Consider the following 57,107-nt stretch of genomic DNA (forward strand, 5'->3'; position numbering starts at 1 on the left):
TTTAAATTCACCTTCTATGGATTCTACTTTTTTCTCTAATGCTGTTTTGGCAAGCGATAGGTGAGCATTTAGCTGGTCTATTTTTTGTTCAGAATTATTTAGCGTATCCGCTAATTCTTTTTGGGCAGTAATATCTGACCGTACCGAAAAATATTTTACGGGTACACCTCTTTCGTTCAAGATTGGGGTTACGGTAGCATGAACCCAATAGTGGGAGTTGTCTTTTCTGATATTTTTTACTACTCCTTGCCAAATTTTACCGCCAGAGATGGTTTTCCAGAGGTCGTCAAAGATTTCGGCGGGCATATCCGGGTGGCGGATAATCCGGTGATTCTTTCCCATAAACTCTTCACGGGTGTATCCGGCAACTTGACAGAATTTGTCATTCGCATAAACAATATTTCCTCGAATATCGGTAGCGGAAACCAATACGGCGTTGTTCATCGCATATAGCTGTGTTTCTAATTCTCGTTGTGAAGCCGCTAAGTTTTCGTTAATGACGCTCATTTCTTCATTCATCTGGCGCATTTCTTCTTCCTGAGCGGTGATTTCTTCGATTTTTTGTGAAACTTCTTGGTGCAGTAAAAACTCCTCCGAAACATCAAACATAATGCACAGGTATTTGTTGATTTTTTCCTTTTCATCAAAAATCGGAACGATTGTGGACTTTACCCAATATAACTCACCGTTTTTATTACGGTTACATAACGTTCCCCTCCAAACCTTACCGGAAGAAATGGTTTTCCAAAGTTTTTTATATACTTCTTCTGATTGGCTTCCGGATTTAAGTACCCGATGATTTTTTCCGATTATCTCCTGCTCGCTATAGCCGGAGAGCTTTATAAATGGCTCATTTACAAAGGTTATATTGCCGCTCGGGTCTGTTTCTGAGATAATTGCCCCCTCATGCAAAGCCTTTAAATGGCTCTCTAACTCAGCTTTTAATGAGGTAATCTCATTTTTGTCATCGGTTCGTCTTAATAAGACATCTAATAATTTCATAGGTAATAATTCCTAAAACTTGTATTGATGATTTTAGAATACAAAAATATGCTTCATAACACAATTTAACAAGAAATAGTTTTTGTTTTTTTCAATATGAATATATTATCAGATTCAAAAAAACCAAGAAAGCATCTTCTTTTTAATGCGTATAATATCACTTTCTCAGGGCTAAGTAACTATTAATCATTAATATTTTATACTAAATTAACACTAATTAAATGTATAGTTTATCGCTATACATTTAATCCATTACTTGTTCTGTATGGATAATTATCCAAAAAGATAAAATATGAAAGTTGAATCTGATGGGAACTTTTATGGATATTTATCTTTCCAAAGTCATTTGTGTATCTTTGTGGTGTTTTAGTGGGTTGCAGAAAGTTGTTTTAAGTATAGCGGGGTCAGATTCGGGGGGGGGGGCCGGTATTCAGGCAGATTTAAGGACGTTTTTTACTCGAGGTGTTTTTGGGGTTTCAGCCATAACGGCTATTACCGCACAGAATACGCAAACGGTATCGTTGGTTCATCCTCTACCTGCCCATGTTGTTGCTGCTCAATTAGATGCTTTATATGCTGATTTTACCATAGCGGCAGTTAAAATTGGGATGTTAGCTAATTTAGCGGTCGTTCGGGTAGTCTCTGATTTTGTACAGCAGATTTCTTGCCCCGTTATTTTGGATCCTGTTTTAAAATCAACTTCGGGGGCTATTTTGTTAGAAAATGAAGCCATAGAGTACTTAGAGCAGCATATTTTGCCGTATGTTACCGTTTTTACGCCCAATATACCGGAGGCATCTATTTTTAGTGGTATAGAAATAACGGCTCAAACTTCCTTAGCGGCAGTTTATCGGCGCCTATTACAAAAAGCTCCTCAGATGGCAATATTGCTAAAAGGCGGCCATTTACCACTTGATTATCAGGGTATAAAAGTTACTGTTGATCGTTTTTGGGAGAATGATGCGGAGAAAGTTTTTGTAAATCCGTATATTTGTTCCGAAAATCTTCATGGTACGGGTTGCACCTTAGCTTCGGTTATTGCTGCTGAGGTTGCCAAAGGAGTTCCTACGTTATTAGCCGTTGAAACAGCAATTTCTTATGTACATAAAGCAATTTTGGCAGCTACCAAAATCGGTGGCGGAAATAGCCCCATCAAGCAAGGTTTCTTTCAAGATGAATAGCATATATCTGATATTGCTGGGGTGCTTGGCCGTGTGGCAGGGCTTTGCACAAGAAATCCGCTTTAGCGCAAACCAAGGTGTACAGCCCTGCCGTATGAAACCGGAAGATATTAAACCTTTAATAGACCACCTGAATCCTTTTTTTACGGATTGTTCTTGGGATGACTCTGCCAAAACCGAAGTAGCAAGACTATCACCGGAAAGGTCAGTTATCATAGAACAACGTGCTTGTTTGAGATACCACATTGCTATTCAGCTATTTATAGCACCTAACCAAATTGGGAAAGAGCCCAATGCGCTACCCAATGAATTGTATGCGCTGCTGAATAGACTGTTTTTTAACAACCCTGAATATCTAAACTATAAGTTTGAATTAGAAAAAAACATCAACGAGAATTATTTTAAGGCGGGTATAGGCAAACTCTTTTCGTTTCCGCTTAATGATATGACTTTTATTTGCTCCTTTGATTCCGGCGTGTGGGGAGGGAAAATCACCTTTGAGTGGGTTCGTTTTTTACATTCTGAAAAGATAAAAATGCCCGGTATTGAAGATTATTTAGATGACGGTTGGCATAGACCCGGTCAGTAGCTTGTTACCAATTGCTATCTTTTTCGTAACCATATAGTTCTAATAAATCTTGGATAGTTTCTTTGAAGGCATTTTTGTGCTCCGGTTTTAATGTTTCTCGCCATACGTTAATTTGCCCTTTTCGGAATGTGGAACTATTGGTAGAAAATGTATTTTTAGCAATTTGCTGAATTTGACTTTCTGATAAAGGTATATTCAAGTGGTTTGCAACTTGCTGGATAGCTGTTAGTTGTTTTTTTTCGTCTCCGCCTCCGTCTGCTCCCACTAAATCTTCAAATCTAACGATAAGCGTATTTGAGTCGTGAAACCAACCGGCAAAGTTCAGTAATAAATCTCTGATAGGTTCTACCTGTTTTTTTTCGCCATAGATGGTTGCTAACAATCTGGCATTATCATCGGGTAAAGATTTAAAGAATTCATGGGCGCGGTGGGCTTTGTCTATATGGGTTACATATTTTTCATGAGAGATACAGACATCACGTGGGTCTCTGATAACCAATAAATTGCGTATTTGGCAGCGGTGGATAGCTTCCGCAACTTTGGGGGAATAGTTTACGTGCGCAGGTGCATATTGCCCCCAAGAAAGGCTTTCTATTTTGGCAATCAAGTGTGCTTCCGACTTAAATTTATGGGTAGATATGGTGATGTCTCCGTGGTGGCGAAGCAGAGGAAAATAGCTCAAAGCTGTTTCTAAAAGGTTGGTGCCGGATTTAGGGAGAGAGTTCATCAACACTTTTGGCCCGATAAATCGCCCCTTCATTGCAGATGGTTGTAATCCAGCCCAAGTAACTGAAATATATTTCTTTAAGTAATGGCGATATTTGTCCCAAACTGTTTCGGTTTTCATATTTGGTTGTGGTTCAGAAAGTATAACAAAGAGATTGGCAAAAAGATTTACTTACCTTCATTGCCAAAGCGCAAAAGTATCCAAAAATAACAGACTCTAATACTGTTACGCTGTAATTCTAATTTTTGATGATTTTTTGATGATACTGCCGTCCGGTTTTTGTTTTAATCACCGCATAATAAAGTCCGGGAGCTAAAGATTGGATGTTTATAGGAAAATCAGCCGCTTTACAGACAAAATTTCCGGACAATTGATATAAGCAAATTTCGTGAATTGCGGGTTCATTTGATAGCCACAAGTAGTCTGTGGCAGGGTTCGGAAAAAGTACTATTGAGTTAAGAGATAGTTCATCCAGATAATTTTCTAAGTTTTGGTGTATTACTCCAACTGCGTCTAAATCAAAGCCTCCGGATTCAAAATTTGTAGGATAAGGGTCATTGATTGGGTGGCCGTTTTGGTCATAAGAAGCGAATCTTTGGTCAATACTTCCCACAACGTCTATGATTTTTACGTGGGTAATGGAATTTTTATCAAGATTTTGATAATTAGGGAGTTCTGCTAAGTCAAAAGGAGTTCCGTAATTGGCGCGGTATTTTCCGGCGAGATTATGGAGTTTGGTAGCATCATTAGAGTCGTCAAAAGTGGCTATTTGGGTTTGAGTTTGGGTATTAGAAACTGCCGGAAATCGGTAAAAGTCTGTGCCGTTACTACTCACTTCTACAAAAGCGAGTTCCAAAAAGCCGTCATTAAAAGCATTTTCAAAGACGGCAAAATCTGGTCCGGGGCCATCCATAATCGGATGCTGAAACCTCAAAACTGCCTCGCCTCTATCTCCTAAGCTCACAAAGCCGCTTTCGCCTGCACGCCCAATAGCGTTTGAATCTGCACCATAACTCGCAAAACCAGAATCAGGAACGGCAATATCTCTATAACCACGAACCACAGAACACCCAATAGCCCAGTTTACCAAAATAGAACTATCTCTATAAATAGCAGTTGTCGTGGGAGAACCTACCGGCCCGGCATACTGAGCCGCTATATCTCCGACTGAAATTACATAAATTAAAATACAACAAATTAACCGAAAACCTTTCATTCAATAAATAACTCCGCAAAGTACTGACTTATAAACACAAATACCAAACGCTTATCTATCGAAACAAAATATATTGCAATAAAATGATAATCAATAAATTAAATCAGTTTTTTTATTATTTAACGGATAAAACCGACTATGCTCTCAAAAGCTACCTCAGTTTTTTATACCTTTGCAAAATCTGGTAGATACATGGCTGTTTTTCATAGGTTTCCAAGTTTTATGTGTATCGGTGCGCAAAAAGCAGGGACAACCAGTTTACAAGACGCATTGGTTCAGCATCCACAAATTTTTTTACCCAAAGTTAAGGAAACCCACTTTTTTGTTCGAGAAGATAGATTTTCATTGGGTTTTGAAGATTATCAACAGCGTTATTTTGGTGAGGCAAGTACCAACCAGATTATTGGAGAAATTGACCCTGAATATCTATTTTTTCCGATTGCAGCACCCAGAATCAAACAATATTTGGGTGAAAATTTAAAGTTTATCATTATTCTGCGGGAGCCGGTTTCGCGGGCTTTTTCTCATTATCAAATGAGCCAACGGCGTGGCTTAGAAACCTTAGACTTCAAAACAGCTATTTTGCAAGAACCAGAACGAACCCTTACAGATACAGGATTCCGCCATTTTTCATATATATCACGCAGCCAATATCTGAAACAAATAAAAGCATTTCAGGCTCATTTTCCCAATGCTCAATTTTTGTTTTTGCTCTTTGAGCAAGATATTCAGCAGAGCTTGAATAAAACCCTTACCAAAATAACCGATTTTTTAGGAATATCCAGTTTTTCTATTCAAGAAGATATAGTCAGCAACCCAGCCTCTACACCAAGATTTGCGTTTTTGCGAAATATGATTTATGATAAACAAAATCCATTACGCAAACTTATTGGAAAACTGATTCCACGTAAATACAAACTACAAATTGCTCAAACTGCCGATTCGTTAAACCAAAAAAAATTAACTCATTCCATAAAGATAGATGCTGAACTCAAAGAACATATTTTTAATCAATATTTTTTAGCAGAAATACCTGAGTTAGAAAAACTTACAAACCTCAATCTATCTATTTGGCTGCCTAAAAATGTATGAAAAAACCAAATTTTGTGGTTATCGGAGCACCTAAATCCGGAACAACCTCTTTATTTTATTACCTGCACCAACATCCGGACATTTATCTGCCCACCAAAAAGGAGCTGCATTATTTTTCATATCCATTTATCAAACAAACCTTGAATGGCCCGGGAGATGATCTGGTTTTAGCCGGCTTATGTGCAGATTTAGAAAGCTATCTTTCTCATTATAAGGCTGTAAAAAACCAAAAAAGAATTGGCGAAGTTTCTCCATCTTATTTACTTTATGATGAAGCGCGGCATAATATCAAATCCGAGTTAGGGGATGATGTTAAAATCATCGCTATCTTACGGAATCCGGTTCAAAAAGCCTATTCTCAGTATATGCACATGGTTCGTGAGCAGCATGAAACCGAAACCTTTATGCGTGGCTTAGAATTAGAACCACAACGAGTAGCAGCAGGCTGGTGGGATATGTGGCTCTATGCCTCTTCATCTCGTTATGCCTCACATTTACAAAGATATTATGACACCTTCAAAAAAGAACAAATCTTAGTACTTATCTTTGAAGACTTTATGTTAGATACGCCTGCCGCTATGAAGATAGTTTTCAAGTTTCTGGATATAGACGATACGGTATTCATTGATACAGAGCAGATTTACAACCGTACTGGCGAATCCAAAGTAAAAGAAATCTCCACTTTTTTAAATCATCCGTCTTCGATAAAGTCCTTTTTTAAGAAAATCATACCGGATAAGATTCGCCTACAGTTTAGAGAACAGATTATGCGCTGGAATACAGGAAAAAAACCGGCTATTGACCCTAAGGCAGAAGCATTTCTGAATCAATACTTTAAAGAAGATATTCAAGCTGTTTCAGACTTACTTGGCAGAAAACTCCCTTGGTAATCTCATGGAAACCTCAATTCCTACACTTTCTATATTAATCGTTAATTACAATGGCAAAGAAGTCATAACCAATTGTCTTGCTTCTATTCGTGATAACCTAACTATTTCTCATGAAGTTATAGTGATAGACAACCTATCTACGGACGGCAGCCCTGCTTTAATTCAAAATAACTTTCCGGATGTTCATTTAGTAGAAAACAACGAAAATACGGGTTTTGCACGCGCAAACAATCAGGCTGCCAAACTCGCAACCGGTAAATACCTACTGCTGTTAAACAATGACACTATTTTGTTAGATGACATCAAGCCGATGATTGATTATTTCGAGAAAAACCCAACAGTAGGAGCAATCGGCATCAAGATGCTGGGAAAAGATATGGAATACAGAAAATCCGCAGGCCATTTTCCAGAACCCCTTCGATTAATCAAAATATCCAGTATATACAAAAATAATCAATATTTTAACACTGGGAACTTTCCACAAAGCACTGATAATTACAGCGTTGATTGGGTAGAAGGCTCTTTTTTAAGTACTCCCCGTGAACTTTGGGGTCAGCTTAGGGGGCTTGATGAAGGATATTTCATGTATGTTGAAGATATTGACTATTGCAAAAAAGTTCAAGTAGCCGGCCTACAAACCCGTTTCTACCCAGCCTTGCGTTATCAGCATCTTGGTGGCTATAATCAAGGCCGTTTTGACCTGATTGTCAAAGGGTTCAGAAGGTTTCATCAAAACTTTTCCGGCTATGGAACAAGATTATTGGCCAACACTATCCTGACAATCGGACTCTGGCTTAGGCTTGCACTAAGCTCTATTTTGTATCTAATTACCCGAAAAAAACATCACTTAGAACGCAGAAACGTTTGCCTAAAAGCACTCCGCAGCCGATAACTATAATCGTGGAAAATAATTTGGGCTTAGTGAATGAATTTTAATTAAAGATGTAGAATTTTACATTATGAAATATGAGGAAATTCTCAATCATATTCGTTCCCAAAAGTTTACGCCATTATATTATCTGTATGGAGAAGAGTCATATTTTATTGACAAGATAATCAGTACCTTAGATGAATGTGTGGTGCCAGAAAGCTGCCGGTCTTTTAATGTGGATATAATTTATGGAGAAGAAGCTACCGCTAACCGGCTGCTTTCGTTAGCCAAAAGTTTTCCCATGATGAGTGAACGCAAACTTATCATCGTTAAAGAAGCGCAACGCATTAAAAAAGATGAATTTGAAAAACTCACCACCTACTTTGAAAAACCGGTACAAACAACCATTTTAGCGTTCGCCTGCAAGGATAAAAAAAAACCGGATGGCCGCCTAAAATGGTCTAAAGTATTGGATAAAAACGGAATAGTATTTGAATCCAAATCCCTATATGAAAATCAAATTGCCAACTGGCTGGCACAATATGTTAAACAAAGTAGTTTTACCATTGCCGAAGATGCCCAACAAATAATCGCCACTTATTTAGGAAACAATTTACAAATTATTGAGAATGAGATTTCTAAAATAATACTAACGCTGAAGCAACAACAAAAAAATCATATTTCTAAAGAAACTGTCTTTGACATCATAGACATAGACAAAGACTATAACGTTTTTGAACTGATTGATAAAATCTCCTTGCGGGAGCCGGAAAAATGCCATCAGATAATCACCCAAATGCTTCGCAACCCCCGTGAAAACCCAGCAATAGTTATTGTTTATCAGCTATTTGTATTCTTTCGGGACTTATCTATTTTAAAATACCGCCATGCAGAAACCGATAGCAGCATCGCTCAGATATTGGGAATTAACCCCTTTTTTGTAAAACGCTACAAAACAGCCCTTCAGCAGTTTACATTCACCCGCATCAAACAAAATCTACAGTATATCTTAGAGGCAGATTTAGCCCTAAAAGGAATTATCAATACCCGAATAGGCGATGGACATATCCTAAAAACATTGATAATAAAGTTATTACAATAGCTTTTTGAGGAATTTTATTTCCTCATACAAATGCTTCTTGATGAAGTTTTGTTAAAATAGAAATAGTGTAATCTATTTCTTCAATAGTTGTTAATGGGCTAAAAGAGAACCGGATAGAGTTTCCGACTCGTATTTCGGAGCAGTTCATTGCTCGCAAGACGTGCGACCCTGCATTGCTGCCGGAAGTGCAGGCAGAACCGCCGGAAGCTGAAATTCCATGCGTATCTAAATTATAAAGTAACATAGATTCTGGGTCTGAACCCGGAAAAACTACACTTAAAATAGTGGCCGCCGAACATCCAACTTGCTGGTTTCCATTAAATTGAACTTCTTGAATTTGCTGGGTTAGTTTTTCCTTAAAATACTGTTTGAGGTTATTTAGATGTTTCGTATGCTCTTCTATATTTCGTAAGCTATGTTCTAAAGCGGCAGCCATTCCCACAATTCCGGCAACATTTTCAGTACCGGCACGTTGGTTTCGCTCTTGACTTCCACCATATAAAAGAGGTTCAACCGCAGATTGATTTTTTCTAAACAAAAAGCCGACCCCTTTTGGCCCCCCAAACTTATGTGCCGAAGCCGCAACAAAATCTACCGGTAAGTTGCTTAGATTAAGGGAAAAATGCCCAATCGTTTGAACTGTATCTGAATGAAATAATGCACCAAACTCTTTGCAGCAACTTCCGATAGCCGCAATATCATGTAAGGTTCCAATTTCGTTGTTGGCGTGCATTAAACTGACTAATGTTTTTTCGGAGCATTTTTCTAAGGTGTTTTTTAGTTCCTCTAAAGAAATGTTCCCAAACTCATCAACTGATAAGTAGGTTATTTTTATGCCACTACGCTTTGCTAATTTTTCTGCTGTATAAATAACTGCATGATGTTCTAATTTAGTGGTAATGATGTGCTTAACATGGAGACTATACACGCAGCCGCAGAGTGCCATATTATCGGCTTCTGTGCCGCCGCTTGTAAAAACGATTTCTGCCGGAGCGCAATGCAGTAATTGCGCAATATTTTTACGGCTATTTTCAATTGCAGCACGCAAAATCCGCCCATGATGATGAATTGCAGAAGGATTCCCAAAATATTGGGTCAAATAGGGTAGCATCGCTTCAACAGATTCTAAATACATTGGGGTAGAAGCTGCATTGTCTAAATAGGCTCGCATCATAAATAAGAGAGAACAAAGTTACAAAAAAGAGTAACTTCTATTTAGCTGCTTACAAAGCCGACTGCTTTTATCTAAGATTAAGTGCCCAAAAAGAATTATTCTGTATGCATTTTTATAGTTACTTAGCGAAGTTTTTGGAGCACATGAAAATTGGTTTAGTTACATTTCCGGGTAGCAACTGCGATAATGACTTGCGATTAGCAATTAAACGGATTACGGGAAAAGAACCTATTGCGTTATGGCATAAAGACACTGATTTACAAGGTTGTAGAGGAGTATTTTTGCCCGGAGGTTTTTCTTATGGCGACTATTTGCGCTCTGGTGCTATTGCTCGCTTTTCTCCCATTATGCAGGAGATCATCAAATTTGCCCAAAATGGCGGATTAGTGATGGGAATCTGTAACGGTTTTCAAATTTTGACAGAAGCCGGATTACTACCCGGAACGTTATTAAAAAATGATAATCAACTATTTAACTGTTCATCGGTTTTCATTAAACCGGCAACTCAGCACTCAATAATAACCCAAAATTTAACCTCAAACCCTTTAAAAATACCCATTGCACACGGAGAGGGACGCTACTTCTGCCCACAAGATACTTTGAATAACCTTCAAGAATATGAGCAAATCTTATTTCGATACTGCAATGAATCTGGTGAGGTTTCCTCGGCCAGCAATCCCAATGGGTCATTAGAATCCATTGCCGGCGTGTGTAACAAAAATAAAAATGTATTTGGGATGATGCCCCATCCAGAGCGTGCAGCCGACTCGGATATTCATAATACTGACGGACTTGAGATTCTACGAAGTTTTTGCCTAAATAGCTGATTTTCATGTATCAAGATGAATCCGGAAAGTGGGTTTGCTTATCTGTTGGCCCTGCTACCTTAGATAGCCACGTCAATGAATATTATCAGGAAGCCTGTACCTCCGGAATTCTAAGCCGTTCACACCGAAGCCCACAATTTTCTGCCCTGTATGAACGGCTGGTACTTGCTTTTCAGCATAACCAACTTTTACCCAGAGACTATGCTGTACTCTTGTTTAGCTCGGCAACAGAATGTTGGCAAGTGCTGGCAGATTCTTTTCCGGAAAGCCAATCGCATCATCTGTTTAATGGATCATTTGGCCAAAAATGGTGGGAACGAACAAAAAGCATAAAACCGATGCTTACAACAGCGCAACAATTTGATATTAATGAGGTTGTAAATCCAACTACCCTAGATACTTTTAACGGGATTTTATGTTTAACCCAAAATGAGACTTCTAACGGCACAGCTATTCCCGTTGATTCAATTGTGAAATGGCACAACAGGTATCCGGAAGCCTTACTTGCTGTGGACGCTACTTCCAGCATGGGCGGCATTCAGTTGCCTTGGTCATGTGCTGATATTTGGTTTGCTTCGGTTCAAAAATGCTTTGGTTTACCGGCAGGTTTAGCCGTAATGTTATTAAGCCGGCGAGCAGTAGAGTACGCCAATCACTTTAATATCACCAACCGCTATAATTTACTTGCAAACGCGATTCAGCATTACCGAAACCGCCAAACTACCCATACACCGAATACCGCAAATATTTATCTCCTTACCCGTGTTTTAGAAGAGCGTAATTCCATTCAAATTATAGCAGAACGTACCCGATCCCAATCAGATATGCTCTTTGACGTATTAGAAGCTCACCCAACCTTAAAACCACTGATAACCAATTATCTAAACCGATCCCAAACAATTATTGTTATCAAAACCGAATCACAGGAAAACTGGACTAAACAACTTGCTACTGAGGGACTTGTAGTCAGCAGTGGATATGGTGCTTGGAAAAAAAATACCTTCCGAATAGCAAACTTCCCAACTATTAAACAAGAATGGCTGAACCTTTTTATCAAACAAATTAATTGACAACGACCCCTAATCTACCCTTGAACAAATAGAAGCAATTATCTTTATAAAATTGATATTTGTTTTTAATAAAAGTTGAATTTAAATTGCCGCCGCAGAGCTGATTGGCATCAATATTGACAGGAAAAAATCTCATTAACAGCTTAGTTAGCCGAAGTAAAAGAACCTAATAAAAATAAAACAACAATGGAGAAACATTTTTTTAGAACAGGACTTATTATAGTCTTAGCTTTTGTAGTAAACACAGCATTTGCGCAAGACGATGCTGAAGGCTGTAAAGACTATCCATTATTTAACCGGATGCCAAACTATTATCTTTCAAATTGTGAAGAATTAGAATTTGGCTCTATGAAATTTCCTACAGGCATTCCAAATCCTAAGAATGATAATAAAATCAAGTCAGAAGCAGTTGAAGGGAAAATAATGGCATTTAAGTATTCATTAAAAGAAGAGGCGAAACCAGCATCTGGCTTGCAAATCATGCGTAACTTTCAAACGGCAGCAAAACAAAATGGAGGTGTTGTTTTAGGAGAATATCAAGGGTGGTGTTCAGGATATTATGACCATAACGGAGAAAGCATTAACGGAGGAGATATTCCGGTTGGTAATGGCTGCACAAATTGGTCAACGACTTTTAAATTTACCAAGAATAACAAAGAAATTTGGGTGTATGAACAACTTGCTGATGGTGGATATGATTTGATTATTGCAGAAAAGGAAGCCATGAAGCAAGATATTCAAGTCAATGAAATGTTTGAAAAAATCAATAATGGAAACTCTCTGGTGCTTTACATTAACTTTGAAACAGGGAAATCTGTTATCAAAAATGAATCCCAAAATATCATTGATGAAATATACAAAATGCTGAAAGGAAATCCGTCTTTAAAAATTATAATAGAAGGACACACCGATAATACCGGCAATAAGGATTCTAACCAAACCCTTTCTGAACAACGTGCTGCAAGCGTAAAAGCCGCATTAGTAAGCAAAGGTATTGCCACAGACAGAATAAAGTCAGTTGGTTATGGACAAGATAAACCCATTTCTGATAACAGCACCGAGGAAGGAAAAACCAAAAACAGACGGGTAGAGATAAAAAAAATGTAGCTACTCGATACCCATAATACTTCGGTAGTTTTTAACTTAAATATCTAATTATCAATGAATTAAATATTTATAAATTAGATAATATATTGACTCTTAGTATATTTATTGGTTGTGGCTCAGAAAGTATGATAAACGCTTGACAACAAGCCGTAACTTTACGATTTAACCTAAAACCGAAGTTACTTATCCTCATTGTCGAAGCACAAAAATATCTAAAAATGGGCGGAAAAAGAACGGAACTCAGAATTATTTGTGTACCGCTTATCAAAAAAACTATTAATATACGGATTATCAGCTATTTATAAATATATATACGAACTTATTTTGCAGGGTTTCAAATAGTTGTACTTTTGCCGTGTACTGGAAGTTATACTCCCCGATCTAAGACCCAAATAGTTAATTATGAATGGCGATATAAAAAAACCAAAGCAATTATTAAATGCATTCAGAAGTCTTTTTATAATACTACAGATAGATAAAATATTACGATATTTTACCCATAATAAAGAATCCACTTCATTCATTGGGAAAATAGCTCCTAATAATTACCAATATAAACCAAATACGATACGAAAATTTAAAATTAATGATATTTGCTTAGAAGGAGATATAAGCGACTATGTTGCGCATTTCTTATACTTTGGATTTAAAGATATCGCACATGAAAGATTATTGAACCTTGCTAAAAAGGATGCAATAATACTTGATATCGGAACCAATATAGGAACTACACTTTTAAGATTTGCAGATAGGGTTGGCTCCAATGGATATGTTTATGGATTTGAACCCGATGTAATTAACTATAAATCATGTTTTAAAAATATCTCACTTAATAACTTTAGTAATATAGAAGTTAATAATATTGGTTTAGGAGACTCTAATAATGTATTTTTATTGGTAGTAGATACACCAACTAATAGGGGAGGAAATAGAATTGTTATTGGTAACACAACGAATAAGGAGTCTATTGAGATTAAAGTACAAAAATTAGATGATTGGATTACCTCAAAAGATATAAGTAAAATAAACGTTATTAAAATAGATGTAGAAGGATTCGAATTTAAAGTACTAAAAGGAGGAATAGAAACTATCCAAAAGTTTAAACCGATTATGTTTATTGAATTAGATGATAATAATTTAAAAGCTGTTGGTAATTCTGCGAAGGAACTAATAGCCTTAGTAGAATCTTTAAACTATAGTATTATAAATGCAGAAAACAACGCAGCAGTTTACGCTGACCAATCGTTTACGAATTGCCATTTTGATATACTCTGTACTCCTAAGTAAATTCAATGTACATCGTACAGACTATTGGTAGTTAGGAACAATTTTTTCTAATCCTAACTACTTGATTATCAATAGTAATTTTGTAATTACTTTTTTAGTACAGGGCAAAAATTTCAAATAATTAACTATTTGAAATTTTTGCCCTGTATCTTTAGTTGTTTTACTATATGCAATTTTACCTCAAAGTCAGTAGTTCTATCTAACTAATTGAGTTTCAGGGACTAAGTCTAAGGCTTTTTTGATTATGTATTCCTGCTGGGAAAGATGCTGTTTATGTGATCCCGTAGCTGGGCTGGCACTTTCTTTTCTGGAACAAACTTCAAATGGAATGTCGCGAAGTTTTCGTAGAATATAAGTCCAAGCTCCCATGTTTTCTGGCTCTTCCTGAACCCATAACACCTTAGCTTTATGATACTTAGCGATTATATCCCGAATAGCAAGTTCCGGTAAAGGATACAACTGTTCAAGGCGAACAATAGCCACATTTTCTTTGTTAAAAGCTAATTTCTGGTCAAGTAAGTCGTAATAGATCTTTCCGGTACAGAATATCAGTCTATCTACAATTTCCGGCTGTTCTGTTGGGTCATCAATTACAGGTTGAAATTTATCATACATAAAATCAGCGACAGGAGAGACACATTTGGGATGCCGAAGTAAACTTTTGGGGGTAAATATCGCAGCAGGAATTCTATATTCTCCTTTTACTTGTCTGCGAAGCGCATGAAACATATTTGCCGGCGTGGTGCAATCCAACACATAAATATTGTTTTCAGCACAAAGTTGTAAAAAGCGTTCCATACGTGCACTGGAATGTTCAGGCCCTTGACCTTCATAACCATGTGGTAATAAAACAGTTAGAGCATTTAGCCTCTGCCATTTTGTTTGGCTGCAACTAAAGAATTGGTCGGTGATAATCTGGGCACCATTAGAAAAATCTCCAAACTGAGCTTCCCAAATTACCAAATCATTGGGAGAAGAATACGAATATCCATACTCAAAACCCATAACCGCATATTCAGATAATAAAGAATTATAAATGTGTAACTTAGATTTTTCGGTGGCTAAATTATTTAATGCAGTATAAGAACTGCCATTTTTTTGGTCTTTGATAACAGCATGACGGTGTGAAAAAGTGCCCCTTTCAACGTCTTGCCCTGAAATGCGAATACTATGTCCATCTGCCAGCAAGGAAGCATAAGCCAATAATTCTCCCATTCCCCAGTCAACTTTGTTGGTTTCAAACACCATTTTATTTCTGTCGCTAAATAGTTTAGCCACATTTTTATGGGGTACAAAAGATGCTGGAATCGTCGAAAGTATTTCTGTATATTTGGTTAATTGGTCATCGGTAATGCTGGTATCAGGAATTTCAAGTACTTCATCTCGGGTGATGTATCGAAAGCCTACCCAAGACCGTTTAGGGAGGTCTCCAAGGACAGAACCTTCTTTTTCTTTGGCACTTTTCAGCTGATTTTGGAGATAATCGTCAAACCCCTGCTGCATTTCAGCAAACTCTTGGGTAGTAATTACTCCTTCAGCTATCAATTTTTCTTGGTAAATTGTTAATGGGGATTTATGTTTATCAATAATTTCATACATCAATGCTTGCGTAAATCTGGGTTCATCTCCTTCGTTATGGCCATATTTACGGTAGCATACTATATCTATAAAAATATCTCGATTGAACTCTTGGCGAAAGTCCATAGCTAATTGGGTCGCAAAGACCACTGCTTCGGGATCATCTCCATTAACATGAAATACTGGAGATAAAGTTACTTTGGCTATGTCTGTGCAGTATGTACTAGAGCGGGAGCACTCAGGGTCAGTAGTAAAGCCAATTTGGTTATTGATAACGATATGAACTGTTCCGCCGACCCCATAGCCTTTTAGCTCGGACATCTGCGCCACTTCATAAACAATACCTTGCCCAGATAAAGAAGCATCTCCATGAATCAGTATCGGCACAATTGCATCAATATCACCTTGATAGATATTATCAAGGCGGGCGCGAACCATCCCTTCAACTACTGGATTAACTGCCTCTAAGTGAGATGGATTAGGTGCCAAACTTAGGTGGATCTGTTTGCCATTTGCAAGTACCGGGTCGCTTGAAAAACCCATGTGATATTTTACGTCTCCGTCAAAAATGGAGTTAGCTATCCCTTTTCCTTCAAATTCTCCAAAAACGGTTTCATAGTCCTTTTGGAGAATGTTTGTAAGTACATTCAGTCGGCCTCGATGAGCCATTCCAACGACAAATTCTTTGGCTCCATTTTCTGCCCCGCGTAAGATAATACCGTCTAATGCCGGAATAAGAGATTCCGCTCCTTCTAACGAAAAACGTTTTTGGCCAACAAATTTTTTGTGTAAGAAATTTTCAAAAGAAGCAGATTCATTTAATTTCTTCAAAATAGCCTTCTTTTGTTCTTTAGAAAAAGAGGGCTTATTTTTAGAGGTCTCCATGCGTTTCTCTAACCACGCTGTTATTTCCGGATTGCGGGTATATCTGTATTCTACACCGATAGATCCACAGTAAGTTTCTTCTAAGTGGCTGATAATCTGGCGTAATGTAGCCATACCTAACCCAATTATTTCTCCAGAGAGAAACTTGGTATCTAAATCTGCCTCTGTAAGCTCAAAATTAGATATATCTAAGGTAGGTAAGGAAGGTTTGTTGGGCAAGATTGGGTTCGTTTTTGCAAATAGATGCCCGCGGCTGCGGTATCCGTTTATTAGGTCTAAAACATGAACTTCTTTTGAGAAGGCATTAGATACTGTTTGAACGCCTTCTCCACTTCGGGAGAACTCAAATCCTTCAAAAAAACGCTGCCAACTCGTGTCTAACGTCTCCGGCGTGTCAATATACTGCCGATATAGCTGTTCCACATACTCTGCACCAGCATTGCCTAAATATGTCAATTTATCCATGATGAGCGAATTTTAACGCTGTAATTATTGGGGTATCTTCGGGCAAAAATACAATTCTAAATAATATAGCAACTAAAAAGAGGAAAATATTTTGGTCATAGCTCAGGAAGCACGATAAGGTGCTTAGCTATAAGGAGTAACTTTACAATTTATACTGAAACAAAAGTTGAAATCACTTACTTTCATTACCAAAGTACAAAAGTATCCAAAAATTAGATTAAAAAAGAACTGAGATTAGAATTATTTAAGCACACTTACCGAAAATAATTTCTTCAACCCAGAAAACAGAAAATATAAATAACTCATTAGAGAGTTAGAAACAGAAATATAGTTAGGAATACTATTTGTTTTTCCAAGAAACAAGGAAACTATGATACCCTACTTGCAATAATATTCCCAAACAACGAAACGCTAGTTGTTATATTTTCTGAGCTACATTTCAAGATATAGCTCAGAAAATTCAGTAACTATCTACTCTATAAACTATTGTAGGTTAATTCTATGGCCAACTAAGGTGTAGCGTTTGGTTATAAATTCTGGATTTGTTAGGGAGGCATTTCCGGCGGGGTTTCCACCGGTTACGTGGAAGTCGCTGAATCCAGCATGCTGATTCAAGAAAATCTGCCCGGTTAGGTTGAAAGAAACCGGTGTGTATGATTCACTCATTTCCGTAATAATCATTTCGGCTATTTCTGAACTTGTGGTGTATGCTCCGCAGGAAATAGCACCGGAATGAGCAGCTAACTCTTTGGCTAACTGAACACTTTGATACGTGTTTTCTGTGGGAATAATAAACAAAACCGGCCCAAAAAGTTCCCGAGATAATAGACTGTAATTTTTAGGGTCTATTTCCAATACTAAGGGACTTTGCAGGCGGGCATTGGGAAACTCAGGGTTAGTTATTGGCTGAGAATCTAATAATATCGTTGTGCCAAGATTTCGAGCTTGCTCTACTCTTTCGTAGGTAGCATCACTTTGAATTGCGCCCAAAATACCCGGCCCCATCTTTTCATGTGTAGCTAAGCCCGATATTGCATTCGTCAATAAATTGACAACATTATTATAGCTAACGGTTTCTCCGTTTACCTGAATGCCGGACTTAGGTATGAAAAAGTTTTGTGGGCAGGTACACATTTGGCCACTATACAAACTCACTGAAAACGCTAAATTTTGCATAACAGCATTTAAGTCTGAACAACTGTCTAAAATCACTGAATTAATTCCGGCTTTTTCGGTAAAAGTTGTTTTGCCGCTTAAAGATTCTACATAATCCCCAAAAACAGAACTTCCGGTGAAGTCTATTAATTTAACATCCTTATTTTCACATAGTTGTTTTGTAATTGGTTTTTCGGGAGTGTCGCAAGCTAACTGAACGATATTGGGGTCTAAGCCATAGGCAGCAAACGTTTTTTGTAATTCTGCGACAACAATAGCTATTGGGTAAATAGCAGTCGGATGTGGTTTTACAATAACGGAGTTTCCGGTTATTAAATTTGCATATAATCCGGGTAAAGTATTCCAAGTAGGGAACGTTGAACATCCGATACATAGCGCAACGCCCTTAGGAACAGCACGATAATGTTTTTCAAGTTTTATGTTAAACTTTCCCATAGGTTTTTCCCATACTGTTTGGGTTGGGAAGCGGCGTAGTTCATATAAGCCCAGTGCAATTGTTTCTAATGCGCGGTCGTTTGCATGCGGGCCGGAAGCCTGAAAAGACATCACAAAACTCTGCCCGGTAGTGTGCATAGTCGCATTAGCTAATTCAAAAAAACGACCTTTAACGCCCTCTAAGGATTCTACCAACAATGCCGCCCGCACTTCATAATCTGTATTTCTCCATTGCTTTAAAGCTGACTGAGACTGCTTAACGTATGTTTCTAACGCATTACAAACCGGATAAGCTATATCTAAGTCTTGCATGGTATATGGAGACCGTTCTTTGGCTTTTAGCCAAGAATCAGTCTGTTGCAAAAGACCGGCGAAATTTTTCCCCAATTGATTTTGAAAATCTGCTGAACCCTTTTCCAGAACACCTTCTCCATATACTTTAGGAGAGGGAGATTCCGGATAAGCAGCATAAAAACCACGTGAATGAACCGCCTCAATGGCTTTTTCTAACAGCGGTTGGTGCTTATTTATTAACGACTGAATAGACTCAGAGCGCGTAGCAGTAGTAACCTGTAAACTCATGTTTTAGAATGTGTTAAAATAAAATAGTGAATATATTCAATGAACAAAAACAGCCTGAATGGATCTGATTTTAAGCCTAATTTTTAGGCTTAAAATCAGATAATTATCAATACATTTTAGCAATTAGGATAGTTCAAAAGGGTGGCTAAAAACAAAAAAATATACCTTTGCATAGTGATTACCTACGACAGCGAGCTAAAGTCTATTGAAAACTTTTTAGGAGAGATGCCGATGATGAGTCGTCAGCCGGCGGCTTTATATACTCCGATTCGAGATTTTATTAAAATCCCGGGTAAACGAGTTCGCCCTCTGTTGGTACTACTTTCATATCAGTTGTATCATACTGATTTTCAATGTGCTTTACCGGTTTCATCTGCCGTAGAATGCTTTCATAATTTCACTTTGATCCATGATGATATTGTGGATAGTGCCCCCACCAGACGCGGGCATCCAACGGTTCACATAACACATGGCACAGATACTGCAATCATTGCCGGTGATGTACTGATGGTGTATTGTTATGAATTATTAGCAAATTGCCAAAATATGCCTTTTGCCGAACTGGTTCAATGCTTTACTACAATGTCTCGTTTAGTTTGTGAAGGGCAGATTTTAGACCTCGAATTTTCAAAAAGAGAATCCGTTACCAAAAACGAATATCTGGAGATGATTACGCTCAAAACGGCTACCCTTTTAGGGGCTGCCTTAGAGCTCGGAGCTATTGCCGCAAATGCCTCCAAAGAGGAGCAACTATTACTAAAAAACTACGGAGAAGCTATCGGAATTATTTTTCAACTTCAAGATGATATTTTGGATTTATATGCGACCTCCGCAGAATCTGGAAAGGTCGTTGGGGGGGATATTTTAGAAAATAAGCGGACTATTCTTTGGGTATCTGCTTGGGAGAATGCTATGGGGCATCATCAAGATGCGTTACGATACTGGGAAAAGCAACCTCGTTCAGCAGAAAAAATAGAGGCCGTCCGCGCTATTTTTGAAGAAACCGATGCCCGAGGAACAGCACAAAAACTGATGCAAGCATATCAGCAACAAGCGGATTATTATTTAGCACAGCTATCACACCGGCCTACCCAAAAATTACACAACTTAGCCCAACTGCTGATTAACCGCCAATATTAAAAATCACTTTTTTTGATTTCTCATAAGTTCCTCAGCATGAACCAATAGCGTAGCTGCACCGCCATAAGTTTTGGTAATGTTTTCAGAAGTCATAGTCGTCTTTACCGGCCCTGCAGCCACAATCCGTTTGTTTATCAAAATCACTTCATCAAAATATTCTTCTACCTTGCTGATGTCATGATGAATCATGATTATTAATTTTCCACTTTCAGCTAACTCTTTGAATAGTTGCATCATTTTGATTTCGGTAGCTGCATCAACGCCCGTAAAAGGTTCGTCTAAGAAGAACACATCGGCTTGCTGGCAAATTGCCCTTGCCATAAATGTGCGTTGCAGTTGCCCGCCAGATAGCTCAGAAACCCTGAAATCTGCTAACTGCTTGATTTCTAAGAGATCCATTGCCTTTTCAATACGCGATATTTCGGTTTTGGGAATGGTTTCAAAAACTTTTTTGCCGGGATACAACCCCATTTTAACAACATCTCTTACGGTTACCGGAAACTGAATATCTACTTCGTCTTTTTGGGGCAAATAAGCGATATAACGTAGCATTGTAGAAAGTGGTTTTCCATATAGCGAAATTGTACCTTTTTGGATAGGCACAATTCCCAAAACAGCTTTTAAAAAGGTGGATTTCCCAGAACCGTTTGCACCCAAAATCCCATAAATTTTACCTGTATAAAGTTCTAACGAACAGTTAGTTAGTATCATTCTTCCGGAATAACCTACGGATAAATTTTGGATTGTTATTTTCTTTTCAGCATTAGAATCCGGCGTTGAACTTCTTTTTAATATCAACTTTGTTAACAGCCAAAAGGCAGCTATAAAAGAGGTTAAGACTACTATAAATAATGCGTTATCTATTGGAAATTTGCGTGTTTGTGTTCTGGAAGAGGTTAGTCCGGCAACGATTCTTTTGGTATTTTCTGCTAACATTCCGATGTAAGAATCTGCTCCTGAGCCGGTTTCTCCCATAGAATCAGCATACAATTTATCTCCCAGAGTTAGGCCATAGTCAGCGGCAATTTGAGCTAATGCCTTAGGGTTGGTCGTAGCCTCTACAAAGACAGCCGGTACATTACTCGTTGAAATTTCTGCTATTAAGGATTCCATTCCAGAAACAGCAATTTCGGCATCAGTAGAAGTGCCTATTAAAGTTCTAACACTTAAACCATAATGGCTTGCATAATATCGAAATGCATCATGGGTCGTGATTAAGGTTCGATTTTCAGGAGGTATTTTTTGAATTTCTTGGCGAATCCAAAAATCTAAACTATCTAACTGATGTTTGTATGTGATGAAACGATTCTCAAAATAGGCTGTTTTCTGCGGTAAAAGTTGGGTAAATGCTTCTGTAATAGCTTGTGCATATAAAATTCCATTTTGAGGAGACATCCACGCATGTGGGTCTGTTGCGTTATGAATATCTGTGTTTTCTATGGGCTTAACATACCGGCTAACGGTAATTACCTTACCGGAAACATTTGCACTTACAATTAGTTTTTTAATCCAACCTTCTAATGTTAAGCCGTTTATCAAAATCAGGTCGGCATTTCCCAACGTTATTGCATCTCTTGGAATTGGGTCGTAGATGTGTGGGTCTGTGCCGGTAGGCAATAACGATTGAACTACAATTTCGTCCCCGGCGATTTGGCGGGCTATATCACTGATAATATTAATTGTGGCAACAACGTTTTTTTTATCGTTTTGGCAAAACCCTAAAAATGGTGATATAATGATTACGAATATGTTGAATATAATTTTCTTTTTGAAGCTATCCACAAACTCAGTTTTGGCAAAGCTACAAAAAAAGGTAAATCATGCTAAAAACGTAGCAATATCAGGTTCAAGGATAAAATGTTCTGGTTGATTTCTAACAGTAGTTGTTTTTAACGATATTTGTAAAACTGGGAGAGTAGCAATCTTTTCGCAATATGATTTCTTTTAAGTCTGCAATAATTTGGCTGATTTTATGGGTCAGTTTTACTTCAGGGTTTGCCCAAAGAGTTCGAGTTTTGCCAATTGATTCAATATTAAGCCGCGTTAATCGTCATTCAGATACCACTTGGGTGCTAAACTTTTGGGCTACTTGGTGTAAGCCTTGTGTGGCAGAACTCTGGGATTTTAACAACTTTCACACACACAATCAAGATAAGCCAATACGGGTTTTATTGCTTTCTGTTGATAATCAAGATGCTGCATTTTCTCGTGTAGAGCCTTTTATACAGAAGAGAAAAATTTCTGCTGAAGTATTAGTTGTGCAAGAAACGAACCCAAATTTATGGATGGATAAAATTGACCCTAAATGGTCAGGCTCTATTCCTTCAACGTTATTTATTGCAGCAAAGACCCAAAAACGACTTTTTAAGGAACAAAGTTTTGATGAGATAGAACTGAATGACACCGTATTTCCGATGCTGTCTCCGTAAAAAGCTATCTTTTGTCTTCTTCTATTGTTTGTTTTTGGCTACACTTTTGTAAACCTATTTTAGGGTAAAATATAGGGTGTTATTTTTTCTCAATTATAAACCAATACTGTCCTAAACATTTTTTTAAAACCGTTGTATCTTATTGAAAATGAGCAAAATATAAGTACTTTTAAAAAGGGATGGTTGTTCTTTAAAACAAGTTGAGTATCAATCGCTTAAGGTATTGTTTAGGACAGGATGGGTTAAAAAAGAATGCTACATAAAATTATTTATTGTGTACCACTTGTAGGGAACAACTGTATAATTTAGGGGAAGCAGTATTGGGGGGGGGAGAAAATTATTGCATTAGCAAGTATTTAAGTCGAAAAATAAAAAAGGCAGATAACTCATTACAAATTAGAAACAATAGTGCAAAAAAAACTCCTAATCATAGGATTTAAGCCACAGCTTAAATTTTTGTACTCTATTTTTTTCAATTTATAGTTCCGTGTTTCAATGAATATTGGCTAAATCTGTGCAAATTCGCAGTATTATCCAATAGAAGCGAAATACCGAGGAGAATAGGAATGGTAAAGTTACGCTGGTTACTGCAGCCGGAAAGCACCGAAGCACCCAGAAAATTATTAGAAGAAAAATTAAAAATAGATTCCGTTACAGCTTCTGTATTGGTTCGTAGAGGGGTTAAAACCTATGAAGACGCACGAAAATACTTTGCCTGCGAATGGCAAGACTTGCATGACCCTTTCTTAATGCAAGATATGGCCATAGCAACTGAACGAATCTTATTAGCTATCCGTAATAAAGAACGAATTTTGGTCTATGGAGACTTTGATGTAGATGGCACGACCTCTGTTGCTTTAACTACATTAGCCTTTGATATGCTGGGAGTTAGCTATGAATATCATATTCCGGATAGATACGTAGAAGGTTATGGCTTGAGTTATATAGGGATTGATTTTGGGTTATCTAAGGGATGTACGTTGATGATTTGCTTAGATTGTGGCACACGCGCACATACGCATATAGAATATGCTTCCCAAAATGGTATGGATGTTATTGTTTGTGATCACCACTTACCGGATACTACATTACCGCCAGTTGTGGCCATGCTGAACCCAAAACGTAAAGACTGTGCTTATCCCTACAAAGAACTAACCGGCTGCGGAATCGGATTTAAATTACTATGCGCTTTGTGGTCTAAACTTAACCGCAATGATTATATATGGGAGCATTTTGCGGACTTAGTAACCCTCAGTATTGCTTGTGATTTAGTGCCAATAACTGACGAAAACCGCACTATCGCATTTTATGGGCTAAAAAAAATCCAAAATAACCCGTTACCCGGAGTAGCTGCACTCAAAAATCTGGCAAGCAACCAGCGTGCGTGGGAAATCAGCGACTTAGTGTTTTTTATGGGGCCTCGCATTAACGCTGCCGGTAGAATCAGCCACGCCCGCCACGCCGTAGAAGTATTACGCGGAAAAAAAGAATCATTAGAGCAAGATACCTCACTGCTCGAAGACTCTAACGAAACCCGCAGAATACTTGAAAACGAAATCTATAACGAATGTGTAGATATTATAGAACAATCGCCGCACCTGCTCGGCAACGCATCTATTGTCCTATGGAGAGCACATTGGAAAAAAGGAGTTATCGGAATAGTAGCCTCTAAACTGATTGAACGCTACTATAAACCAACTATTATGCTCACGATGGCAGACAACAAGTGGGTAGGCTCATGCCGAAGTGTTCACGAATTTGATATTCACGAAGCCATCAACCGATGCTCAACATTTGTAGTGCAGTTTGGAGGCCATAAATATGCTGCCGGCTTAACCGTTACCGAAGAAAATATGAACTCCTTTGCTGAAGCATTTGAAAATATCTGCCAACGCGAAATCCGTTTTGACCAAACCTTACCCATACTCCCCATTGAGGCTATCATTGACTTCAGCCAAATTACGGATAAATTCTTCCGATTACAACAGCGAATGTCTCCCTTTGGGCCGGAAAATATGATTCCTTTATACCAAACAAATAGTGTTGTGCTTTTAAACTACCGTATTATTAAAGAAAAACATCTTAAACTAACCCTCCGGCAAGGAAAAATTATTATGGAAGGAATTGCCTTTGGTATGGCCGAACGTACTACTGAACTCGAAACCGCCAAATCAGTAGCTATTGTATATTCCTTAGAACTAAATACACTGCAAAATAGAAATATTATCCAGCTACGAATCCGCGACTTTAGAGCTCATGCCTAAGCATCAGCTAATTATAAAAACTTTTACTTGCTAACTTCCTGATAATAAGCATAATACTTTTGTCAAAATCGGTTATGGGCAATGTGGTGAAATACCAATTGGCCTTGTCTTTTGGAGAAAATCTCTGGCAGTTGGAATAGGAAAGTTCTCGACATCTTCTAACAAGCAGCGAATCTGACGGGCATCTTGAAAATGAATAATTGGATACGTATTAAGTTGAATCGGATACCAAAAGAGTTTTACGGGATTCTGTAAAATCTGCTCTACCGGCTGATTTTGAAAAATAAGATGTAAAGATTTTAAATCCTGAATATTCAAAAAGCCAATGCCAAAATAATCTTCCGTATTCCCTTGCCCCCAAACTAAATGAATTTTCTGCGGATTAAATATAAGTTTGTGGTTTATCTTTTCCCAAGCACCAAACACTTCAATAGCCACAAGACCAACCGAAAAGTCGAACTCTCGAATTGTTTTAGTCGTTACTTCATGCGTAGGCGCAGCCGGATGCTGCAGCACAATCTCCCGTACGTAAGAAATCGGGACATAACGCAGCTTATTGTCATTTCCAAAACTAAAATATTGTAACTTGATTTTGCCGCTTAATACAGCCGCAAAAATAGCTCTACCAATACTTTGTAGCAATGCTTGGTTATCATAACGACTTAATTCTGAGGCTGTAAATAACGGAATCTGAAAGCTATCCTTAAAAACAATTTTGGGAATCGAATAAGCTCCAGTTTTCTCCCAGCTATCTTCCGGTTTAGGATACGTTAATTTAATAGCAAACGGCAGTGGAGTAGTCCCTGTCCAAGAAAAATTGTATAGTTGCTGGCGCATAACATCTTCTGGCGTTTGGTTTATATTTGCCCCATAGTCATAGGCCATTTTAAGGTATCGGATTGGAAAAGGATTATTGGGTGGCAAAAATAAAGATAGTGCATTTTTCAGATTTCCTTCTGTTTCAATTCTCAATATCCAAGCCTGCAAAGTACGTGAATAGGTACTGTCTTGTAATTGCCAAGTTTCAAATCTGCCTATATGTAAGCAAGTTATACTATTAGCTATTTTTTTCTTTTTGAGTTGTATAACTGGAAATTGCTGGGCTATTTCGGTAAACGAAATAGGTGTAGTTAGTTGTGCATCTCGGTAAACTGTTAGTGTTTTAGCCTTAATTGCTTTAAAAGTTTCTTGAAAAAAAACTTCTTCCGGAACAGCGGATAGGAACGTATAAGGCATTGCGGTTAGGGACGCTTCAGATGCCGGCTCTTGAAACTGCAATAATCGGGAGTCTGTGAGCCATAAGAATGCTTCAACCGGTTTTTGTTGAGACAATACAGCCCCAAAAGGTAAACAAAAGCAAAATAGGGCAATCAGACGAAGCATCAATGCTTAGGCTTTAGAATTTAATTCCGATTACCAGTACGTCATCTGTTTGTTCATTTTCGCCACGCCAGTGCCGTAATTCGGCATCTACCAGCAGGCGTTGATGCTCGGTATCTTTTTCGTAAATTTCTTGTAATAGCTGATAAAATCTTCGAGACTGGAACTTTTTGTTGATTTCTTCGCCAAATTGGTCTGGAAATCCGTCTGTAAATATGTAAAAAGTATCCCCAGGTTCTATATCAATTTGGTGCAGGGTAAAGTTTCTGACTTCTTCCAATTGTTCTCCTCCTACGGAAAATTTATCACCTTTGTATTCAACAACTTCACCGTTTCGTATCATAACTAACGGTCGGTTAGCTCCGGAAAACATTATTCGGTGGCGTTTTGTATCTATTTGTAGCACCGAAATATCCATTCCGTCTCTGGCATTTGCGTCATCTTCTTGTTTAAGCGCGACTCTCACCCGCAAGTGGAGTTGGTCTAAGATTTCATTGGGTCTAAAAACCCCATCTAATTCAACAATTTGCTGAAGTAATGTATTGGCCATCACAGACATAAAGGCTCCGGGTATTCCGTGCCCGGTGCAGTCAGCCGCAACTAAAACAGCTTTGCTCAGACGCTGTGTAAACCAATAAAAATCACCACTAACAACATCTTTGGGGCGGAAATAGACAAAAGACGTAGGAAATGCAGCCAGAATATCTCTGGTTTTAGGTAAAAATGCATCTTGGATTCTTTTGGCATAGGTGATACTTTCCATAATATCCCGATTTTTCTGCATGATTACATCTCGCTGACGCTCAATTTCTTCTTTCTGGAATACAATTTCATTTGTGCGTTCCTGAACAAGTTGCTCTATCTCGGCATAGATACGGGCATTTTGTAACGCCACTGCGGCATGGGCAGACAAGGTAGATAGTAAATCTAAGCTGTATGGAGAAAAGGCACTTGTGCGGGATTTGTTTTCTAAATACAACATTCCCATAAAACGGCCTTGATACACTAAGGGAGTGCATAAAATCGAACGGCATTGATTCCGCTGGATATACGGATGGTTAGCAAAGAAGCCGTAGTTCATGGCATCATCGAGAATAATATTTTCTCGAGATTGCCGTGCAAAATTGACAATAGTGGCACTAATAGGAGCATCTTCGGTGATTTCTATGCTCTCAATAATTGATTCATGGGAGCTCGCATAATGAATAGCTTCGATGAATAGTGGGCCGGTTTCGGTTCTTTCTAATACTAAATATCCAACTTCGGCATCTGCATTATCCATCACGATACGCATTAATTTGTTCATCAGCTTATCTAACCGAATTTCACCGGTTAATGACATGGAGGCTCGGTGAATCTCCATATACATTTTATGTTTTTCTCGAAGTTGTTTTCGCTGTCTATACTTAGTAACAGCGTCTTCTACTGTCCGATATAAATGCTCCTTATCCCATGGCTTTGTTAATACAGTATGTAGCTGACCCAGTGCGACCAAATTAATAATTGAGTCAATATCGGCTTGGCCGGTGAGCATCATAATTAAGGTATCCGGAAATTTTAGGAGAATTTTTTTTATTAATACTTCTACTCTCTCTGTGCCCAGATTATTGTCTGCAATTACAAGGCTTAATTCTTGCTTTCTCTCATAAAGTTCTTGGATAATATCAAGTGCTTCTTCTGAATTTTCAGCAAGTTCTACTTGATATTCAGAGAAAGAGTGGGAAACTTCCTCTCCAAGGGCTTTTAAGATAATTAACTCATCTTCGATACATAAAATAGCGGGTCTAACAATCATTTATTTGGATTAAGGTTGAACACAGAATAACTGTAAACTAATATTATCAACACCACCGGAATCTAAGGCAAGTTCAGTCAGTAATGTTGCTTTCTGTTGTAATGTTAAGTATTTTACTGACAGCACATTGGATATTTCACTATCAGTGACCATTGTAGTTAGGCCATCTGTACAAAGTAATAAAATATACTCAGGCAATAGTAGGATTGGTTCAGGTGCTAATTCGGGGTCATTTTTTGTACCTCCGATTGCCTTTAAAATTATATTTCTTTTGGGGTGGTTTTCGGCTTCAGCCTCCGTAATAGTTCCGGCATCTACAAGCATTTGAACAAAAGAATGGTCTTTTGTTAATCTATGGAGTATCTCATTATTAAATAGATATATTCTGCTATCTCCGATATGGCCATAGTAAAGTGTCGTTTCTCTGACTAAGGCCACTACGGCGGTAGTACCCATTCCGCCTAAGTCTGGGTTCTCGGCTACTTTAGCGCAGATTTCTTGGTGGGCATTTTGCAGCGCAATATGGATACCCTCTACGGGATTTTCAAAATATTCTGATGACAGTGTTTTGGCGATAGCTCTCACAGAAGTACTTGCGGCTAAATCTCCACGTGCATGCCCGCCCATACCATCACAAACAATTAATAAAAAACCATTTAGAGTCTGAAAATAACCGCAAACATCTTCATTTATCGCCCGAACTTTCCCTTTATCTGTGCAACTTGCAAATTCCGGCTTATGCCTCATCGTTTTTTATAGGAAAGCAAAAGTACATTTTTTTGAATTATGAAAAGGTTATCTCTTAATTATCTTACTTGTTACATAACAAAAAATCATAAAAATGGACTTTTAGCACTAACAACATAACGTAGGTGCTGATTTTTATTTTGGGTTGAAGGGTTTAACCTCCCCGGTGGGGGTGATAATGTAATAGTTTGACTTAGCGGGTGTTTCCGGCAGCATAAATTTAACAGCCATTGTATAAGTTATTTGCACGGCCGGCTCCGAAACTATCGGGTTTATAATAACGTCATAATTATCGGGCTCTACTTGATTATAGTATTTTGATACCGCTTTATAGATTTCTTTGGTATTAGCGGACGTTCTTTTGCGTGCTGCATTCAGTGAGGGGCGGGAAAATGCTTGATATGAGAAATAGCGGTTCGGCGGATATGTTATTGTAAAATTCTCATTAGCAACACGTTTTACGGAATCCATACGAATTCCCAGAGATTCGTATGCTTTCACCTTATTGCGAAATTCTCGATGGCAATGTGCGCGTAGGCTATCTCGGTAAGCTGCTTGGCTTGACAGAAAATAATCTACTTTTATTAAATCATAGATTTCAGCCTGAGCAGCTGCCGTAATGATAGCATCTAATTGAAAGGCTTTTTTATACTGAATCATAATGTTTTTTTGCAGTTCAAATCCCGCGGGAACTTCATTATAGCTTTTGCTAAACAGCTTTGAATCAGCTTGATAATCATATCTTGGCAAGAATGATACGAGATCAACAAAAATAGCCGTAGAGTCAAAACCGGCATGTTTAAGTTCTGTGCGTAGAACGGCTATTCTCTCGTTCATCAGTGCATCTGCCTGGGAGGCCGTTTCGGCAACCTGAATCACATTAAAAACGGCCACATATTTATCTGCGATAACGTTCATCAAGCCGGCCACCCGAATCAAAATCTCATTGTTAGCATATATTTCAACCGTTTTTGACGGATTTTTGTTTGGAAATGCTGCATTCCCAGATTCATCTGAATTATAGGATTTATTTTCTCTGTCATATAGTTGATTTCCACCTACTTGTGCCATTAATGACAAACAGCTAAATAGTAACCCACCAAGAATAATTGTGATAAACTTCATAAAAAATTATAAGTTATGATTCTGAAAGTATGATAAAAAGATTCGTGAGAAAGATTATACTTTATGCCTGAAACCCAAATCACTTGTTCTCAATGCCAAAACGCAAAAGTATCTAAAAATAGATATGAAAAATCTGTTATGAATTAGGTACAGAAGATGGGTCAGAAAGACTACTTGTTTTTCCAAGAAAACAGAGAATCATGACACCATGATAGCAATAATGTTCCATAAACAAAACTACATCTCCAATGGTTTTTGAACTACAAACCTGATTTTTAGCTATTTACAAAGTATGTGCTGCAATATCTTTTTCTGAGCTGATATTTTCAACTGCTTGTGGGTTAAGTAAAACGATTCTTTTTTTTACTACGTCAATCAAATTTTCTTGGCGAAAGGAAGACAGCGTTCTGATAACATTGGCAATATTCATATTTGATAAACCGGCTAAATCAGAACTGGTTAAGGTACAGTTAATAGTTTCGTTATCAATCAGTGTTCCAAAAAAGTCTTTAATATACAAAATGGTTTCGGCAAGCCTTGCTCTCATATATTTTTGGGTCATATTAACAAACCTCGAATCAGCTTCATCTAATTCATTTGTAAGCGTTTGGATAATTTTTAATGCCAATTTTGAATTTCCCTTCAAAACCCTCAAAAAATCTTGGGTATCTATGAAGCACACTGAGGATTCTTCTAAGGCAACAGCGGAATGGTTGTAGCGGGTCATAGAAACCACTGAACGAATATCAATAAAATCAACAGGTCTTTTGAGGCGCATAATTTGCTGGGTGTTATTTTTGGTGGTACGCACCAATTTTACCTTTCCGGCATTTAGGCAGAGTAGCCCCAACGGGCGAATTCCTTCTTTGTAAATAGCTTCTCCCTTTTTATAGTTCACCGTTGTTCGGTGGCTTTCCAATAAAGAAAGTTCATCGGCAGAAAGACCATCAAATAATGAGTTTTTTTTCTTCTCACAAGTTAGGCAAGTATTTGGTAATGAGTTACAATGAGAATCTTTCATGCTTAATAAAATTTTGAATACAAAATAACTACAATATTTTTATGATTTACACAATATTGTTATGTGATTTATATCACAAAAATTTGTGATATAAATCACATAATGAAGTATCTGTTTTTGTTGTAAACTTGCAATTCAAATATGTTATACAGCATATTTTTTATTGTTTTATATCTTGAAAGTAATCTTTAAATAATGATGAAGTATTTAATATCTATTTTTCCAAAAGGCATTAGCACGTATAGTGAAGAGATGGATAACCTCTTTTGGTTCATAACTATCTTAGTGTCAATAGCATTTGTTATCAGTTTATATATACTGCTGCGTCCGCTGGTTCTTAATCACTATAAAAAGGTGTCTAAGGCGGCGTATTTTACCGGAGAAGATAAGAAGCACTTTCGCTGGATTGTGATTGCAATGGCATTGTTGGCAGCAAGTGATTTTGCTATTTTGCTTGTAGAGCACCCTACTTGGGCAAAAATAGAGCAGGAAATCCCAAATCCGGATTTTCATGTAGCTGTTATTGGCCGGCAGTGGAACTGGATTTTTCAGTATCCGGGTGAAGACGGTAAACTCTATACTGCTGATGATGTAGTTGTTGATGAGCAAAATAGTGAACTTCATGTGCCGGTAAATAAAAATGTAGTAGTAGATCTAAAAGCAAAAGATGTAGTACATAGTTTTTTTATACCAGAGCTTAGATTAAAGCAAGATAATGTGCCGGGAAGAACCATAAAACGCTGGTTTAACGCTACCGTAGAAGGAAAATATGACTTAGCTTGCGCAGAAATCTGCGGCGTATTGCATACTAATATGCGGAACTTTCTGGTCGTAGAATCCCAAGAAAAAAACGATTTATACCTAAAAAATCTTTACGAAAAAAAAGTAACTAATAAACAATAAATTTTAATGAATATGGAACACGCGCTTCACACGCACGAACATCCCCAGAGTTTTTGGTCAAAATATATTTTTTCGACTGACCATAAAACTATCGGGTTGCAGTATATTATCATGGGGTTGATAATGGCATCTGTAGGTGGCTTCTTGGCATACGTATTTCGGATGAACTTAGCCTTCCCGGGAGAGTATATTCCGTTTTTTGGAAACCTTAATCCGCAAGAGTACAACACCTTAGTTACCAACCATGGTATGATTATGGTGCTTTGGGTAGCAATGCCCATATTGCTTTCCGGGTTAGGTAACTTATTAATCCCCATTATGATAGGAGCTGACGATATGGCTTTCCCTACGTTAAATATGCTCTCTTTTTGGGTTTTCTTTATTAGTTCTATTGTAATATTATCTTCCTTTTTTGTACCTTCAGGGGGGTTTGCCGGAGGCTGGACATTATATCCGCCGCTTTCTGCTGGTGCTTATCACAATACGAGGCCGGAGTTTTGGTCAGCATTCTTTTCCGGAGCAAGTTTAATGATTATCGCAGTTGCACTTGAAATTATAGCAATGTTGATGGGCGGGATTAACTTTTTAGTAACTGCTATCAACAAACGCGCACCGGGATTATCTGCCTTTAAATTACCCATTATCGTATGGTTCCTCTGCATTGCAAGCCTTGATTTTATGTTTTCTGTTGCTCCGTTAGTAGCGGGAGCCATTATGTTACTCTTTGATAATATTTTAGGAACTGGTTTTTATGACCCCGCCCGCGGTGGAGACCCTATCTTATTTCAGCACTTATTTTGGTTTTTTGGGCATCCTGAGGTTTATGTGATCCTAATGCCGGCATTAGGAGTAGTGGCAGAAATCATTACTGTATTTTCTCGTAAAACCCTATTTGCCTATAAGTTTATCGTAAATGCTACGGTGTTGGCAGCGATATTATCTGTTGTTGTGTGGGCACACCACCAATTTGTTGCCGGTATAGACCCACGTATGGCTACTTTTTTTAGCATTGGCACTATCATTATCTCTATTCCGTTTGCGGGGATATTTCTTTCTTATATGGCAACACTATGGGGAGGCTCCATCAGGTTTACAACGCCAATGCTTTGGGCACTCGGCTTCATCGGCCTATTTTTGATTGGCGGTCTAACCGGCTTATTCTTAGGCTCTAACACCTTTGACATCTATGCGCATGACACCTACTTTATCATTGCTCACTTCCATTATACTTTGTTCCCAATTGTGTTTTTTGGCTTCTTTGCCTCTTTCTACTATTGGTTTCCCAAGTTTCTGGGCAAAAACCTGAATGAAACCTTAGGCAAACTGCATTTCGCTTTAACATTTATTTTCTTTAATGGAACATTTTTCTTGTTATTTTTCAACGGATTAGCCGGACAGCACCGTAGGATTTACAATTACAGTTTATTCTCAAATGTGATGCAAGAACCTTACAGAACATTTGAAAAAATCGCAACTATTTCTGCTGTTTGCTTAATATTAAGCCAGTTTATTTTCTTAATTAACTTAATCATCACCTTACGCAAGAAAGAAAAAGCCGTAGATAATCCTTGGAATGCAGCTACTTTAGAATGGCAAACCTCATCACCTCCGCCTCATGGAAACTTCCCAGAGCCTATTTCTGTAAATTATGGCCCTTATGAATACAGTAATCCTCAGTTTACAACGGATTTCGTTCCACAAAATCAAAAAATATAAAATCTTAATCAAGTAAAAGAATATGAGTCAGAATCAAACAATGTATGTTTCAGAGCGGTCTGTTCCTCAGGGGCGGCTTGCACTCTGGGTACTTATTGCCGGCGAATTGGCTATCTTTGGGGGTCTGATAGCTGTTTACCTCATGAGCAGGCTTCGCTATCCCGAAGAATGGTCTGCGCAGGCAGCCCACACCTCTACCTTTTTTGGTGCGCTAAATACCATCGTGTTGCTATTCAGCAGCTATGCCATCGTCCGTGCACACACAGCCGCCGTACATAAGCAACTAAACAAAATAACCCTCTGGATGAGCGTAACTATCGGCTGCGGATTCCTCTTCCTAATCAATAAATCAATAGAATACACAAATGAAATCCACCACGGATTTACGATGAGTAGCCCTAAGCTACAGGATGCCGGCAATGCTGTGGGCTCTGTATTCTGGTCATATTATTATACCATGACAGGGCTGCACGGGCTGCACGTTATTATCGGAATGATATCCATCTTTATCGTAATGATGGGTGCCAGAAAAGGAAAAAACCTACACCGAGTAGAACTCGTTGGGCTTTATTGGCACATGGTTGACCTAATCTGGATTTTCTTATTCCCACTACTTTATATCGCAAAATAAAAACAACTAATTCATTATAAACAAATTAACTTAACTATTATGGAGTCAAATAAAGAAGAAGGGGTCGTTATCCCCGATATGGAGAATGATTATCATGGGCATCCAAATTATGAAAAGGTACTTATTCAGTTATTCGTTCTTTTTGCAGTGAGTTTAGCCGTAGGCTATTTTTCCTCGATGCTTTCTATTATTATCATTTTTGGGACAGCTTTTTGGAAGATTGCTATGGTGATGCGTAACTTTATGCACCTAAAATTTGAGCCGTGGGTAATTGGTGTAGCCGTTGCTATGGTGATATTCACACTATTAACATTCTTTTTTGGGGTAATGCCAGACGTTACGTACATTATTCGGGATGTTGTTCCAAAATATAACTAATTAGTATTATGGATATAGCTATTCAAGGTGCATCTGGGAAAAAAATCCCGAACGCCTTATTAGGAATGATTTTATTTCTAACGGTAGAAGTAATGCTATTTGCCGGCTTTATCAGTGCATACACTGTCAATCGTGCAACAGCAGCCGTTTGGCCACCATATAGCCAGCCTCGCTTACCCATAGAAATAACTTTTGTGAATACTTTAGTACTATTAGCAAGTGGCATAACGGCCTTTTTGTTTGCACGGCAGTATAAACGTTCGGCTAAAATGACCCTCTTGTATGTAACTATCTTATTGGGAATAATATTTTTATCTATTCAAGGAAGTGAATGGGCAAAGTTAATCAGCTACGGATTAACCACTTCTTCCAGCCTATACGGAGCATTCTTTTATACCATTATCGGTGCTCATGCAGTCCATGCTGTTGCAGGGCTTGTGATTTTGCTATACTTATTAAATAAATTACAACGAAGTTCAGACCTACAAGACAAGCAAGAAACAATAGTAGTTTGCAACCTATATTGGTATTTTGTGGTGGGAATTTGGCCGGTATTGTATGTATTAGTTTATCTATTATAAAACCAAATTTGCTATGTTAAGTTTATCTGCGATTGAAAGTTTTACTAAGCAAAAGCTAATTGACTATGGCCAGTTAGTAAAACTAAGGTTATCTTTTTTTGTGGTTTTTTCTGCCGCGATGTCTTATCTATGGGCAACAAATCGTCAGGTAGATACCCTTACAATCTGGTTATTATCTGCCGGTGGCTTCCTCATTACTGCTTGCGCAAATATTTTAAATCAAGTTATTGAGCGTATTTCAGATAAATTTATGAAGCGTACGGCAAAGCGACCCCTTCCGGCTAATAGAATGAATCCATTAGAAGCATTGACGTTAGCCTTACTTACCGGAGTTATCGGACTATTACTTTTATTTAGTATAAATTTCATTTCAGGGATACTCGGTTTTTGTGCCATCGTTACTTATGCCGGGATTTATACCCCCATGAAAAGATTATCCTCCTTAGCGATTGTTCCGGGAGCCATTGCCGGCTCTATCCCAGTTATTATCGGCTGGACTGCTGGAACCGGTGCTATTCAATTAGAAGCTATCTTATTGTTTGGGATTCAGTTTGTTTGGCAATTTCCACACACTTGGACTATTGCTTGGCTACAAAATGACGAATACAACAAAGCCGGCCTCAAAATGCTTCCGATGCAACGCAAAAATAAACTTTCTGCAAGCCTGATTTTACTATCTACATTTTTAATAATACCCTCTGTATTAGTTCTTTATATGTATCAAACTGCCGGCTTTCACGTAACTTGGATATTAGCCTTAGCAGCCTTAGGGATGATGTTTTTATCCTATAAGTTTTATATCAAAAGGACAGACAAAGCTGCCGTTACGTTGATGCTTTCTTGTTTTGCGTTCCTACCGTTTGTACTGATTACATTAGTAATTGAAAAATTTCTATGAAACTCATTAAGTCCTTTATTTTTTTCATCCTAATAAGTGCTGTTCCCGCAATGGTTTTAGCTTGCCCGATGTGCCAAAGCGGATATTCACCAAAAAGTATTTTTGCCTACAAAATAGTTACTGTATTTTTAACAGCACTACCACTTGTGATGGGAGGAAGCCTCGTATGGTGGGTACGCAAACGCTATAAGGATTCTTCAAATCAACACAATTAAAGTATTTTGATGTTTTTATTCTTTGTAAGTCTTTACAAAGTCAGAAAAACAAACTAAGTTTGTTGCTTAACATAAATGTATGCCAATAAACTTTGATAGCTTTCAAGAATGGGAGCAATATTGCACCCAAGAGAATATAGTTTTGTGGAAACCCGTTGTTGAATATGAAATGATACAACGAAATCGCACAGAACAAGAAGTTTGGGATAGAATCTCGGCGGCTTACTTAGTCATGTGTGAAGCGATAGAAACAGGACTTACCCAAAATATGACTTCTCGTAGTGGAATGATCAATAATGGGGCTAAAAAAATCCGAGATTGTACGATAACGGTTCTTTCTGAAGAATTTAAAACATTATTAGTAAAGACAATAGCTGCTAAGGAGCTAAATTCTTGTATGGGTAGAATTGTTGCTGCCCCTACGGCTGGAGCTTCTGGAATTGTGCCAGGAGTATTATCTACGTTACAAGAAATCCACCATCTACCTAACCAAATTATTTATGAAGGGATGTTGGTTGCAGCCGGCATAGCACTAATTATTGAGCGGCGTGCTTCTATTTCCGGCTCTGTGGGCGGCTGCCAGGCCGAAACCGGTGCCGCAGCCGCAATGGGAGCAGGTGCTATCGTTTATTGCTTGAAAGGAAGCATCAAGCAAGTATTTGACGCAGTAGCAATCACAATCATGAATATGCTTGGCCTCGTTTGCGACCCCATCGCCGGCTTAGTAGAAGTTCCCTGCGTAAAAAGAAATGGTTCAGCAGCCGTCATCGCCTTCTCGGCAGCCCAAATAGCCCTCGCCGGAGACCCCTCAATAATCCCAGTAGATGAAGTCGTAGATACAATGGGAGAAATCGGCCAAAATATGGATATATCCCTAAAGGAAACCGCCTTAGGAGGATTAGCCGCTACACCATCCGGAAAAGCCATCGCAGAAAAAGTCCTAAACCGAAAAATAGTTCCAGAAGAACTTATAGAAACTCCAGATACGGACGAAATACCGAACTAATCCCCTTACCTGATAAACGTAACTCTTTCTTATACCTATGCAATAGTTGCAGAAGATACTTGTAGCATAGATATAACAAATTATCCATATCGGAGATTATAAGCAATATACTTTAATTGCTTTAACTATTTGATTATCAATATATATCATATAGTTGTTTTGTAGAAAGTGAGGTAAGTTACCTAATTTATTTTTTGTATATTCAAAATACAATTAGGTGAAAAACTAAACTTTACTGTGTTTTCATTAGTTTTAAATTTAAAAGGTACTATCTTTGCCTAAGATAATATCTATTTACGTAATGTTTTACACAACTCAATTTTTCATTTTTTAAATATGAAAGCAACGGACTTCGATTTTTCCAAAGATTTAAAGCTTTCCATAGAAACGGGTATTGCTTCTTTTAGGAGTACACGTTTAGCAATGTTTGATGTAGAGGCTATTGGCTTACTTCGCAAGCTATTAATAGACGAACTTGGTATGGAAAGAGCCCGGCAATTGTTCCTTCGATTTGGCTACCAATGCGGCTATGCCGACTTTATCCAGATGAAAATAAACTATACCTTTGAAACCGAAATGGATTTATTGGCATCAGGACCTGTTATACACACTTGGGAAGGGATTGTAAGAGCAACCCCAACAGAAATTCGTTTTAATAGAGATACAGGGGAGTTTTATTTTACCGGAGTATGGGCAAACTCCTATGAGGCAGAACAACACATTGCTTTTTGTGGGCACTCTAAAGAAGTATCTTGTTGGAGTTTAATGGGATACGCCTCTGGGTGGTGCTCGGCTTTTTTCGGAAGCAAATTAGTTGCGATTGAGCCAGTTTGCGCTTGCAAAGGCGATGCTAACTGTGGTTGGGAAATAAAACCAGAAGGCGAATGGGGCGATATTGCTAAACCCTATATTGAGGCATTTAAAATATTTAGCTAACAAAATAAAAATAATAAAGCTATGGCTGTGAAATTAGTAAAATACTACCAATATGTAGTTCAAATTAAAGGGATTTCCGGAAAAGCCCAGTTAGCTGGCAAAACAAATATCCCGAGTATTATTGCCGCAACAATGCCTGATAATTTAGATAATATTCGGAAATTTAAAAAGGCAATTGAGGAAATTACCGGAATGCCCGCCCCAAACTTTTAAAGTAAGTTGTTTACAGATTACTTTAAAAGGGTAATAATATGGTTTAAGCTAATTAATAGCTGCTAAACCTATACAGAGGGAGTTAGGATATTCATCCTAATGTAGGATAGATTTTAGTTAAGCTAAAACAAATTAAATTATAGCTGCCGAAGTCGATTCTAAATAAAAATAGCTCAAAAAGCGTAATTTAATTTTTTGAATAGATTAAATTACGCTTTTTGAGCTACTATGAGAGTTTGGGTTGTTATGAAAAACTACAACCCAAACCTGTATCGGTAATCTTTTATCTGAGCATATTCGCGAAGACCTTGATAAATCTTGCTTTCCATGGCAGATTTCTTGGTATCTGCTTGTCTGGTAACGGCATCAGCAAGTTGTTGGTCATTCATTTTATCGGCCTCTTTGATAGATTCTATCTTTAGGATATACACACCGGTAAAGCCTGCAACCGGCCTTGACACTTGCCCTTGCTTGAGGCGAAATACTTTGCCCAATATGTATGGATCAGCTCCCACACCGGGGATAGAACTAACTGAGAATGAAACATTTTCAGCGCGGCTTACAAAAGCACCGGTTCCATATTTAGTTTTATATTGCTCTAAATCTCCACCCGAAACGCCAGAAAGTTTATTTATGATGTACTCGGATTTCTTTTTATTTAAAACCGGGCGGGTAATCATTTCTTTGACGGCGGCTAAGGATTTATATCCAGCTAAGTTTTTAGTTGCCACATAACCAAAGAGATACGCATTATCGCAGTTACGGATGTCTATAATTTTGCCTTCATCTGAGTTTAGTGCCAAACGGATAACTTCTTTGGAGCCTTCAACTCCCGGAATATTAGACATTGAGGGGGGGATGGGTTGAGTTGTACGAACATCATAACCGGCTTTTGTAGCTGCTGCCACAAAGTCAGCACCGGTTTTTATAGTACTCGTAAACTTAATTGCCGCCCGTTCGATATTTTTAATAGTGGTGTTACTCGGGAAAATTTCACGAATAACAGTAGCTAAGCGAACTAACTTGTCAGATTTTTCTACTATCTCTACGATATGATATCCCTGATTAGATTTAATTGGGCCAACAATAGCGCCTACCGGTGAGCGGGAAAGCGTTTTTTCAAAGTCTTCTCCAAATCTCCCTCTGGGTAACCAACCTAAATCTCCACCTACGTTTTTGGTTTGGTAGTCATCTGAATTTGCCATAGCCTGCTCCGCAAAGTTATCTTTTGTGGTTTTGGCTTTTACCTCTTGCGCTTTCTTCAGATTAACAGAAGAGTCAGGAGAAGTCCGAATGAATATATGACGGATTTTAAAACTTGGCAAACTATCTTTCTTAAAGCCATTAATTTTGACCACCTTAAAATGAGTTCCCTCTAAATAAGGGCCTAAAATATCGCCTTCTTTGCCGTTATTAACAAAACCTTGAGTGCTTGCATCTAACTTAGCGATGTTTTGAAAGGTAAATCCTGCCGCAACTTCGGTTCTTGAGGCTGCAAACAAAGAATCATCGTGGGTCGTTTTGAAATCTTCTACCACTTTCTTTAAGTCTTCTACTAAGGCTGTTGTATCCTGTGCAGACGGCGTTTTAGGGAAAAGAACGTATTTGATAACTACTTCATCTTGGGTTTGCTTAAACTCCTCTTTATGGTCATTATAATAGCGGATATAATCTGTATCAGTGGCTTTAACCAAAGAATCTGCTACCGAGCCATAGTTGACAGCCATAAAAGAGAAAGTAACCGTTTTACCTTCTTCTTGGTGCTTGTAGTTAGCCTCAGATTTTGCGCAGAACATACCGGATTTTACGGCGTTATTGTATTTTTCCTGAATACGTGCTTTGGCGATGTAGTCTTCTAATTCTTTAAGTTGTGCAGCTATATTTTTATCTTTTTTGCTGGCTGCTACTACCTGCTTCACTTGATTGGGGTCATATTGGTTGCCGCCTTGTGAAAAAACCTGAACCACAATCGGAGAAGGATCCGGGCCTACAAATAAATCTGCAAGTTCTTTTCCGGAAACTTCAATACCGTATTTTTGGGTTTGGTTTGCATAAATAATATCATTCAGATAAGAATCCCAAGTTGAGTTCAAAATCTGTTCTTTTTGGGCTTCATCAATACCGTTAGGTGAATTTCGCTGATTATTTTCTAATGCTCGCTGAAAATGAGCATTGAACTCAGTAAAATCTATTTTATTACCTAAAACCTCCCCGGCAGAAGTATCTTTAAAGAAAGAACCTCCGTTGATATGTGAAATTAAATCCGTTAAAATAAATACTGCCATTGATACCCCGATGACCGCGATGACAATGCCCACGCGATCCCGGATTTTATTCATAATAGCCATAACAAAACTCTTTAATTTGTTTTAAACCAAAAACTTATTCCAATAATACAACATACTAAGTATTGATTACAAAGTATTTATGTATTTAGCTAATTTGGATTTTAAGTTTGCAGCTTTATTTCGGTGAAAAATATGATGCTTGGAGCAGCGATCAATCATAGAAACTACACGCGGAAATAATGAAGTAGCGGTTTCTTTTTCTTTGGTTTTTCTGAGTGTTTTGATCAGTGTGCGAGTAGTAACCAATTTGTAACGGTTACGTAATCTTCTCTTAGCAATCTGGCGAATTCTCTTTTTCGCAGATGATGTGTTAGCCATATTATTTCTGTCTGTTCTGAATTTTAGGGCGCAAAGTTATAGTTACCTGATGACGTTTCCAAGTGTTATTTTTGGGAATTTTACTTAGATTTTGTGAAGTATGTCTAATCATAAAGTAATCCTTACAAAATCTGCCTCCAATTTGCCCCATCACTCTGTAACATAACACTGGAATTTATCGGCACATTACCAACAAAAGCACCTGTGAGATTGAAATAATTGGTAATAGCTATCGGGCCTGCTGCTTGATTTACGATAACGTAAATTCTACCCTGGCAGGTATTGGCTATGGGGAGGTTCAAAGCACCCAGAATACCTGTTTTTATTACCGTAAAATAGGTATCATCTAAATTAATTGTTCCTACTCCTACAACAACAATAGGTAGTGAGAAGGATCCATTGTTATGGAGGGTGGAACTTGGGTTATTTGTGCCTATACCTACACTACCGGCATTAGGAGGAACAATGATGGCATAATTACCGGTAGTGGCACCGCTTGCCCCAAAATATCCGGCTATGTTTTTTCCTGCGGTAGCACCGACTACAGAATTATAGGAACCATAAGCGGTAGCCGCAGTCGTTGAATTAACACTGGTGCGTACGCCAAAAGCAGAAACAGTACCTCCAGAAACGCTTATGTCTAAACCACGTGTAGAATTTGCTGTATTTCCGAGAGCAAGTATAGATGCCGCAGTTACTCCACCTGTACCTGAACTTGTAGTGGCGGATATATCGGCACCGTATTTGGGCTCCGAACCGTCAGACGAAGCGTGAGCAAATAATGCAGAAGTACCTACGGGTGTCCCCGGTGAAGACCCACCTTGAATATTCCTTACGAACAACGAAGGTGTGCTGTTGTTTACATTATTAGAAGCAAAATAAGCATTGCCAAGTAAATGTAATGGGTTGGTAGGTACGGCCGTGCCGATACCTACCCTTCCGGCATCATCAACGATAAAGGCTGTTGTGCCGTTATCCCGCACCTCAAAATCTCCGGTAGAAGATAAGTTAAAAATAGTGTTGCTGCCACCGCTGTTTTCAAAAGTCAAGCTATTAGAACCTTGGGTTAGTGTTGTATTTGTTGTTAGGTTGCCTCCTAAGCGCACATCAAAGCCGGATAGCGTTAATCCGTTGCTGGCCGTAGTGGATTCTCCAGTCGGTAAAGATGTCCACGTTAAGCCCCCGAAGCCGTCATTCTTTAAATAGGTATTAGCACCGCCTTGGGTGGCCGGAAAATTGGTAGGTACGTCGTTTATTTTAACGACATTACCGGTAGCATTCACTTGAAATTTTTCTGCTACTGAAAACGTTTGGCTTGGTGCAGTAGTGCCTATCCCTACGTTTGTATTTGCCGTAGCTCCGTTTTGGCCGTTTATGCTGCCTAATACCATACTGTTGTCGGTAGTTACATAAGCTTTTGCTCCGATAGCTGTGGCGTTGGTTAAGTTATTGCTGCCTACATCGGCATTACGTCCTAAAGCGGTATTGTAATTTCCGGTAGTATTGCTAAGAAGTGAACTATCTCCTATTGCTGTGTTATAGCTTCCGGAGTTACTGTTAATCATTGCGTTATAGCCTAAGCTGCTGTTACCTATTCCGGTTGTATTGTTGAAGAGACTACCATTACCCATAGCCACATTTCGAGATCCTGAGCTGTTGTTATTCATTGTTCCAAGACCTATTGCCGTATTTTCGCTTCCGTCCACATTTGAGTATAGCGCCCATGCACCCAGAGCTGTATTGGAAATACCAATTGTATTTAATGATAATGATCGTAATCCAACGGCTGTGTTGTTATTACCGCTTGTATTTGAGAGCATTGAGCGCTGTCCCAATGCTGTATTGTTAGCACCCGTGGTATTAGCATTAAGAGACAAGCTGCCTACTGCCGTATTGTTATTTGCCGTAGTGTTATTTTGTAATGCCTGATAGCCTACAGATGTGTTATTAATACCGGTTGTATTGTTAGATAATGCCTGATAGCCGATAGCATTGTTATTAGTTCCGTTAGTGTTAGCTTGTCCTGCATTAGTGCCAATAAACACATTAAATCGGTCTGTGCCATTATTTTGGTTTTGTCCGGCGTTTTCGCCTAGGAATACGGATTGTGCGCTATTTAAGACTTCAATTTGGCCTTTTGTAGTAAACCGGAAGCGATCTGTATTGTTGTTTTTTATCAGGATCGGTTTGTTATCTGTAGTTCCTATAAAGTGTGTTCCTGGAATTGTGCCGGCATTGCCGGTTAAATTCCATTCATTGCCGCCGGATGGTGCCCAGCTGAGATTTCCGGAGCCGTCATTTTTTAAATAAGTATTGGCACCGCCTTGGATAGCCGGAAAACTAGTAGGTACGTCGTTTATTTTAACGACATTACCATTAATATCTACTTGAAATTTCTCTACGACAGAAAACGGCTGAGTAGGTGCAGTAGTCCCTATGCCTACCTTAGTATTTGCCGTAGCTCCGTTTTGGCCGTTTATGCTGCCCAGCACCATGCTGTTATTAGCTGTTACATAGGCTCTTGACCCAATAGCCGTAGCATTGGTTAAGTTATTGTTACCTACATCGGCAAAATACCCTAACGCACTGTTATTGCTGCCGGTGGCATTGGTAAGTAAAGTGCTATCGCCAAAGGCGGTGTTAAAATTACCTGATGAACTATTGTATAATGAATATTTTCCGTTCCCTGTATTACCGCACCCCGTGGTGTTGCTGTATAGCGAATTAAAACCGCTTGCCGTGTTGTTATTACCCGCTGTGTTGTTGGATAGCGATTGATAACCGCTTGCCGTGTTATAGGTACCCGTGATGTTGTTGTATAGCGACCCTAAACCGCTTACCGTGTTATACCCTCCCGTGGTGTTGCTGTATAGCGATAGATAACCACTCGCTGTGTTGCCGCTACCCGTGGTGTTATTGTATAGCGAATAATAACCGCTTGCCGTGTTATAACTCCCCGTGGTGTTGCTGTATAGCGATAGATAACCACTTGCCGTGTTATACCCCCCCGTGGTGTTGCTGTATAGCGAATTAAAACCGCTTGCCGTGTTATACCCCCCCGTGGTGTTGCGCATTAAAGCTCCATTACCAATGCCTACATTGGTTTTAGCTGTATTCACCAAGCCGGCTCTGTAGCCTAAAAATACGGAACCGGTATCTATGCGCCCGGCTTGCATATTATTGACCTTAAACTTCAAACTCTTTAGGTCAGTGGTACCTATAAAGTTGATAGAAGTATCTGTGCCGGCATTGCCGGTTAAATTCCAGCTATTGCCGCCGGATGGTGCCCAGCTGAGATTTCCGCTGCCGTCATTTTTTAAATAAGTATTGGCACCGCCTTGGATAGCCGGAAAATTGGTGGGTACGTCGTTTATTTTAACAATATTACCATTAATATTCACTTGAAATTTTTCTGCTACTGAAAACGTTTGGCTTGGTGCAGTAGTGCCTATCCCTACGTTTCCAGTTCCATTTACAAATACACCCTCGTTATCTCCGTCCCCGCTTAGATAGTTGTTATTTAATGCTATATTTTGGGTAGCTGTATGGTCGCCCAGATTATCTCCGGAACCAGAACTTATATTTATCCATACAGTACCGTCAAAATATTCAAACTGATTTATATCTGTGTTGAATATCAGCAAGCCGGTTGCCGGAGATGCTATTCCGGATCGGGCTGAAGTGGTCATTCGAGGCACTAAAATACCCTTATCGCCTGACTGAATATCCAGCATAGCAGAGGCATCAGGGGTGAGTGTGCCAATGCCTACCTGCGCAGATACTTGTATAGCAAAACAAATTGACAGCAAAGCAATCTGTAAATACTGTAAAGGAGAGTTGTATTTCATCGGACTAATAGTATATTAACGCAATATTACGTATTTTCCCGAATAAATGTTGTGATATTTAAGTGTATTTTTTTAAAAAAAAGTAAACTATGATTCCTATTTCAAGCCCTAAAAATTTCTTAAAACTTAAACAATAAAGATTGTAAACAAAAAATTTATATTTAAGTAACTATCTGATTTTCAATGATATTTTCGGGTAGTTTTTTCTAAAAAATCGTTTGTTCACAATGCTAAACATACAAACTTACTTACTGAACCCGAACCGTCCAAAATTATTAATCCTAAAACTAAATAACGAACTATCTATATTTAGTTACCAAACCTGATAAACTTTTTTGGGTACTGTCTAAACAGGATCTGTAAGCGGCACAGAACTACGGGCAAAATTGGATATAACGTTGGATAGATAGCCGCTTTATTTGTGCAACTTCAATGTATAAATTACACAGTTAGCTATGTATCACGATATTACATTTAATTCTTTTCCGACTTGGACAAAACTCTCGATTGCTTTTTCCAGATGTTGCCGGGTATGGGCAGCCGAAAGTTGAACTCTGATTCTGGCTTGGCCTTTGGCTACAACCGGATAGAAAAATCCAATTACATAAATTCCTTGTTTGAGTAAGTTTTCGGCAAAACGCTGAGCTAATTCTGCTTCATAAAGCATGATGGGAACGATAGGATGCTCTCCCTGTTTTATGCTAAAGCCGGCGTTAGTCATTTCTTTTCTGAAGAAAAGCGTATTTTCTGCTAATTTATCTCTTAATTCTGTACTTTCTTGTAAGATATTGAAAACCTCTAAGCTTGCGCCCACAATGGCCGGAGCTACGGTATTTGAAAATAGATAAGGTCTTGAACGTTGGCGTAATAGGGCTATAATTTCTTTTCTGCCGGAGGTAAAGCCGCCGGAAGCTCCCCCCAAAGCCTTCCCTAATGTGCCAGTGATAATATCCACTTCACCTAACACACCGCGTAACTCTACTGCGCCACGACCGGTTTTTCCCAAAAAACCAGTTGAATGACATTCATCAACCATAACTAAGGCTTGATATTGCTTCGCTAATTTACAAATAACATCTAACTGCGCTATTGTACCGTCCATTGAAAAGGAGCCATCTGTTACGACAATACAATACTTAGCTTGGTTCGCTTCTTGTAGGCAGCGCTCTAAGTCATTCATATCATTGTGTTTGTACCGAAAACGCATTGCTTTACAAAGCCGAACACCGTCAATAATACTGGCGTGGTTAAGTTCATCAGAAATGATAGCGCAATTTTCATCAAAGAGTGGCTCAAAAACACCCCCGTTAGCATCAAAAGCCGCTGCATATAAAATAGTGTCTTCGGTATGCAAAAAAGAGGAGATGGTTTGCTCTAATTGAAGGTGAATATCCTGCGTTCCACAAATAAAGCGTACCGAAGACATTCCAAAGCCGTGAGTTTCTAAGGCTTTGTGCGCAGCCGCCAACACACGTGGATGCGAAGAAAGCCCTAAATAGTTATTAGCACAAAAATTAATGACTTCTTTTCCATCCGCTAACGTAATTACGGCACCTTGCGGACTTGCAATAATCCGCTCACGCTTAAACAATCCGGCACTCTCGATAGCAGTTAATTCTTGCTGTAGCCAAGTCTGAAAATTCGTATTATACATATTTTAGATACAAAATTAATGATAAATCACTATTCGCTGCGCGTAGCGCCGTGCTCCAGATTGTATTTCAAGGTGGTAAACTCCATTTGATAATTCTGTAGAAATATAATTTGGAAAACGGGTAGATATTTGCTCTTGATGCAGCATTTTTCCCTGTGTATCAAATATCTTTAGATTCGCTAATGGTAAATCAAAGTTGGTACAGTTTAGCTCAAACTGCCCAGCATTTGGGTTAGGGAAGATTGTAATGTTTTTATCTATTAAACTTTCTCTACCGGTAGGCAATACCACGATTTGTTTGGAAATCGTATCACTGCACAGCCCATTGCTGATTGTTAATGTAACTACATAAACCCCTGATGTGGTATAAGTGTGGTTTGGGTTAGGTTGGCTACTTGTGGTATTATCTCCAAAGTTCCAAGCCCAACGAAATGTTCCCGAAGTGGACATATCCGAAAAACGAACTGGAACAGTGTTTGCTGCAATAGTATCTACGGAGGTGTTGAAGTTGGCTGCGATAGCACTTGATATTGATAACAAGAGAATATGGTGTGCCGAAGCTCTACTCCAACGAGGGCTATCATAAGACTCCCAAGTCCCGTTGGATAATAATGACCATGCCGTGTTGTTAGACTTTGGAGTGCCAATTCCAATGGCTACGGTATCTCCGGCTTGGTCTGGTAATTTAACGGCAATATAAAATCCGGTTGTTTTAACCTCAATTGCTAACGGAAAGTCAATGATTGTAGATTGATTGAGGGAAATATCATTCAAAATACGAGATAAAGACACAGATGTTTTTCCTAAAATTGAATAAGGCGTTCCATTAATACCATCGTTTGCAAAGGCGAAAATATCAACCATTGTGTTGGGGTTTGCCTGTGTAGCGTACTTAAACGTGATAGAGCCTGTTTTTAATAAGTCTTTTTTGTTTACAGAAAAGAATTCGGCTTTCATAACGTCTCCATCAAGGTTATTTCCAGAGATAAAGGTATTTCGGCTGTCTAAAATAAGTTGGGGAGCGCCGGCAGAAAAGTTTTCTCGGGAAAAACATTCATAATCACCGGCAAATAGTGGAGAAGTCCATAAACCGCGTCCATAAGTTCCGGCATATATCTTGTTTGACAAATAGTTTATTTCTAAATCATTAACAATTGTGTTTGGTAAACCGTCATTAAAAGGCATCCAGTCTGATAGCAATGAGTTGCGGTAAAAAACGCCTAAATCTGTTCCGATATACATTGCTTCGATGTCGGTTTTTTCATAGATAGAGCAGTTTATGGGAACGTTAGGGAGTGTTCCTGAGATGTTTTCCCATACATAGCCGCCGTCATAGGAACGATATACTTTGGCATTGGGGTCATAGCCGGAGTAGGTAATCATGAGTACCATTGGGTCGTCCGGGTGGATAGCTATTCCGGAAATATCTTGACCCGCAGGCAAATTATTGGAAAGATCTACCCATGAATTTCCGCCATCTTGGGATGTGTATAGTGTAGAATAAGTCGCTGCATAGATGAAATTACCATCAGAAGGAGCGACCGTTAGATGCCTAAAGAGGTTTCCACTGGATATTCCGTTTGTTTTTTTAGCCCATGAGTTTCCACGATTAGTAGTTTTATAGATTTCGTCATATCCGGCATATAAAGTATTTGTTTGGGTTGGGTTGATGGCAAAAGGAGTTACCCACGCACCGTTACTGGCGGCAGAGATATTTGTCCAAGACTGCCCAAAGTTGGTACTTCTACTGATGGCTCCGTAGTATAAAGAGCCATACATAATACCGGAATTTACGGGGTCAATATGGCAATCCATTCCGTCTCCACCAAGGGCACTTTCCCAATAACCATTTTTATAGACGTTTGTACCATTATCTTGTGCTCCCCCAATGGCGATGTATGAGTTAGATGCAGCTACGCTAATTTTGTAAAACTGCATAATTTGAATATCATTATTGGCATCTGCCCAAAGATACCCTAAGTCTGTGGTGTAGTAAATTCCGCCGTCATTGCCTGCAAACAAAGTGTTGCTATTCGGCTGAAAGATGAGTGTATGTTGGTCAGCATGAATATCATTCATCCAAAAGGCACTTAACGACCAAGTGCTACCTCCGTCTCCTGATTTCCAGATGTTTACGCCACCAACAAAAACCATATCGGCATCTACTGAGGAAGCAGCTAAGGCTAAATCATACCAACCTTGCCCGGTATTATCTGAGCCGTCATATTCCCAACCAAGTAGGTTTGGCGTATTAGAACGTTCTGACCAAGTGATTCCGTTATCAAGAGAACGCCAAAGTCCTGCAAATCCGTTTGTACCACTTTTGGATAGTAATGCATAAACAATGTTTGGGTTTGCCGGGGTTACAGCTATGGCGATTCGATTTACTCCGCTTGTTGTGATTTGATTTGTAATACCTTGCCATGTAACGCCGTTATCAGTGGAGCGAGCAAAATTAGAAGATCCGCTTCCATAGATAATATCGGGGTTCGCAGGGTTGATTTCCAAATCTCGTAATTGCCCGAAATAAGTTTGTGTCCAGCTTACACCGGCATTCGTAGAACGAAAAACGCCATTGGATGTAGATGCGATGAGAATTGCCGGATTATTGGGGTGCATTAGCAGCCGATATACGTGGCGGGTTTGGTAAACCTGAAAGTTTAAGCCGGTGATAGACCAAGAACCTCCGCCGTCAAAAGACTCCATAACTCCCACTGAATAGGTATCATTACCGTCAGGATCTCCGGTAGCAATAAACAGATGTTCTGGGTCAGAATGGTCTATTATGATGTCAGCTATTCCGATAGAGGGGATTCCGTCTGTCAAGGGTATCCAAGAGTTACCCCCGTTAGTAGTTTTCCAGACACCGCCGGCTGGAGTTCCAATGTACCAAGTGTTATTGTCGGTTGGGTGAAAGGCGATACAATTCACGCGACCTGCTCCAGATTGAGGAACACGGCCTTCGGGGCCAAGAGGCTCCCACATAGCAGCCTGAGTTTTATGGGTGCGAGGATGCAAGGTTTCATAAGAACGCCACTCTGAATATAACTGCATAGGATTAGACAAAGTCCCTGCGCTTGAAATACGTGGCTCCCAAAAATATTCCCAACGTTGATACGGCTTCCAGCCTCTTGTTTTGCGTAAATCGTACTTTTGCCTAAACTGTTTAAAGGATGCTTGATATTCCTGAAATGTTTTTGGCGGATTATTCGGGTCTATCCAAGATTGTGCAAGCAAAATAGAAGGTAAAATCCCAATCAAAAAACACAGGACTTTTAGTAGATTTTTCACAAAATATATTACAATAAGCAAAGTTAGTAAAGTTTAACTTAGGCATAATGGTGTTTAGAATTATTCTTTATGGGTTATGGTTTGGAAAGTATGAAAGCTACGTTTTCTAAGTGTATCGCAGCTTTCTTGTAGTTCGGTGAATCCCTTAGAAATCCCACCTGATTTTCTATTTCTAACTTGTAATGAGTTGCTTCTATTTTGAGATATTTTTGATACTTTGGTAGTATAAAGGTAAGTAATCCTTAGTTTTGTTCTATACCTAAACTATTAAGATACTCCTTGATTATCAATCGCTTTATTACACTTTCTGAACCAAAACCCATACTTTTTGCAAAAAAAATAATCAATTTTCTGTTTTTGGGTTGAAAAGTTCAATATTTATACTTAGTTTTGTAACAAACTATTAACTTCAACGTTATGTCTCAACATTTCCTCGATTTTCGGTCTAAGCAGATATTTAGTTTTCTGCTGTATGTGTGCCTAAGCGCATCTGGGTTACTTTACGCACAAGGAGATTTACCGTCTCCGGAGAGAGTAGCAGAAAAAATGCGTATGGTGGATTCTCTCAATGCGCTACCGCCAAGAGCGACTAACGCATTGCCGCCAAAAATAGGCAGTTCTTTTACGCCGTTTGCTACCAGCCCTAATTCGGACTGTGGTAATGCTATTCCTATTTGCCAGCAAAGTTATACGCAAACCTCATCGTATGACGACTATGGCTATATTCAGGAATTGAGTTCTACTTGTTTACTTGCAAATGAGCAAAAAACAGTTTGGTACATATTTACGGCTCAATCTTCAGGGAGTTTTGGCTTTATGATCAATACTCCTTATGACTATGACTTCGCTTTATTCAACATAACAGGCAATAGTTGCTCAAATATTTCTACGATGACCCCTGTTCGTTGTAACTTTTCCGGAACCTACGGGCAAACAGGTATTGATGCCAATAACGTAGTAGGGGGAAATATCAGCTATAATGCCAGCCAATCGCCAAAGATGCCCGGTATTAATGTAACCGCAGGGCAAACTTATGTATTGGTTTTAGATAACTATACACGTGACGTAACCGGCTACACCATCGCTTTCAATGGAACAGCTTCTATCTTTGACAATACAGGGCCTACCATAAGTACAGCTACTTTAAATTGTGCTGCTACTTCAGGTCAGATTTTAGTTACCTTTGACGAACCTGTTCAATGTTCTTCTTTAATACCTGCTAACTTTTCTATTGCAGGTGGCTTACCTGCATCTATTCCGATAACTGCTATTACCGGCGTAGGTTGTGGATCTGGTACTTTTGCTACACAAGCTTACTTATCATATAATCCAAGCACAATTTTAAATGGAGGGCCTTATACCGTTACAGCTACGGGTATTAAAGATAAGTGCGGAAATACCCGAACCTCTTCTCGTTCAATTCCTTTTACAGTACCTGCATTACCCACCTATTCTGGTACCATTACTTGTGGTACAAATGGGAACCTTCGTGTAACTTTTTCTCAACCCGTTTGGTGTTCCTCTATTCAATTAGCGGATTTTTCAGCTATCGGCGGCCTGACTTTAACCTCGGCTACACCTGTAAATTGCACGGGAAGCCCTACCTCAACAACTACAGTAGATATAGCATTTAACACACCCGGCACATCAGGCAGTTATTCTATTAACTTAACGGGCACTATTTTATCTGCTGCTTGCACCCCCGGCTATACCCTAAATACAGGTACTGTCTTAACATTCAATTACTTGGCGAATCCAACTATGTCTGCTACTGCACCTTCGATTTGTCTGGGAGTAGGCACTAATGTTACCTTTACCTTAGCCGGCTTACCTGCTTCAGGAGCAAGTGTAGCATGGATGCCTTCCGGCGGAACCGTAGGTGGAACTCCTTTTGGGCAAACTTACACGGTTGCACCTGCCACAACTACAACTTATACAGCTACTATTACTTATGGTGCTTGCGTAAAAACAGCAAGTTATACCGTTACAGGTGTAGCCGCACCGGTATCAACTGTAACTCCGCAAAATATAGCTATTTGCGCTGCTAATGTACCGATAGCCGCTAATGCTACCATCAGCGGTGGCCCTTGTGCCGGCTGTACTTATGCGTGGACAGCCTCACCGGCAGAAGGTGGGTTCCCAACAACGGGTACATCTATAACCGGAACACCCGGGCATACTTATACTGTAACCGTTACTTCGCCTGCCGGCTGCGTAAGTGCTCCCGTGAGCACTACTATTAGCTCTGCTGCTTCACCCCCCCCCATTCCTACTTGTAATGTACTCTTTGTCTCTCCTGGAGGTGGCGGAACAGGATTAGCTGCGACATCACCTACTACTTTAGCAAATGCATTAAGCATAGCCGGAACAAATAACGTAGTGATTAAAATGACTGTAGGCGTTTACAACCTTTCAGATTTTATAACCATTAGTTGTAACAATGAGTTAGAAGGAGGATACAATGGCACATTTACTTCCAAAACTTCTGATATGTCTGGTGGCGCAAATACCACTATTATTAGGAGAAATACGACTCAAGATACTGACGTAGGTGGAGGTTCCCCTCGGGTTTCAGCTATCCGTTTTGCAGCAGGATCTGCCGGTATGCGCTTACAAGATATACGCATAGAAGTAGCCAATGCAGCCGCTGGCTCACGTGTAACCAACTACGGGGTATATGTAGGTTCGGGTTGCTCTAACTATAAAATTGTTCGCTGTTACATTACTTCCGGTATCGGCGGCTCTGGTGTGAATGGAACAAATGGTTCTGGCTTGAATGCATCTGGAACACCCGGCACCGGTGGTGGTGGTGGTGGTGGAAGCTGGACACAGTGCGGGGGTACTGGCGCTACAGGAACTGCCGGAGGAACATCTTCCAATGGTGGTGCCGGTGGTGCTGGTGGTAGCGGCTGTAGTGGTGGAGGATGTAATTTTTGGGGCTGTAATGCGAATACTTGTAGAGGATATACAGGTGGCACGCCTAGTATACCTGGTACACCTGCTCAGCCGGCTACGGCTGCTACGCCCGGTTTGGCTAATCCCTTTTACAACCCTGCCGGGGTAGGCACCACAGGAACTGGCGGTATTCACGGCGGCGGCGGCGGCGGCGGCGGCGGCGGCGACCTCGGTACTTGCTGTACGTGCTCTTGCGGCGGTGGTGGCTTGAATGGAGGTACAGGCGGCACCGGCGGGCGTGGCGGCAACCCCGGAACAGGCGGCTCAGGCGGCGGTGGATCTTTCCCTATCTATATTATTAACAATGGAACAGGCGCAGAAATTACAGATTGTATGTTTAGTAATGTTGCGGGTTCAGGTGGTTCTGGTGGAACGGGAGCAGGAGGATCAGGTGGTTCTAGTGGTTCGGCAGGTCAAGATCATAGCCGTTGTGGCGATGGTGGCGGTGGTGGATGGGGGGGATGGGGTGGAACAGGTGGAACGGGTGGAACGGGAGCAAATGGCCCTTCCGGACTAACTTGTAAAATAGCTCTCGTTTCCGGCTCAAACGTTACCTATAAAAATAATGGTTCCAGCTCATCGCTTGGAATAGGTGCCAATAATCCTGCTGATTTTAACTTACTTACTCAGTCTATTATTACTGTATCAGGTGCTTCTTGTACCGGCCAAAACTTTACACACACTACGGCAGCACCCTCTCCTTCATGGACCAGCTTTGGTGCTACCGCTAGCCCTGCCAGTGGAACAGGTTCACCCATCAACACCCAATACTCCGGTTTTGGTAGAAAAGTCATAACAATGACTACTGGAACTCCACAAGTATGTGGCACTTGGACTGATGACTTTGAAAGCAATAAAGGCTGGACTTTTACTGCCGGCGGTGGCGTAGCCAATAGAGCCGTACCTTATGCAACTAATTGCTCTGGCACTTGTGTAACCGGTGGCGCACGTGGTGGTACTAACGTAATAAACCTTGCAAACTGTGGAAATTATGCTACAACTTATGCTACTATCACCTTAACATTATGTTCTGCTGGTGTTTTTTCAGGTTATTATAAAATAGGTTCAGAAAGTACTTATGATTTATTTAATTATGCTATTGATGCCATTCCGGTGAGAGGTACAAATACTATAGCTAGTGGTTGTAATAACAATTGGACAGCATTTAATATTAATGTACCTGCAGGAACACATACTATTTATTTAGGTTATTGTACAGATGTATCTGTTACGGCTAATGGTGGTAAAGTTTGGTTAGATGATGTTCAGTGTACCAATGTGGAGTTATCGCCGGCTACTTTTGTATCCAATACTTATACAGATTTTAACAATGTGATTGTGTCAGTGCCGCCGCTACCTACTATTACGGCATCGGCAGTTAATTCCTGCCCGGGTACATTGAGTTTTACCACTACTGTAGGAGTAACTCCCGGTTATACTTTTCTGTGGTCTGCACCTGCGGTTTCCGGTCAAACGCCAACTATTTCTTCTTCTACTTCTCCTTCACCTACTATTACTTTCCCGAACGCTACTGCATCACCGATTACTTTTACGGTGAATTGCCAGATAACTACTCCTTGTTGTGGAGTTTTGGGTACTGCCACACGAACAATTACCATTAATCCTATTCCGGTGGTACCTACAGCAGCTAATGTGGCTACTTGTACGGGTGGTTCGGCTACTTTAACGGCTACAGCACCGTCAGGTGTTACTTTTACTTGGTACAATGTACCAAGCGGAGGTTCAGCCTTGGCAGTCGGGCCTACTTACAATATTGCTTCTTGCCCTTCGGGTGTTACGAACTATTATGTGGAGGCAGAGAACGCTCAAGGCTGCCAATCTGCCCGTACTTTGGTTACCCTTACAGGAACAGCACTATCTACGCCTACTGCAGGTGCGTTTACTACTCCTTGTGTGGGTGGAAGCACCACTCTTTCCGTAACTTGCCCTACCTGCCCTATAGGTACTATATTTAGTTGGTGGAATGCCCCAACCGGCGGCACAACTTACGGTAATGGTGATAATATTGCCACTATAGCTATCAACGCCCCTACAACTTATTATGCTGAAGCTGAATCGCCTAATGGTTGCCACAGTGCAAGGACACCCATTACTATCACCCCGGGTGCGGTAACACCTCCCACAGCTACGCCTTTTGCTCGTTGTGGTGCTGGTCAAGTAGATTTAAGCGTAAATCCTATTGCGGGTGCAACCTCCTACAATTGGTATAATGTATCTATGGGGGGAGTAGCTCTACAATCTAACTTGTCATTACAATTTAGCCCAACTATTGCTACTACTACCACTTATTATGTATCGGTAACCTTAGCAGGTTGTTCTGAGAGTGCAAGAACGTCAGTAACCGGAACAATATTGCCTCCTCAAGCTACCGTTTATTGGACAGGAAATATTTCTAACAGTTGGTTTAACCCCAATAACTGGTATCCGGTAGGTTGCTTACCTGATTGTGGTATCAATGCAGATATTCAGGCTAATCGTCCGCCGGCAGCCGGCGGTGGTGCCTGCCCGAATCAACCGACTATCCCTTCTTATCCTACCCATGCAGAATGCCAAAATATTACGATTGGAACGGGAGCTACTTTGACTTTTGGCGCACCGGATGCTTACTTAGGGGTGTGTGGAAATTGGTCCCAAGCAGGTACTGTAACAATGACACAGGGAACGGTTGAGTTCCAAGGAATCGTAGGAAACCAAAATTATACAAGAACAGGTGCTGGTAATCTTTACAACGTAATAATCAATAATACTTCAGGTACTGCTACTGTTACCCTAAACAATGACATGGTTTTAAGTAATGGAGGTACATTGGTATTCTCAAGCGGCAGAATTGTTACAGGAGCTAACGAAGTTTATGTGATGAATGGTTCTCTTACAGCGATTTTGGGACATGGTATAAATTCTTATGTACAAGGTAATTTAAGAAGAGAAATTACCCAAATAGGAGCTTACGAATTCCCCGTAGGTCTTGCACCGGCTTCTAAGGGCTATCAACGCTCAATAATAGACTTCTCTAATATAGGTTCTATTCGTAGATTAAGAGCATTCTTTATCTTACACCCTATTTTGCCTTCTGCTCTTAATATAGCAGAATGCGGAACTACATTTAACTGCGATCCTTTTGATAATGGTAAATGGGTAATAGATGCTTTCAATGCAGGAGGTGCTTCTATTTCCGGTAGTGATGCTATCTATTCACCTACGTTATATCCACGCACAGTAACGAACTACTGCCCGGGCGCAGCAGGTTACACGGTTATGAAGCAACCTACAGGGGCTGGTAATTCGTGGAATATGTACGGTACTTGCGACCCAACATCTACATCAGCCCGAATCACTCGCCTCAATATTACAAACGGATTCTCGGAATTTGGTGTAGAACAATCTACTACACCTCTCCCCGTAGATTTCCTTTCTTTGACTGCCAACCCAATAAACAATCAATACATAGCAGTTAAGTGGATTACAGAAAAAGAATTTGAAAATGTAGGATTCGAATTAGAGAGAAGTTTAGATGGGCATCAATACCAAAAAATCACTTGGGTGGACGGCAATGGAACTTCTCAAGTACAGCATACCTATGGATATGATGATAAAAATGTGAACGCCAATAACTTATACTACTACCGCTTAAAGCAAATAGATTCTAACGGAGGCTTCAGATATTCCAATGTAGTATCAGCAATGATTAACTCTAATGAATTAGGTATTCAATTATATCCTAATCCAACTAGTGGGCAGCTTAATATTGACTTCTTCACTCCGGAAGATGATATTTTGCAGGCCAAAGTGATTAATGTTTTAGGCCAAGAAGTTCTCAAAAAACAATTTACAGCGAAAAAAGGACCACAGACTTTCATATTAGATATTTCAGGAATTGCTGAAGGTACTTATACCGTAGTATTAAGTAATTCAACAAAGACTATTACCCAAAAGGTAGTTAAAACGAAATAATAAATTCTGTTTCCAAATAGAAGAGGCTGCCCTAAAGGCAGCCTCTTCTATTTTAGCTAAAAAATATATTATACGATAGTGAAAAAT

General features: G+C 39.3%; 41 protein-coding genes. 24 read left to right on the forward strand and 17 right to left on the reverse strand.

All coding sequences use genetic code 11. The annotated features are described in order from the left end of the window. Window positions 1-1,002: PAS domain-containing protein (locus tag LC115_07750; protein MCZ2356564.1), on the reverse strand; the 1,002-nt coding region annotated here is incomplete at its 3' end. A 320-nt stretch (window positions 1,003-1,322) separates the two neighbouring features. Here LC115_07750 and thiD point away from each other — a divergent pair. Further along, on the forward strand, window positions 1,323-2,183 hold the full coding sequence (gene thiD, locus LC115_07755; GenBank protein MCZ2356565.1) for a bifunctional hydroxymethylpyrimidine kinase/phosphomethylpyrimidine kinase: 861 nt from the start codon (window positions 1,323-1,325) through the stop codon (window positions 2,181-2,183). After that, window positions 2,176-2,772, forward strand: coding sequence for a hypothetical protein (locus LC115_07760; GenBank protein ID MCZ2356566.1), 597 nt, complete (start codon window positions 2,176-2,178; stop codon window positions 2,770-2,772). Before thiD ends, LC115_07760 begins: the two co-directional genes overlap by 8 nt. Window positions 2,773-2,776: 4 nt before the next feature. On the opposite strand, the gene LC115_07765 is transcribed toward LC115_07760, so the two are convergent. Beyond that, window positions 2,777-3,619, reverse strand: a complete 843-nt coding sequence (locus tag LC115_07765; protein MCZ2356567.1) for a sulfotransferase domain-containing protein — start codon at window positions 3,617-3,619, stop codon at window positions 2,777-2,779. Between the two features lie 118 nt (window positions 3,620-3,737). After that, the gene (locus tag LC115_07770; protein MCZ2356568.1) at window positions 3,738-4,715 is read right to left on the reverse strand and encodes a T9SS type A sorting domain-containing protein; all 978 of its coding nucleotides are present in this window, start codon (window positions 4,713-4,715) and stop codon (window positions 3,738-3,740) included. A 222-nt stretch (window positions 4,716-4,937) separates the two neighbouring features. On the opposite strand from LC115_07770, the gene LC115_07775 reads away from it, so the two are divergent. The 4 genes from LC115_07775 to holA all read left to right on the forward strand — a co-directional run bounded on the left by LC115_07775 (window position 4,938) and on the right by holA (window position 8,670). Next, window positions 4,938-5,807 (forward strand): sulfotransferase, encoded by an 870-nt coding sequence (locus LC115_07775; protein ID MCZ2356569.1) that lies wholly within the window; start codon window positions 4,938-4,940, stop codon window positions 5,805-5,807. Then, window positions 5,804-6,697 carry a sulfotransferase gene (locus LC115_07780; GenBank protein ID MCZ2356570.1) on the forward strand — a complete coding sequence of 298 codons (894 nt, stop codon included), beginning with the start codon at window positions 5,804-5,806 and terminating at the stop codon, window positions 6,695-6,697. The genes LC115_07775 and LC115_07780 overlap by 4 nt, the downstream gene beginning before the upstream one ends. A 4-nt stretch (window positions 6,698-6,701) precedes the next feature. Next, window positions 6,702-7,589: a glycosyltransferase family 2 protein gene (locus LC115_07785; GenBank protein ID MCZ2356571.1), complete on the forward strand. Its 888-nt coding sequence runs from the start codon at window positions 6,702-6,704 to the stop codon at window positions 7,587-7,589. A 67-nt stretch (window positions 7,590-7,656) separates the two neighbouring features. Beyond that, entirely contained in the window at window positions 7,657-8,670 is a 1,014-nt protein-coding gene (gene holA, locus LC115_07790; protein MCZ2356572.1) for a DNA polymerase III subunit delta, read from the forward strand. 22 nt (window positions 8,671-8,692) lie between these two features. Here the strand turns inward: holA and LC115_07795 are convergent, their stop codons facing one another. Then, window positions 8,693-9,841 (reverse strand): cysteine desulfurase, encoded by a 1,149-nt coding sequence (locus LC115_07795; protein MCZ2356573.1) that lies wholly within the window; start codon window positions 9,839-9,841, stop codon window positions 8,693-8,695. A gap of 146 nt (window positions 9,842-9,987) precedes the next feature. Between LC115_07795 and purQ the strand changes: the two genes are divergently transcribed. From purQ to LC115_07815, 4 genes are all read left to right on the forward strand, one after another. Then, window positions 9,988-10,671, forward strand: a complete 684-nt coding sequence (purQ, locus tag LC115_07800; protein ID MCZ2356574.1) for a phosphoribosylformylglycinamidine synthase subunit PurQ — start codon at window positions 9,988-9,990, stop codon at window positions 10,669-10,671. A 5-nt stretch (window positions 10,672-10,676) separates the two neighbouring features. After that, window positions 10,677-11,741: an aminotransferase class V-fold PLP-dependent enzyme gene (locus LC115_07805; protein MCZ2356575.1), complete on the forward strand. Its 1,065-nt coding sequence runs from the start codon at window positions 10,677-10,679 to the stop codon at window positions 11,739-11,741. 186 nt (window positions 11,742-11,927) lie between these two features. Beyond that, complete coding sequence (locus LC115_07810) at window positions 11,928-12,848, forward strand: OmpA family protein (GenBank protein ID MCZ2356576.1); 921 nt, start codon at window positions 11,928-11,930, stop codon at window positions 12,846-12,848. A gap of 402 nt (window positions 12,849-13,250) precedes the next feature. After that, window positions 13,251-14,135 (forward strand): FkbM family methyltransferase, encoded by an 885-nt coding sequence (locus LC115_07815; protein ID MCZ2356577.1) that lies wholly within the window; start codon window positions 13,251-13,253, stop codon window positions 14,133-14,135. Window positions 14,136-14,330: 195 nt separating this feature from the next. Here the strand turns inward: LC115_07815 and LC115_07820 are convergent, their stop codons facing one another. Together LC115_07820 and paaN are read right to left on the reverse strand one after the other, a co-directional pair. Continuing rightward, entirely contained in the window at window positions 14,331-17,063 is a 2,733-nt protein-coding gene (locus LC115_07820) for a 2-oxoglutarate dehydrogenase E1 component (protein ID MCZ2356578.1), read from the reverse strand. A 483-nt stretch (window positions 17,064-17,546) separates the two neighbouring features. After that, the gene (gene paaN / locus LC115_07825; protein ID MCZ2356579.1) at window positions 17,547-19,256 is read right to left on the reverse strand and encodes a phenylacetic acid degradation protein PaaN; all 1,710 of its coding nucleotides are present in this window, start codon (window positions 19,254-19,256) and stop codon (window positions 17,547-17,549) included. Window positions 19,257-19,430: 174 nt separating this feature from the next. On the opposite strand from paaN, the gene LC115_07830 reads away from it, so the two are divergent. Continuing rightward, window positions 19,431-20,396 carry a polyprenyl synthetase family protein gene (locus LC115_07830; GenBank protein ID MCZ2356580.1) on the forward strand — a complete coding sequence of 322 codons (966 nt, stop codon included), beginning with the start codon at window positions 19,431-19,433 and terminating at the stop codon, window positions 20,394-20,396. 3 nt (window positions 20,397-20,399) lie between these two features. Here the strand turns inward: LC115_07830 and LC115_07835 are convergent, their stop codons facing one another. Further along, window positions 20,400-22,178, reverse strand: a complete 1,779-nt coding sequence (locus LC115_07835) for a zinc ABC transporter substrate-binding protein (protein ID MCZ2356581.1) — start codon at window positions 22,176-22,178, stop codon at window positions 20,400-20,402. 152 nt (window positions 22,179-22,330) lie between these two features. On the opposite strand from LC115_07835, the gene LC115_07840 reads away from it, so the two are divergent. Both LC115_07840 and recJ read left to right on the forward strand, forming a co-directional pair. Next, window positions 22,331-22,825, forward strand: coding sequence for a TlpA family protein disulfide reductase (locus LC115_07840; GenBank protein MCZ2356582.1), 495 nt, complete (start codon window positions 22,331-22,333; stop codon window positions 22,823-22,825). A 566-nt stretch (window positions 22,826-23,391) separates the two neighbouring features. After that, window positions 23,392-25,089 (forward strand): single-stranded-DNA-specific exonuclease RecJ, encoded by a 1,698-nt coding sequence (gene recJ, locus LC115_07845; protein MCZ2356583.1) that lies wholly within the window; start codon window positions 23,392-23,394, stop codon window positions 25,087-25,089. Between the two features lie 72 nt (window positions 25,090-25,161). On the opposite strand, the gene LC115_07850 is transcribed toward recJ, so the two are convergent. The 5 genes from LC115_07850 to LC115_07870 form a co-directional block, all read right to left on the reverse strand. Continuing rightward, a complete protein-coding gene (locus LC115_07850) occupies window positions 25,162-26,472 on the reverse strand; it encodes a hypothetical protein (protein MCZ2356584.1) in 1,311 nt (436 codons plus the stop codon). 13 nt (window positions 26,473-26,485) lie between these two features. Further along, complete coding sequence (locus LC115_07855) at window positions 26,486-28,264, reverse strand: SpoIIE family protein phosphatase (GenBank protein ID MCZ2356585.1); 1,779 nt, start codon at window positions 28,262-28,264, stop codon at window positions 26,486-26,488. A gap of 9 nt (window positions 28,265-28,273) precedes the next feature. Next, window positions 28,274-29,011, reverse strand: a complete 738-nt coding sequence (locus LC115_07860) for a Stp1/IreP family PP2C-type Ser/Thr phosphatase (GenBank protein ID MCZ2356586.1) — start codon at window positions 29,009-29,011, stop codon at window positions 28,274-28,276. Between the two features lie 135 nt (window positions 29,012-29,146). Then, window positions 29,147-30,136 carry an SIMPL domain-containing protein gene (locus tag LC115_07865; GenBank protein ID MCZ2356587.1) on the reverse strand — a complete coding sequence of 330 codons (990 nt, stop codon included), beginning with the start codon at window positions 30,134-30,136 and terminating at the stop codon, window positions 29,147-29,149. Window positions 30,137-30,419: 283 nt separating this feature from the next. Further along, on the reverse strand, window positions 30,420-31,157 hold the full coding sequence (locus LC115_07870) for a Crp/Fnr family transcriptional regulator (protein ID MCZ2356588.1): 738 nt from the start codon (window positions 31,155-31,157) through the stop codon (window positions 30,420-30,422). A 195-nt stretch (window positions 31,158-31,352) separates the two neighbouring features. On the opposite strand from LC115_07870, the gene LC115_07875 reads away from it, so the two are divergent. The 10 genes from LC115_07875 to LC115_07920 all read left to right on the forward strand — a co-directional run bounded on the left by LC115_07875 (window position 31,353) and on the right by LC115_07920 (window position 38,634). Next, complete coding sequence (locus tag LC115_07875; GenBank protein ID MCZ2356589.1) at window positions 31,353-32,060, forward strand: hypothetical protein; 708 nt, start codon at window positions 31,353-31,355, stop codon at window positions 32,058-32,060. 12 nt (window positions 32,061-32,072) lie between these two features. Further along, on the forward strand, window positions 32,073-33,776 hold the full coding sequence (locus LC115_07880; protein MCZ2356590.1) for a cbb3-type cytochrome c oxidase subunit I: 1,704 nt from the start codon (window positions 32,073-32,075) through the stop codon (window positions 33,774-33,776). Window positions 33,777-33,798: 22 nt separating this feature from the next. Beyond that, window positions 33,799-34,407: a cytochrome c oxidase subunit 3 gene (locus LC115_07885; protein MCZ2356591.1), complete on the forward strand. Its 609-nt coding sequence runs from the start codon at window positions 33,799-33,801 to the stop codon at window positions 34,405-34,407. Between the two features lie 39 nt (window positions 34,408-34,446). Further along, on the forward strand, window positions 34,447-34,785 hold the full coding sequence (locus tag LC115_07890; protein MCZ2356592.1) for a cytochrome C oxidase subunit IV family protein: 339 nt from the start codon (window positions 34,447-34,449) through the stop codon (window positions 34,783-34,785). A gap of 8 nt (window positions 34,786-34,793) precedes the next feature. Further along, entirely contained in the window at window positions 34,794-35,366 is a 573-nt protein-coding gene (locus tag LC115_07895; protein ID MCZ2356593.1) for a heme-copper oxidase subunit III, read from the forward strand. 13 nt (window positions 35,367-35,379) lie between these two features. Continuing rightward, on the forward strand, window positions 35,380-36,264 hold the full coding sequence (gene cyoE / locus LC115_07900; protein MCZ2356594.1) for a heme o synthase: 885 nt from the start codon (window positions 35,380-35,382) through the stop codon (window positions 36,262-36,264). Beyond that, window positions 36,261-36,479: a hypothetical protein gene (locus LC115_07905; GenBank protein MCZ2356595.1), complete on the forward strand. Its 219-nt coding sequence runs from the start codon at window positions 36,261-36,263 to the stop codon at window positions 36,477-36,479. Before cyoE ends, LC115_07905 begins: the two co-directional genes overlap by 4 nt. Before the next feature lie 79 nt (window positions 36,480-36,558). Continuing rightward, a complete protein-coding gene (gene sdaAA / locus LC115_07910; GenBank protein ID MCZ2356596.1) occupies window positions 36,559-37,485 on the forward strand; it encodes an L-serine ammonia-lyase, iron-sulfur-dependent, subunit alpha in 927 nt (308 codons plus the stop codon). A gap of 336 nt (window positions 37,486-37,821) precedes the next feature. Further along, a complete protein-coding gene (locus tag LC115_07915; GenBank protein MCZ2356597.1) occupies window positions 37,822-38,421 on the forward strand; it encodes a XylR N-terminal domain-containing protein in 600 nt (199 codons plus the stop codon). A gap of 21 nt (window positions 38,422-38,442) precedes the next feature. Then, window positions 38,443-38,634 carry a hypothetical protein gene (locus LC115_07920; protein ID MCZ2356598.1) on the forward strand — a complete coding sequence of 64 codons (192 nt, stop codon included), beginning with the start codon at window positions 38,443-38,445 and terminating at the stop codon, window positions 38,632-38,634. A gap of 254 nt (window positions 38,635-38,888) precedes the next feature. On the opposite strand, the gene LC115_07925 is transcribed toward LC115_07920, so the two are convergent. The 5 genes from LC115_07925 to LC115_07945 all read right to left on the reverse strand — a co-directional run bounded on the left by LC115_07925 (window position 38,889) and on the right by LC115_07945 (window position 50,093). Next, window positions 38,889-40,973, reverse strand: a complete 2,085-nt coding sequence (locus tag LC115_07925) for a SurA N-terminal domain-containing protein (protein MCZ2356599.1) — start codon at window positions 40,971-40,973, stop codon at window positions 38,889-38,891. Window positions 40,974-41,048: 75 nt separating this feature from the next. Further along, on the reverse strand, window positions 41,049-41,300 hold the full coding sequence (rpsT, locus tag LC115_07930) for a 30S ribosomal protein S20 (GenBank protein MCZ2356600.1): 252 nt from the start codon (window positions 41,298-41,300) through the stop codon (window positions 41,049-41,051). Window positions 41,301-41,422: 122 nt separating this feature from the next. Further along, complete coding sequence (locus LC115_07935) at window positions 41,423-45,148, reverse strand: hypothetical protein (protein MCZ2356601.1); 3,726 nt, start codon at window positions 45,146-45,148, stop codon at window positions 41,423-41,425. 460 nt (window positions 45,149-45,608) lie between these two features. Beyond that, window positions 45,609-46,802: a glycine C-acetyltransferase gene (gene kbl, locus LC115_07940; protein MCZ2356602.1), complete on the reverse strand. Its 1,194-nt coding sequence runs from the start codon at window positions 46,800-46,802 to the stop codon at window positions 45,609-45,611. A gap of 15 nt (window positions 46,803-46,817) precedes the next feature. Continuing rightward, window positions 46,818-50,093, reverse strand: coding sequence for a T9SS type A sorting domain-containing protein (locus LC115_07945; protein ID MCZ2356603.1), 3,276 nt, complete (start codon window positions 50,091-50,093; stop codon window positions 46,818-46,820). 3,753 nt (window positions 50,094-53,846) lie between these two features. Between LC115_07945 and LC115_07950 the strand changes: the two genes are divergently transcribed. Next, window positions 53,847-57,020 carry a T9SS type A sorting domain-containing protein gene (locus LC115_07950; GenBank protein MCZ2356604.1) on the forward strand — a complete coding sequence of 1,058 codons (3,174 nt, stop codon included), beginning with the start codon at window positions 53,847-53,849 and terminating at the stop codon, window positions 57,018-57,020. Window positions 57,021-57,107: the final 87 nt, after the last annotated feature.

Source organism: Bacteroidia bacterium (assembly GCA_026932145.1).
In the GTDB taxonomy this organism is placed as follows: domain Bacteria; phylum Bacteroidota; class Bacteroidia; order J057; family JAIXKT01; genus JAIXKT01.

Bases quoted from the DNA above. Each gene is read 5' to 3' on its own strand.
- LC115_07805 (MCZ2356575.1), top strand. From the start codon at position 10,677: ATGTATCAAGATGAATCCGGAAAGTGGGTTTGCTTATCTGTTGGCCCT.
- thiD (MCZ2356565.1), top strand. From the start codon at position 1,323: ATGGATATTTATCTTTCCAAAGTCATTTGTGTATCTTTGTGGTGTTTT.
- LC115_07925 (MCZ2356599.1), bottom strand. From the start codon at position 40,973: ATGAATAAAATCCGGGATCGCGTGGGCATTGTCATCGCGGTCATCGGG.
- LC115_07765 (MCZ2356567.1), bottom strand. From the start codon at position 3,619: ATGAAAACCGAAACAGTTTGGGACAAATATCGCCATTACTTAAAGAAA.
- LC115_07780 (MCZ2356570.1), top strand. From the start codon at position 5,804: ATGAAAAAACCAAATTTTGTGGTTATCGGAGCACCTAAATCCGGAACA.
- kbl (MCZ2356602.1), bottom strand. From the start codon at position 46,802: ATGTATAATACGAATTTTCAGACTTGGCTACAGCAAGAATTAACTGCT.
- LC115_07880 (MCZ2356590.1), top strand. From the start codon at position 32,073: ATGGAACACGCGCTTCACACGCACGAACATCCCCAGAGTTTTTGGTCA.
- LC115_07840 (MCZ2356582.1), top strand. From the start codon at position 22,331: ATGATTTCTTTTAAGTCTGCAATAATTTGGCTGATTTTATGGGTCAGT.
- holA (MCZ2356572.1), top strand. From the start codon at position 7,657: ATGAAATATGAGGAAATTCTCAATCATATTCGTTCCCAAAAGTTTACG.
- cyoE (MCZ2356594.1), top strand. From the start codon at position 35,380: ATGTTAAGTTTATCTGCGATTGAAAGTTTTACTAAGCAAAAGCTAATT.
- sdaAA (MCZ2356596.1), top strand. From the start codon at position 36,559: ATGCCAATAAACTTTGATAGCTTTCAAGAATGGGAGCAATATTGCACC.
- LC115_07820 (MCZ2356578.1), bottom strand. From the start codon at position 17,063: ATGGATAAATTGACATATTTAGGCAATGCTGGTGCAGAGTATGTGGAA.
- LC115_07870 (MCZ2356588.1), bottom strand. From the start codon at position 31,157: ATGAAAGATTCTCATTGTAACTCATTACCAAATACTTGCCTAACTTGT.
- LC115_07950 (MCZ2356604.1), top strand. From the start codon at position 53,847: ATGACTACTGGAACTCCACAAGTATGTGGCACTTGGACTGATGACTTT.
- LC115_07785 (MCZ2356571.1), top strand. From the start codon at position 6,702: ATGGAAACCTCAATTCCTACACTTTCTATATTAATCGTTAATTACAAT.
- LC115_07815 (MCZ2356577.1), top strand. From the start codon at position 13,251: ATGAATGGCGATATAAAAAAACCAAAGCAATTATTAAATGCATTCAGA.
- LC115_07810 (MCZ2356576.1), top strand. From the start codon at position 11,928: ATGGAGAAACATTTTTTTAGAACAGGACTTATTATAGTCTTAGCTTTT.
- LC115_07775 (MCZ2356569.1), top strand. From the start codon at position 4,938: ATGTGTATCGGTGCGCAAAAAGCAGGGACAACCAGTTTACAAGACGCA.
- LC115_07855 (MCZ2356585.1), bottom strand. From the start codon at position 28,264: ATGATTGTTAGACCCGCTATTTTATGTATCGAAGATGAGTTAATTATC.
- LC115_07935 (MCZ2356601.1), bottom strand. From the start codon at position 45,148: ATGAAATACAACTCTCCTTTACAGTATTTACAGATTGCTTTGCTGTCA.
- LC115_07885 (MCZ2356591.1), top strand. From the start codon at position 33,799: ATGAGTCAGAATCAAACAATGTATGTTTCAGAGCGGTCTGTTCCTCAG.
- LC115_07850 (MCZ2356584.1), bottom strand. From the start codon at position 26,472: ATGCTTCGTCTGATTGCCCTATTTTGCTTTTGTTTACCTTTTGGGGCT.
- LC115_07860 (MCZ2356586.1), bottom strand. From the start codon at position 29,011: ATGAGGCATAAGCCGGAATTTGCAAGTTGCACAGATAAAGGGAAAGTT.
- recJ (MCZ2356583.1), top strand. From the start codon at position 23,392: ATGGTAAAGTTACGCTGGTTACTGCAGCCGGAAAGCACCGAAGCACCC.
- purQ (MCZ2356574.1), top strand. From the start codon at position 9,988: ATGAAAATTGGTTTAGTTACATTTCCGGGTAGCAACTGCGATAATGAC.
- paaN (MCZ2356579.1), bottom strand. From the start codon at position 19,256: ATGAGTTTACAGGTTACTACTGCTACGCGCTCTGAGTCTATTCAGTCG.
- LC115_07905 (MCZ2356595.1), top strand. From the start codon at position 36,261: ATGAAACTCATTAAGTCCTTTATTTTTTTCATCCTAATAAGTGCTGTT.
- LC115_07760 (MCZ2356566.1), top strand. From the start codon at position 2,176: ATGAATAGCATATATCTGATATTGCTGGGGTGCTTGGCCGTGTGGCAG.
- LC115_07915 (MCZ2356597.1), top strand. From the start codon at position 37,822: ATGAAAGCAACGGACTTCGATTTTTCCAAAGATTTAAAGCTTTCCATA.
- LC115_07875 (MCZ2356589.1), top strand. From the start codon at position 31,353: ATGATGAAGTATTTAATATCTATTTTTCCAAAAGGCATTAGCACGTAT.
- LC115_07890 (MCZ2356592.1), top strand. From the start codon at position 34,447: ATGGAGTCAAATAAAGAAGAAGGGGTCGTTATCCCCGATATGGAGAAT.
- LC115_07920 (MCZ2356598.1), top strand. From the start codon at position 38,443: ATGGCTGTGAAATTAGTAAAATACTACCAATATGTAGTTCAAATTAAA.
- LC115_07770 (MCZ2356568.1), bottom strand. From the start codon at position 4,715: ATGAAAGGTTTTCGGTTAATTTGTTGTATTTTAATTTATGTAATTTCA.
- LC115_07865 (MCZ2356587.1), bottom strand. From the start codon at position 30,136: ATGAAGTTTATCACAATTATTCTTGGTGGGTTACTATTTAGCTGTTTG.
- LC115_07795 (MCZ2356573.1), bottom strand. From the start codon at position 9,841: ATGCGAGCCTATTTAGACAATGCAGCTTCTACCCCAATGTATTTAGAA.
- rpsT (MCZ2356600.1), bottom strand. From the start codon at position 41,300: ATGGCTAACACATCATCTGCGAAAAAGAGAATTCGCCAGATTGCTAAG.
- LC115_07895 (MCZ2356593.1), top strand. From the start codon at position 34,794: ATGGATATAGCTATTCAAGGTGCATCTGGGAAAAAAATCCCGAACGCC.